The sequence below is a fragment of the Allobosea sp. P4_H5 genome, from assembly GCF_056400825.1.
In genome coordinates this window covers 165679-218234 of sequence record NZ_JBFUKM010000007.1, presented here as the reverse complement: position 1 = coordinate 218234, position 52556 = coordinate 165679, and the positions used below count along the sequence as shown (strand labels likewise).

At 67.2% G+C, this 52556-nt stretch carries 62 protein-coding genes (2 of these 62 only partly in view); 32 read left to right on the top strand and 30 right to left on the bottom strand.

Going from position 1 to position 52556, the window contains the following annotated elements; translation table 11 throughout:
* Nucleotides 1-409 carry the end of a nicotinate-nucleotide--dimethylbenzimidazole phosphoribosyltransferase gene (cobT, locus tag AC1DS0_RS16505; RefSeq protein ID WP_476815512.1) on the top strand. It extends 614 nt beyond the left edge of the window, so 409 of the gene's 1023 nt are visible here — the last part of the coding sequence; its start codon lies off the left edge, out of view; the stop codon is at nt 407-409.
* Between the two features lie 46 nt (nt 410-455).
* Here the strand turns inward: cobT and AC1DS0_RS16500 are convergent, their stop codons facing one another.
* Complete coding sequence (locus AC1DS0_RS16500; RefSeq protein WP_476815381.1) at nt 456-1160, bottom strand: glutathione S-transferase family protein; 705 nt, start codon at nt 1158-1160, stop codon at nt 456-458.
* Nucleotides 1161-1269: 109 nt separating this feature from the next.
* Here AC1DS0_RS16500 and AC1DS0_RS16495 point away from each other — a divergent pair, with 109 nt between their 5' ends.
* The gene (locus tag AC1DS0_RS16495; RefSeq protein ID WP_476815380.1) at nt 1270-1611 is read left to right on the top strand and encodes a winged helix-turn-helix transcriptional regulator; all 342 of its coding nucleotides are present in this window, start codon (nt 1270-1272) and stop codon (nt 1609-1611) included.
* A gap of 39 nt (nt 1612-1650) precedes the next feature.
* Here AC1DS0_RS16495 and AC1DS0_RS16490 read toward each other — a convergent pair whose 3' ends face one another.
* Nucleotides 1651-2625 (bottom strand): Bug family tripartite tricarboxylate transporter substrate binding protein, encoded by a 975-nt coding sequence (locus AC1DS0_RS16490; RefSeq protein ID WP_476815379.1) that lies wholly within the window; start codon nt 2623-2625, stop codon nt 1651-1653.
* A gap of 82 nt (nt 2626-2707) precedes the next feature.
* Here AC1DS0_RS16490 and AC1DS0_RS16485 point away from each other — a divergent pair, with 82 nt between their 5' ends.
* Together AC1DS0_RS16485 and AC1DS0_RS16480 are read left to right on the top strand one after the other, a co-directional pair.
* Complete coding sequence (locus AC1DS0_RS16485) at nt 2708-3370, top strand: GntR family transcriptional regulator (protein ID WP_476815378.1); 663 nt, start codon at nt 2708-2710, stop codon at nt 3368-3370.
* Nucleotides 3367-4491: an enolase C-terminal domain-like protein gene (locus AC1DS0_RS16480; protein WP_476815377.1), complete on the top strand. Its 1125-nt coding sequence runs from the start codon at nt 3367-3369 to the stop codon at nt 4489-4491. Before AC1DS0_RS16485 ends, AC1DS0_RS16480 begins: the two co-directional genes overlap by 4 nt.
* 3 nt (nt 4492-4494) lie before the next feature.
* Here AC1DS0_RS16480 and AC1DS0_RS16475 read toward each other — a convergent pair whose 3' ends face one another.
* Nucleotides 4495-6015 carry a sensor histidine kinase gene (locus tag AC1DS0_RS16475; protein WP_476815376.1) on the bottom strand — a complete coding sequence of 507 codons (1521 nt, stop codon included), beginning with the start codon at nt 6013-6015 and terminating at the stop codon, nt 4495-4497.
* 87 nt (nt 6016-6102) lie between these two features.
* On the opposite strand from AC1DS0_RS16475, the gene AC1DS0_RS16470 reads away from it, so the two are divergent.
* On the top strand, nt 6103-6654 hold the full coding sequence (locus AC1DS0_RS16470; protein ID WP_476815375.1) for a thermonuclease family protein: 552 nt from the start codon (nt 6103-6105) through the stop codon (nt 6652-6654).
* A gap of 162 nt (nt 6655-6816) precedes the next feature.
* Entirely contained in the window at nt 6817-7737 is a 921-nt protein-coding gene (locus AC1DS0_RS16465; RefSeq protein ID WP_476815374.1) for an AEC family transporter, read from the top strand.
* 16 nt (nt 7738-7753) lie between these two features.
* Here AC1DS0_RS16465 and AC1DS0_RS16460 read toward each other — a convergent pair whose 3' ends face one another.
* Nucleotides 7754-7903, bottom strand: a complete 150-nt coding sequence (locus AC1DS0_RS16460; protein ID WP_476815373.1) for a hypothetical protein — start codon at nt 7901-7903, stop codon at nt 7754-7756.
* Nucleotides 7904-8061: 158 nt separating this feature from the next.
* Here AC1DS0_RS16460 and AC1DS0_RS16455 point away from each other — a divergent pair, with 158 nt between their 5' ends.
* From AC1DS0_RS16455 to AC1DS0_RS16435, 5 genes are read left to right on the top strand one after another with little or no spacing between them, the layout of a single operon-like run.
* Nucleotides 8062-8673, top strand: a complete 612-nt coding sequence (locus AC1DS0_RS16455; protein WP_476815372.1) for a glutathione S-transferase family protein — start codon at nt 8062-8064, stop codon at nt 8671-8673.
* Between the two features lie 2 nt (nt 8674-8675).
* Nucleotides 8676-9140, top strand: coding sequence for a hypothetical protein (locus AC1DS0_RS16450; RefSeq protein ID WP_476815371.1), 465 nt, complete (start codon nt 8676-8678; stop codon nt 9138-9140).
* A complete protein-coding gene (locus AC1DS0_RS16445; protein ID WP_476815370.1) occupies nt 9137-9610 on the top strand; it encodes a hypothetical protein in 474 nt (157 codons plus the stop codon). Before AC1DS0_RS16450 ends, AC1DS0_RS16445 begins: the two co-directional genes overlap by 4 nt.
* Nucleotides 9607-10074, top strand: coding sequence for a hypothetical protein (locus tag AC1DS0_RS16440; RefSeq protein WP_476815369.1), 468 nt, complete (start codon nt 9607-9609; stop codon nt 10072-10074). The genes AC1DS0_RS16445 and AC1DS0_RS16440 overlap by 4 nt, the downstream gene beginning before the upstream one ends.
* Nucleotides 10071-10712 (top strand): uracil-DNA glycosylase family protein, encoded by a 642-nt coding sequence (locus AC1DS0_RS16435; RefSeq protein WP_476815368.1) that lies wholly within the window; start codon nt 10071-10073, stop codon nt 10710-10712. Before AC1DS0_RS16440 ends, AC1DS0_RS16435 begins: the two co-directional genes overlap by 4 nt.
* 4 nt (nt 10713-10716) lie before the next feature.
* Here the strand turns inward: AC1DS0_RS16435 and AC1DS0_RS16430 are convergent, their stop codons facing one another.
* Nucleotides 10717-11583: an NAD(P)-dependent oxidoreductase gene (locus tag AC1DS0_RS16430; protein ID WP_476815367.1), complete on the bottom strand. Its 867-nt coding sequence runs from the start codon at nt 11581-11583 to the stop codon at nt 10717-10719.
* A 172-nt stretch (nt 11584-11755) separates the two neighbouring features.
* On the opposite strand from AC1DS0_RS16430, the gene map reads away from it, so the two are divergent.
* Nucleotides 11756-12508: a type I methionyl aminopeptidase gene (map, locus tag AC1DS0_RS16425; protein ID WP_476815366.1), complete on the top strand. Its 753-nt coding sequence runs from the start codon at nt 11756-11758 to the stop codon at nt 12506-12508.
* Nucleotides 12509-12520: 12 nt separating this feature from the next.
* On the opposite strand, the gene AC1DS0_RS16420 is transcribed toward map, so the two are convergent.
* From AC1DS0_RS16420 to AC1DS0_RS16405, 4 genes are all read right to left on the bottom strand, one after another.
* Nucleotides 12521-13237, bottom strand: a complete 717-nt coding sequence (locus AC1DS0_RS16420) for an ABC transporter permease (RefSeq protein WP_476815365.1) — start codon at nt 13235-13237, stop codon at nt 12521-12523.
* On the bottom strand, nt 13234-13944 hold the full coding sequence (locus AC1DS0_RS16415; RefSeq protein WP_476815364.1) for an ABC transporter permease: 711 nt from the start codon (nt 13942-13944) through the stop codon (nt 13234-13236). Before AC1DS0_RS16415 ends, AC1DS0_RS16420 begins: the two co-directional genes overlap by 4 nt.
* Before the next feature lie 75 nt (nt 13945-14019).
* Nucleotides 14020-14793 (bottom strand): transporter substrate-binding domain-containing protein, encoded by a 774-nt coding sequence (locus tag AC1DS0_RS16410; RefSeq protein ID WP_476815363.1) that lies wholly within the window; start codon nt 14791-14793, stop codon nt 14020-14022.
* Nucleotides 14794-15254: 461 nt separating this feature from the next.
* Entirely contained in the window at nt 15255-15461 is a 207-nt protein-coding gene (locus AC1DS0_RS16405) for a hypothetical protein (RefSeq protein WP_152017374.1), read from the bottom strand.
* Nucleotides 15462-15629: 168 nt separating this feature from the next.
* On the opposite strand from AC1DS0_RS16405, the gene AC1DS0_RS16400 reads away from it, so the two are divergent.
* Nucleotides 15630-16223, top strand: a complete 594-nt coding sequence (locus AC1DS0_RS16400; RefSeq protein WP_476815362.1) for a TetR/AcrR family transcriptional regulator — start codon at nt 15630-15632, stop codon at nt 16221-16223.
* Nucleotides 16224-16225: 2 nt separating this feature from the next.
* Here AC1DS0_RS16400 and AC1DS0_RS16395 read toward each other — a convergent pair whose 3' ends face one another.
* Nucleotides 16226-17455 (bottom strand): MFS transporter, encoded by a 1230-nt coding sequence (locus tag AC1DS0_RS16395; RefSeq protein WP_476815361.1) that lies wholly within the window; start codon nt 17453-17455, stop codon nt 16226-16228.
* A gap of 150 nt (nt 17456-17605) precedes the next feature.
* A complete protein-coding gene (locus AC1DS0_RS16390; RefSeq protein WP_476815360.1) occupies nt 17606-18199 on the bottom strand; it encodes an isochorismatase family protein in 594 nt (197 codons plus the stop codon).
* Between the two features lie 75 nt (nt 18200-18274).
* Between AC1DS0_RS16390 and AC1DS0_RS16385 the strand changes: the two genes are divergently transcribed.
* Nucleotides 18275-18898 carry a TetR/AcrR family transcriptional regulator gene (locus AC1DS0_RS16385; RefSeq protein WP_476815359.1) on the top strand — a complete coding sequence of 208 codons (624 nt, stop codon included), beginning with the start codon at nt 18275-18277 and terminating at the stop codon, nt 18896-18898.
* Nucleotides 18899-18913: 15 nt separating this feature from the next.
* Here the strand turns inward: AC1DS0_RS16385 and AC1DS0_RS16380 are convergent, their stop codons facing one another.
* Genes AC1DS0_RS16380 through AC1DS0_RS16365 form a run of 4 tightly spaced genes read right to left on the bottom strand, consistent with a single transcriptional unit; the run spans nt 18914 to nt 22533 of the window.
* On the bottom strand, nt 18914-19399 hold the full coding sequence (locus AC1DS0_RS16380) for an Lrp/AsnC family transcriptional regulator (protein ID WP_476815358.1): 486 nt from the start codon (nt 19397-19399) through the stop codon (nt 18914-18916).
* Complete coding sequence (gene speB, locus AC1DS0_RS16375; protein ID WP_476815357.1) at nt 19396-20448, bottom strand: agmatinase; 1053 nt, start codon at nt 20446-20448, stop codon at nt 19396-19398. The genes AC1DS0_RS16380 and speB overlap by 4 nt, the downstream gene beginning before the upstream one ends.
* Nucleotides 20435-22117 (bottom strand): DUF4166 domain-containing protein, encoded by a 1683-nt coding sequence (locus AC1DS0_RS16370; RefSeq protein ID WP_476815356.1) that lies wholly within the window; start codon nt 22115-22117, stop codon nt 20435-20437. Before AC1DS0_RS16370 ends, speB begins: the two co-directional genes overlap by 14 nt.
* On the bottom strand, nt 22114-22533 hold the full coding sequence (locus AC1DS0_RS16365; RefSeq protein ID WP_476815355.1) for a thiol-disulfide oxidoreductase DCC family protein: 420 nt from the start codon (nt 22531-22533) through the stop codon (nt 22114-22116). The genes AC1DS0_RS16370 and AC1DS0_RS16365 overlap by 4 nt, the downstream gene beginning before the upstream one ends.
* Before the next feature lie 312 nt (nt 22534-22845).
* Here AC1DS0_RS16365 and AC1DS0_RS16360 point away from each other — a divergent pair, with 312 nt between their 5' ends.
* Together AC1DS0_RS16360 and AC1DS0_RS16355 are read left to right on the top strand one after the other, a co-directional pair.
* Nucleotides 22846-23931 (top strand): TRAP transporter substrate-binding protein, encoded by a 1086-nt coding sequence (locus tag AC1DS0_RS16360; protein WP_476815354.1) that lies wholly within the window; start codon nt 22846-22848, stop codon nt 23929-23931.
* 243 nt (nt 23932-24174) lie between these two features.
* Nucleotides 24175-25269 (top strand): TRAP transporter substrate-binding protein, encoded by a 1095-nt coding sequence (locus AC1DS0_RS16355; RefSeq protein WP_476815353.1) that lies wholly within the window; start codon nt 24175-24177, stop codon nt 25267-25269.
* An 80-nt stretch (nt 25270-25349) separates the two neighbouring features.
* On the opposite strand, the gene AC1DS0_RS16350 is transcribed toward AC1DS0_RS16355, so the two are convergent.
* Nucleotides 25350-25661: a cupin domain-containing protein gene (locus AC1DS0_RS16350; RefSeq protein WP_476815352.1), complete on the bottom strand. Its 312-nt coding sequence runs from the start codon at nt 25659-25661 to the stop codon at nt 25350-25352.
* 110 nt (nt 25662-25771) lie between these two features.
* Between AC1DS0_RS16350 and AC1DS0_RS16345 the strand changes: the two genes are divergently transcribed.
* Nucleotides 25772-26218 (top strand): Lrp/AsnC family transcriptional regulator, encoded by a 447-nt coding sequence (locus AC1DS0_RS16345; RefSeq protein WP_476815351.1) that lies wholly within the window; start codon nt 25772-25774, stop codon nt 26216-26218.
* A gap of 68 nt (nt 26219-26286) precedes the next feature.
* Nucleotides 26287-26676, top strand: coding sequence for a hypothetical protein (locus AC1DS0_RS16340; RefSeq protein ID WP_476815350.1), 390 nt, complete (start codon nt 26287-26289; stop codon nt 26674-26676).
* A gap of 176 nt (nt 26677-26852) precedes the next feature.
* On the opposite strand, the gene AC1DS0_RS16335 is transcribed toward AC1DS0_RS16340, so the two are convergent.
* The 5 genes from AC1DS0_RS16335 to solA all read right to left on the bottom strand — a co-directional run bounded on the left by AC1DS0_RS16335 (nt 26853) and on the right by solA (nt 32664).
* Nucleotides 26853-28517, bottom strand: a complete 1665-nt coding sequence (locus AC1DS0_RS16335) for a TRAP transporter large permease (protein WP_476815511.1) — start codon at nt 28515-28517, stop codon at nt 26853-26855.
* Between the two features lie 143 nt (nt 28518-28660).
* The gene (locus AC1DS0_RS16330) at nt 28661-29260 is read right to left on the bottom strand and encodes a TRAP transporter small permease subunit (protein WP_476815349.1); all 600 of its coding nucleotides are present in this window, start codon (nt 29258-29260) and stop codon (nt 28661-28663) included.
* A 109-nt stretch (nt 29261-29369) separates the two neighbouring features.
* Nucleotides 29370-30545, bottom strand: coding sequence for a multidrug effflux MFS transporter (locus tag AC1DS0_RS16325; protein ID WP_476815348.1), 1176 nt, complete (start codon nt 30543-30545; stop codon nt 29370-29372).
* Complete coding sequence (locus tag AC1DS0_RS16320) at nt 30542-31444, bottom strand: DMT family transporter (protein WP_476815347.1); 903 nt, start codon at nt 31442-31444, stop codon at nt 30542-30544. Before AC1DS0_RS16320 ends, AC1DS0_RS16325 begins: the two co-directional genes overlap by 4 nt.
* Before the next feature lie 80 nt (nt 31445-31524).
* A complete protein-coding gene (gene solA / locus AC1DS0_RS16315) occupies nt 31525-32664 on the bottom strand; it encodes an N-methyl-L-tryptophan oxidase (protein WP_476815346.1) in 1140 nt (379 codons plus the stop codon).
* 216 nt (nt 32665-32880) lie between these two features.
* Between solA and AC1DS0_RS16310 the strand changes: the two genes are divergently transcribed.
* Complete coding sequence (locus AC1DS0_RS16310; RefSeq protein WP_476815345.1) at nt 32881-34641, top strand: methyl-accepting chemotaxis protein; 1761 nt, start codon at nt 32881-32883, stop codon at nt 34639-34641.
* Here AC1DS0_RS16310 and AC1DS0_RS16305 read toward each other — a convergent pair whose 3' ends face one another.
* From AC1DS0_RS16305 to AC1DS0_RS16290, 4 genes are all read right to left on the bottom strand, one after another.
* Nucleotides 34642-35646, bottom strand: a complete 1005-nt coding sequence (locus tag AC1DS0_RS16305; RefSeq protein ID WP_476815344.1) for a Gfo/Idh/MocA family protein — start codon at nt 35644-35646, stop codon at nt 34642-34644.
* A complete protein-coding gene (locus AC1DS0_RS16300; protein WP_476815343.1) occupies nt 35643-36665 on the bottom strand; it encodes a Gfo/Idh/MocA family protein in 1023 nt (340 codons plus the stop codon). The genes AC1DS0_RS16305 and AC1DS0_RS16300 overlap by 4 nt, the downstream gene beginning before the upstream one ends.
* Nucleotide 36666: 1 nt before the next feature.
* Complete coding sequence (locus AC1DS0_RS16295; protein ID WP_476815342.1) at nt 36667-37848, bottom strand: ABC transporter substrate-binding protein; 1182 nt, start codon at nt 37846-37848, stop codon at nt 36667-36669.
* Between the two features lie 251 nt (nt 37849-38099).
* A complete protein-coding gene (locus tag AC1DS0_RS16290; RefSeq protein ID WP_476815341.1) occupies nt 38100-38498 on the bottom strand; it encodes a Crp/Fnr family transcriptional regulator in 399 nt (132 codons plus the stop codon).
* A 230-nt stretch (nt 38499-38728) separates the two neighbouring features.
* Between AC1DS0_RS16290 and AC1DS0_RS16285 the strand changes: the two genes are divergently transcribed.
* Genes AC1DS0_RS16285 through AC1DS0_RS16270 form a run of 4 tightly spaced genes read left to right on the top strand, consistent with a single transcriptional unit; the run spans nt 38729 to nt 41346 of the window.
* Nucleotides 38729-39367 (top strand): lysophospholipid acyltransferase family protein, encoded by a 639-nt coding sequence (locus AC1DS0_RS16285; protein ID WP_476815340.1) that lies wholly within the window; start codon nt 38729-38731, stop codon nt 39365-39367.
* On the top strand, nt 39364-40314 hold the full coding sequence (locus AC1DS0_RS16280; RefSeq protein WP_476815339.1) for a phosphatidate cytidylyltransferase: 951 nt from the start codon (nt 39364-39366) through the stop codon (nt 40312-40314). Before AC1DS0_RS16285 ends, AC1DS0_RS16280 begins: the two co-directional genes overlap by 4 nt.
* A 20-nt stretch (nt 40315-40334) precedes the next feature.
* Nucleotides 40335-40718 carry a hypothetical protein gene (locus AC1DS0_RS16275; RefSeq protein WP_476815510.1) on the top strand — a complete coding sequence of 128 codons (384 nt, stop codon included), beginning with the start codon at nt 40335-40337 and terminating at the stop codon, nt 40716-40718.
* Nucleotides 40705-41346 carry a CDP-alcohol phosphatidyltransferase family protein gene (locus AC1DS0_RS16270; protein ID WP_476815338.1) on the top strand — a complete coding sequence of 214 codons (642 nt, stop codon included), beginning with the start codon at nt 40705-40707 and terminating at the stop codon, nt 41344-41346. The genes AC1DS0_RS16275 and AC1DS0_RS16270 overlap by 14 nt, the downstream gene beginning before the upstream one ends.
* Before the next feature lie 27 nt (nt 41347-41373).
* Here the strand turns inward: AC1DS0_RS16270 and AC1DS0_RS16265 are convergent, their stop codons facing one another.
* Entirely contained in the window at nt 41374-42315 is a 942-nt protein-coding gene (locus AC1DS0_RS16265; protein WP_476815337.1) for a PLP-dependent cysteine synthase family protein, read from the bottom strand.
* A 104-nt stretch (nt 42316-42419) separates the two neighbouring features.
* On the opposite strand from AC1DS0_RS16265, the gene AC1DS0_RS16260 reads away from it, so the two are divergent.
* The gene (locus AC1DS0_RS16260; protein ID WP_476815336.1) at nt 42420-43385 is read left to right on the top strand and encodes a GlxA family transcriptional regulator; all 966 of its coding nucleotides are present in this window, start codon (nt 42420-42422) and stop codon (nt 43383-43385) included.
* A 105-nt stretch (nt 43386-43490) separates the two neighbouring features.
* On the opposite strand, the gene moaA is transcribed toward AC1DS0_RS16260, so the two are convergent.
* Entirely contained in the window at nt 43491-44492 is a 1002-nt protein-coding gene (gene moaA, locus AC1DS0_RS16255) for a GTP 3',8-cyclase MoaA (protein ID WP_476815509.1), read from the bottom strand.
* A gap of 168 nt (nt 44493-44660) precedes the next feature.
* On the opposite strand from moaA, the gene AC1DS0_RS16250 reads away from it, so the two are divergent.
* From AC1DS0_RS16250 to AC1DS0_RS16235, 4 genes are all read left to right on the top strand, one after another.
* Nucleotides 44661-45026 carry a gamma-butyrobetaine hydroxylase family protein gene (locus tag AC1DS0_RS16250; RefSeq protein WP_476815335.1) on the top strand — a complete coding sequence of 122 codons (366 nt, stop codon included), beginning with the start codon at nt 44661-44663 and terminating at the stop codon, nt 45024-45026.
* Nucleotides 45023-45325: a hypothetical protein gene (locus AC1DS0_RS16245; RefSeq protein ID WP_476815334.1), complete on the top strand. Its 303-nt coding sequence runs from the start codon at nt 45023-45025 to the stop codon at nt 45323-45325. Before AC1DS0_RS16250 ends, AC1DS0_RS16245 begins: the two co-directional genes overlap by 4 nt.
* A 411-nt stretch (nt 45326-45736) precedes the next feature.
* Nucleotides 45737-46657: a dihydrodipicolinate synthase family protein gene (locus tag AC1DS0_RS16240; protein WP_476815333.1), complete on the top strand. Its 921-nt coding sequence runs from the start codon at nt 45737-45739 to the stop codon at nt 46655-46657.
* 29 nt (nt 46658-46686) lie between these two features.
* Nucleotides 46687-46935: a hypothetical protein gene (locus AC1DS0_RS16235; RefSeq protein ID WP_476815332.1), complete on the top strand. Its 249-nt coding sequence runs from the start codon at nt 46687-46689 to the stop codon at nt 46933-46935.
* Between the two features lie 66 nt (nt 46936-47001).
* Here AC1DS0_RS16235 and AC1DS0_RS16230 read toward each other — a convergent pair whose 3' ends face one another.
* Complete coding sequence (locus tag AC1DS0_RS16230; protein ID WP_476815331.1) at nt 47002-47580, bottom strand: L,D-transpeptidase; 579 nt, start codon at nt 47578-47580, stop codon at nt 47002-47004.
* A gap of 425 nt (nt 47581-48005) precedes the next feature.
* On the opposite strand from AC1DS0_RS16230, the gene AC1DS0_RS16225 reads away from it, so the two are divergent.
* The 3 genes from AC1DS0_RS16225 (at nt 48006) to AC1DS0_RS16215 (ending at nt 50008) form a co-directional block, all read left to right on the top strand.
* Nucleotides 48006-48284 carry a hypothetical protein gene (locus tag AC1DS0_RS16225; RefSeq protein ID WP_476815330.1) on the top strand — a complete coding sequence of 93 codons (279 nt, stop codon included), beginning with the start codon at nt 48006-48008 and terminating at the stop codon, nt 48282-48284.
* A 255-nt stretch (nt 48285-48539) separates the two neighbouring features.
* A complete protein-coding gene (locus tag AC1DS0_RS16220) occupies nt 48540-49178 on the top strand; it encodes an outer membrane protein (protein ID WP_476815329.1) in 639 nt (212 codons plus the stop codon).
* Between the two features lie 146 nt (nt 49179-49324).
* Nucleotides 49325-50008 carry a response regulator transcription factor gene (locus AC1DS0_RS16215; protein WP_091830781.1) on the top strand — a complete coding sequence of 228 codons (684 nt, stop codon included), beginning with the start codon at nt 49325-49327 and terminating at the stop codon, nt 50006-50008.
* A gap of 9 nt (nt 50009-50017) precedes the next feature.
* Here AC1DS0_RS16215 and AC1DS0_RS16210 read toward each other — a convergent pair whose 3' ends face one another.
* Complete coding sequence (locus AC1DS0_RS16210) at nt 50018-51352, bottom strand: ATP-binding protein (protein WP_476815328.1); 1335 nt, start codon at nt 51350-51352, stop codon at nt 50018-50020.
* 210 nt (nt 51353-51562) lie between these two features.
* Between AC1DS0_RS16210 and AC1DS0_RS16205 the strand changes: the two genes are divergently transcribed.
* Nucleotides 51563-52231, top strand: coding sequence for an EipA family protein (locus tag AC1DS0_RS16205; protein ID WP_476815327.1), 669 nt, complete (start codon nt 51563-51565; stop codon nt 52229-52231).
* 25 nt (nt 52232-52256) lie between these two features.
* Here AC1DS0_RS16205 and AC1DS0_RS16200 read toward each other — a convergent pair whose 3' ends face one another.
* On the bottom strand, nt 52257-52556 hold the 3' end of the coding sequence (locus tag AC1DS0_RS16200) for a lysophospholipid acyltransferase family protein (protein ID WP_476815326.1). Its footprint extends 384 nt past the window's final position; the window shows 300 of its 684 coding nt (coding positions 385-684); its start codon lies beyond the right edge, outside the window; it ends in the stop codon at nt 52257-52259.

The following is a 52556-nucleotide window of genomic DNA, read 5'->3' as shown; positions in this document are numbered from 1 at the left end:
GGTCGAGGCCGGGCTGAAGCTGCACGCCAACCATCTCAGCGATCCGCTCGAAGTGCTGCGCCGCTTCGGCGGCCGCGAGATGGCGGCGATCTGCGGCGCGATCCTCGCTGCCCGCCTGCAGCGCATCCCGGTGATCCTCGACGGCTATGTCGTCACCGCTGCCGCTGCGATCCTGCACGCGCTCGATTCCTCGGCGCTCGACCATTGCATCGCCGGCCATCTCTCGGCTGAGGGCGCGCATGCGCAGGCATTGGTGAAGCTCGGCAAGCAGCCCCTTCTGGCGCTCGACATGCGCCTCGGCGAGGGCACGGGCGCGGCGCTCGCCGCCGGCCTCGTCAAGGCCGCGGCCGGCGTCCATTCCGGCATGGCGACCTTCGCGCAGGCGCAGGTCTCGCAGAAGGGCGAGTAACCCGAAAAGACGCGCCGGACACTTGGCCCGGCGCGTCTTTCGTTTGTCAGGCGCCGAAGCGCTCGATCACCTCGGCCAGCGGCACATGGCCCTTGAAGGCGCCCTTGCCGGCCGGCGTCTCGCCGTTTTCCAGCGCAGCCGCGAAGGTCACTGCCGGGTCGCTCTCGACCCGCTGGCGCAAGACCTGCAGCTTCGGCCAGCGCGAGATGTCGGCGACCTCATGGTATTCGAGCCAGCGCGCCACGCCGGCGAGCAGCCCGTCGGCGAGGCTCTGCTTGTCGCCGGCCAGCCAGCGGCTGCCGTCGAGCATCTCTTCCAGCCTGTCGTGGCGTTCGATCACCCGCTCGCGGCCGAAGCGGCGCAGCGCCGCCTCGAAATCGGGGTCGGGCTCGGGCAGCTCCAGCGCGACCCAGAGAGGGCTGAATGCCCCGGTGAAGCCGGTGTTGAGGAAGCCCATCAGCTGGTGCATCCGGTCGGCTTGCGGCAAGAGCGGATCGAAGCTGATCCGCCGCTCCTCGTCGCGTGCCTCCAGATAGGCGGCGATCGCCATGGTCTCGGTCAGCGGGCGGCCCTGATCGGTGATCAGAACGGGTGTTTCGACGCGCTGGTTGATCCGCTTGTAAGGCGGGTCGCGCATCTCGCCGAGCATGTCGACACGGCTGAGCTTGTAGGGCTGGCCAAGCCATTCCAGAGCCGCGACCAGGCCCATCGAGGTGCCGGACGGGTAGCCATAAACGAGGATCGGTTCCATCTTGCGTTTTCCATTCGGGTTGGGAAACGCTGCGCAGCGGGGTGGAACCTAGTCATCCGCCGCCCCATGTAAATTACGCACTTTTCTGTAACCACGGGCGGAACGGATCATGAAGGACGTCGTGTCCGACTGCTCGATCGAGAGCGTCATGCGGGTGCTGAGCGGTCGCTGGCCGACCCTGCTGCTCTATTATCTGAAAGACGGCAGCAAGCGCTTCAGCGAGCTCAAGCGCGACAATCCGACGGTCTCGCACCGCATGCTCGCGCTTGAACTGCGCAAGCTGGAGGCAGCCGGCATCGTCCGGCGCATCGACCACGATGGCTATCCGCGCCGGGTCGACTACGAATTGACCGCAGCAGGCTTGCGCCTCGTGCCGCTGATCGATGCACTCGGCGACTGGTGGGAAGAGGGCGAGGCAGGGCGTAGCGAGGCGCTGCTGCAGGTCGCTTAGGTCGCTATACGGCCCTCCGGAGGAGGGCCGGGCGTCCGCTCACTTCGGGTCGAGCGAGATCTTGGCCGCCGTCGCGACCTCCTTCCAGCGCGCGATGTCGGCGCCGAGAAAGGCACGGAACTCGGCCGGCGTGTTGCAGACGACGTCGCCGCCCAGCACGGCGAGCTTCTTCTGGACCTCCTGGTCGGCGCAGGCCTTGACCACCTCGGCGTGCAGCCGGGTCACGATCTCGGCGGGCGCGCCGGCCGGCACCAGCAAGCCGAACCAGGCCACCGTCTCATAGCCGGGAAAGCCGCTTTCCTCCACGGTCGGCACCTCCGGCAGCGCGGCGGCGCGCTTGCGCGTGGTCACGGCGAGCGGCGTCACCTGGCCGGCCTGCGCCAGCCCGATCGCTGGCGGCAGGTTCACCGCCATGAACTCGATCTGGCCGGAGACGAGGTCGTTCAGCGCCGGGCCCGAGCCGCGATAGGGCACATGCGTCGCTTCGATGCCGGTCAGCACCTTGAGATATTCCGAATTCATATGCGCCGAGGAGCCGTTGCCGCCCGAGGCGAAGCTGAGCTTGCCCGGATTGGCCTTGGCATAGGCGACGAGCTCGGCGAGCGACTTCACCGGCAGCTTCTTGCTGGCGAGGAAGATGTTCGGCGCGCGATAGACCAGCGAGACCGGAGCGAAGTCGCGCATGGCGTCGTAGGGCACGTCCTTGTAGGTCGCCGGGATGATGCCGTGCGAGCCGGCATTGCCCATGATCAGCGTGTAGCCGTCGGGTGCCGCCTTGGCGGCCGCCGCCGATCCGACCACGCCGCCGGCGCCCATCCGGTTCTCGACGACGACGGGCTGCCCGAGCGCCGCCTGCAGCTTCTCGCCGATCAGCCTTGCGGCGATGTCGGAGCCGTCGCCAGGAGCGCTCGGCACGATCAGGGTCACCTGCCGCTCCGGCCAGGGGCCGGCCTGTGCCGTGAGCAGGCCGAAGCCGAGCAAGGCGCCTGCGAACGACGCAATGAACTTCCGCATACCTGCCTCCCGAATGATCTGATCAAAGTTAGCGTCATCGCGCCTTGACATAGAGCGATATACGGCATTTTTGATCAAATCAATGGATGCAGCTCTGTCACTCTCCGACTCCGTCAAGGACCTGATCCGTGCCGATATCCTGGCCGGCAGGCTCGATTTCGGCGCGCGCCTGCGCATCGACGAGCTGGCGACGCGCTATGGTGCGAGCCACATGCCCGTGCGCGAGGCGTTGCGCAGCCTGGTCGGGGAGGGGCTGGTCGCGGCCGTCGCCAACAAGGGCGCACGCGTCGTCACGGTCGATGCCGAGCATATCCGCCATCTCTTCACCATCCGCATCGCCGTCGAGGTCGCGCTGGCGCGGCAGGCCGCTCTGGCGATCGACGCGGCCGGGCTGGCCGAGGTCGCGGCGCTGGAGCAGGAGCGGCTTGCAGCGGTCGCGGGCGGCGATTTCGCTGGCGGAGTTGCCATCAACCAGCGCTTCCATCGCCGGATCTACGAGGCCGCCGGCAATGCCGAGGGGCTCGTCCTGCTCGACCGGCACTGGTTGCTCCTGGCGGCGATCTGGTCGCGCTATGGCTATCGGCCGGAACGGCTCGGCGGCGTCGCCAGCGATCACGATCACATCCTGCGAGCGCTGGCCGAACGTGACGCCGATGCCTGCGGCGTGATGACCGCGGCCCATGTCACCAAGGCGCGCCAGGACATGCTGGCGCAGCTCGAAGGTCACCGGGGGAGGGCGCTGTGACGGCAGCCGATCGCATCGAGCGCGCGCGGCTGCGGGTCCTGCGCATCACCGACAGGACGCGCTGGATCTTCCTCGAGCTCGCCTTCGCCTCCGGCGTGACGGGACTTGGCGAGGCCAGCTTGAACGGACGCGAGCGGCTGCTTGTCGACGCGGCGCTGGAGCACCTGCCGGCCTGGCTCGCCGGCGGGCCCTTGCCGGATTTCGATCGCCCGGTGCCGTTGCCGCTCGCAGCGGTTGCGACCGCCTTCGACGTCGCCAGCCGCGATGCCGCTGCCCGGCGCGAGGGCGAGCCGCTGGCGGCTGTGCTCGGGGCGCCGGCCGAGGCCCGGATTTCGCTCTACGCCAACATCAACCGACGCACGCGCGATCGAACGCCCTCAGGCCATGCCGCCAGCGCCAAGGACGCGCTCGCTGCCGGCTTCTCGGCAGTGAAGATTGCTCCCTTCGATGAAGTCACGCCCGCTCTGTCCGACGATGCCGAAGGGCGGGCCGCGCTGCAGCGAGGGCTTGACCGGATCGGTGCGGTTCGCGCGGCCTTGGGGGGCGAGCGCCGCCTGCTGGTCGATTGCCATTGGCGCTTCGCACCGGACCTAGCCTGGCACCTGGTCGAGGCAGTGCGTGAGCACGATCTCCACTGGCTCGAATGCCCTGTCGCCGAGACGCCGGCCAACCTGGCCTTGCTGGGGCAGGTGCGGCGCAAGCTCAACGCCTCCGGCACGCTGCTGGCCGGGCTGGAGGAGTTCTCCGGCGCACCCGCCTTCCTCGCCTTCGCCGACGTCTATGACGTGATGATGCCGGACATGAAATATGTCGGCGGCGTCGGCGAGATGCTGCGCACCGGCCATGCGCTCGCCGAGCGCGGCGTCGCGGTCTCGCCGCATAATCCGACCGGTCCCGTCTGCCATGCCGCAAGCCTGCATCTCAGTGCAGCGCTGCCGGGGTTCAGCATGCTCGAGGTCCAGTTCGACGAGACGCCGCTGTTCTTCGACCTTGTGCAGCCGGGCCTGCCGGGCTTTTCCGGCGGAGCTTCGGATCTGCCGGCTGGAGCCGGGCTGGGGCTCGATCTTGACGAAGAGCGGGCGAAGCCGCTCTGCATCCTCGATCTCACATTGCGATCATAGGCGTTACGCTGCCGAGCGCTCGTTCGGCTCCGGCAGGGCCGGCAGGGTATCCATCACGCGCTCGGCCGGCAGGGTGATCGTGACTTCCGTGCCGGCGCGCGGGCTCGACTTGATGCGGAAGCCGCCGCCATGCAGGTCGACCAGCCCCTTGACGATCGGCAACCCCAGGCCCGAGCCCTGCTCAGCGGTCTTGATAGCAAGGGAGCCACGCCCGAAGGTCTGCATCACCACCGGGATCTCGTCCTCGGGAATGCCCGGCCCGGTATCGGTGATGCTGACATATTGCCCGCCGGTCGCGGTCCAGCCGACCTTGATCGAGATCTCACCGCCCTGCGGGGTGAACTTGATCGCATTCGCGATGATGTTGAGCACGGCCTGGCGGATCGCACGCTCATCAGCCCAGATCCGCGGCAGATCGGGCTCTGTCGCCTGGCGAATCGTCTGGCTCTTGGCCTTGGCGCGCAGGTTGAGCATGTGGGCTGCATCGTCGGCGATGGCGGCGAGGCTGATCGCCTCCTCGCTGAGCTCATACTTGCCGGCTTCGATGCGCGAGAGGTCGAGGATCTCGTTGATCAGCGTCAGCAGGTGCTGGCCGGAAGAATGGATGTCGCCGGAATATTCCTTGTAGGAGGCATTGGTGTGCGGGCCGAACACCTCGTTCTTCATCACCTCGGAGAAGCCGAGGATGGCGTTGAGCGGGGTGCGCAGCTCGTGGCTCATCGTCGCCAGGAAGCGCGACTTGGCGAGGTTGGCCTCCTCCGCCTTGCGCCTGGCCTCGTCGGAATTGGCCTTGGCGGTCTCGAGCTCGGCGATCAGCGCATCCTTCTCGGCCCGGAACTCGATGGTCTCGACCGAGGTCGAATAGAGCCGGTTGGTCAGGAAGATGAAGAAGAGCTGCGCGCAGACTGCCATCAGCAGCATGGTGACGCTGTCGATGTCGGTGCGGCCGCTGAAGGACAGGATGATCGCGCCGACGATCGGCGCGAGGCCGAAATAGACCGCGATCGGGATCGTCGCGGCGAGCGTCACCGTGAGCGCGCTGACGATCAGCAGCGCTGTCATCAGGAAGAAGCGGGCGCCGGGTGCCTCGATGCCGACGAAAAGGCCAGCCAGCAGGGCCCAGGACAGGCCGTGCAGCAGTTCGGCCGTGGGCAGGAGCTTGCGCCAGAAGCTGACGCGGGCGGCTGCGGAAGACTCGGCCAGGAAGCGCCGGCACAACACGGCGGCGAAGGCTGTGGTCAGCACCACCAGGCAGAGCCAGCCCGAGACCGCATAGAACGGTACCCAGACGCAGGCGGCCGCCGCGACCAGCAAGGCGAGCAGCAGCGTGCCGGCCGAGCCGTTCAGCCGATACTGCGCGAAGACGCGGATCAGTTCGTAGTCGAAGGCGCGCTGGAGGCCGGTCGACGAAGTCAGCTTCTCGCGTGCCGACCGGACCTCGCGGTTGATCAGCTTGCGGCGCGCCAGCACGGTCGGATCGGGTCCGCGACCGCGCTGCACCTGTTCGGCTGTCAGTTCCGGCATGGCTCGAAGGCAAAGGTTCCCGACCGGCGGCACAACCGTCGCACCCCGGCTCGCCATGATTGGCGAGAAATCGTTAAGCTTATCCTGATGGCGCGCTTCAGATTCACGACAGGCAGCTACGGGCCGTTCGGCTGGCGGCGGGTCGGCCGATCCGTCGACTTCGTCGTAGCCCTTGGATTCCTTCTGCTTTTGGCGATCGCGGGAGCAGTCCTGCAGTATCGTCTCGGCTCGGGGCGCGATCTTGCCGGAGCGGCCGAGGCGATCGATGGCGATTCGATCAGGCTCCTTGGCGAAGAGTTGCGCCTGGAGGGCATCGACGCGCCGGAATACCGGCAGACCTGCCGCGATCGCACCGGCGGCGAGGTCGCCTGCGGCCGGCAGGCCAGGCGTGCCCTGGCCGCCATGCTGGCGCTCGGCAATGTCAACTGCACGATCTCGCGGGCCGATCGCTATGGCCGCGGACTGGCGCGCTGCCGGCAGGGTGACGCCGAGATCAACGCGGCCCTGGTGCGCCAGGGCCACGCGGTCTCCTATGGCGCCTACCAGGCCGAGGAGGCCGAGGCGAAGGCGGCCGGCCGCGGCATCTGGGCGACGAGCTTCGAGCGGCCGCAGGACTGGCGCCGCAGCCATCCGCGCTGAACCCGGGCAGAGCCATGCGAATTCCTCAATCCTGCTGGCGGCCCAGGTATTTTCCTCTCCGGCACGGGCGACCTAAAGAAGGATGGTCTTTACGCTCCCGTGCCGGATTCGTTGCCGCATGACATTGCTGCCCGCTTGCCCACCCGTTTGTGAGTTTCCGGCATGATCGGCGCGATCCTGCTCGCTCTGGCGCCGATCGCCCTGCTGATCGCGCTCGGGCACGCCATGCGACGCCTGCGCTTCCTGCCCGATGCGTTCTGGCCGCAGGCGGAGCGGCTGAGCTACTACGTGCTGTTGCCGGCCCTCTTCACGCACGCTTTGGCGATGGCGGATCTCAGGGGGCTGCCCGTCGCCGCCCTGGCGTTGACGCTGATCGCGGCGATCATCGCCGTTGCGGCCGTGCTCGTCCTGGCGAAGCCCTGGCTCGGCTATAGCGATGCCGCCTTTACTTCGGTCTTCCAGGGCGGCATCCGCTTCAACAACTATGTCGGCCTGAGTGCGGCCGGCAGCATGCTGGGCGCATCCGCATTGCCGCTGGCGGCCGTGGCCAATGCCGCGATCGTGCCGACCGTCAACGTGCTCTGCGTCCTCGTCTTCGCCCGCTGGGGCTCGGCCCAGCCGACCCTGCGCGGCATCCTGCGGGGGCTTGCCCTCAACCCGCTGCTGATGTCCTGCGTGCTCGGCATCGCCATCCAGCTCAGCGGCCTCGGCCTGCCGCCTGGCGTCGAGGGCTGCCTCAAGGCGCTCGGCCAGGCCTCGCTGCCGATCGGCCTGCTCTGCGTCGGCGCGGCGCTCGACTGGGGCGCGCTCGGCCGCGGCCTGAAGCCGGCGCTGGTCGCCTCCGTCGTCAAGTTCGTGCTGATGCCGCTCGCGACCTATGCGGCGCTGAAGGGCTTCGGCCTCGGCGGCCCGGCGGCGACGCTCGCCATCCTGTTCCAGGCGCTGCCGACGGCTTCCTCGTCCTATGTGATGGCGCGCCAGCTCGGCGGCGATGCGCCGCTGATGGCCGGCATCTGCGCGCTGCAGACCGTGGTGGCGGCGATTGCGGTGCCGCTCGCGCTGATCCTGCTTGTGCCGGGGTGATCGCTCGGGAGCGTGGTCACATCGGCTCGCGCGGATCGTCCCTGCTCGGCCCATCCAGCCGCGCGGTACCGGGCTGACGCGAGCGCGACCGGAAGGTTGCGAGCATCAGCCCCACCGGAATGGCGAGGACGACGATCCAGACGACGAAGCTCCAGTCCTGCGGCATTGCCTCCTTCCTTGCGGCTGATCAATCGCTGCAACGTGGCTTTGTTCCCGGCCTCGACCGTGCTGTCGTCTTGCCGCCGTCTTTGCAGGCTGAACTCTTGACAGGGCGGCGCCGGCACCGTGAAACCGCGATGTCCGAGACGGCGAAAGGCTAGGGGCATGAAGCTCTATGATGGCGGGCGAGCGCCCAATCCGCGGCGGGTCCGCATCTTCTTCGCCGAGAAGGGCGTGCCCTTGCCCGAGCTCATCCCGGTCGACATCGCCAGGAAGGAGCACCGGACGCCGGAGTTCACCCGGATCAACCCGTCGCAGCGCCTGCCGGTGCTGCTGCTGGAGGACGGCACGGCGCTGGCCGAGACCATCGCGATCTGCCGCTATATCGAGAGCCTGCATCCGACGCCGCCGCTGTTCGGCGCTGCCCCCAAGGAGGCGGCCCTGATCGAGATGTGGAATCGCCGCATCGAGCTCGGCCTGTTCTCTGCGGTCTCGGCCGTGTTCCGCCACGGCCATCCCGCCATGGCCGAGCTTGAGGACCAGGTGCCGGAATGGGCCGAGGCCAGCCGCGAGCAGATCGACGATCATCTCGTGCTGCTTGACCTGCAGCTCGGCGCCAACCGCTTCCTCTGCGGCGACGAGCTGACGGTCGCCGACATCACCGCCGGCATCGCCATCGACTTCATGAAACCTTCGCGCATCCCGCTGCCGGAGGATTTCACCAACATCCGGCGCTGGCATGGCGAGCTCTCGGCCAGGCCGAGCTGGAAAGTCTGATCATGCGCCTGCCGCTGATCCTGCTTGCTCTGATGGTCCCGCTCGCCGCGACGGCGATGGAGAAGCTGACCGGCGAGCAGATCAACCGCGCCTTCACCGGCAACACGGTCAGTGGCCGCTACACCGGCGGCGGGTTCTTCACCGAGTTCCACGACCCGGATGGGCGGGCGCTCGGCAACAATGGCTGGCAGGAGAACCGCGACGCCTGCTGGATCACCAAGGGCGATTCCGTCTGCTATTATTACGGCCCGCCTGAGGAGCGGACGACGCATTGTTTCACCGTAGAGCTGACCGACCGGCTCTACATCCTGCGCAATCTCGACAATGGCCGGATCAACGCGGTGGCGACCATCGAGCTCGCCAATCCGCGCAATCACACCGACGGCGGCAAGCCCTGGTATTGCGACGGGCTGATCTCGCGCGGCCCGCAAGGTCCGTTGATGTCGCGACGCGTGGCGGCCAGATGAGGCGGTCCGGCAGGATCGCGGCGCTGCTGGCGCTCTGCGTTTCGGCGACGAGCGCGTTCGCGGTCGAGCGTCTGACCGGCCAGGAGATCCGCAAGCTCTTCGAGGGCAACACGGTCGCCGGCCGCTACAATAATGGCTTGCCGTTCAGCGAGTATCATCACCAGGACGGCCGCGCGACCGGGCATAACCGGCATGTGCAGAACACCGATGCCTGCTGGACCACGACCGATGAGGCCGTCTGCTATTATTACGGCCCGTTCGCGACCCGCCGGACCTATTGCTTCACCGTCGAGCGCAGCGGCTCGCTCTATGTGCTGCAGACCCATCGGACCGGCCGCATCAACGCTATCGCCACGATCCAGCCCGGCGATCCCGAGAAACATGCCGATAAGGCGCCGGCCTGGCATTGCGACGGCTTGATCTCGCAGGGACTGCCGCCGTCGATGTCGTCGCGGCTCGCCTTGCAATGAGGTTTGCGGCGCTGCTGCTGCTGCTGGGACTCTGGGTCGCGGGCAGCGAGGCATTCGCCGTCGAGCGGCTGACCGGCGAGCAGATGCGCCAGCTCGTCGAGGGCAATACCGCGACCGGGCGCTACAGCAGCGGCGAGACCTTCAGCGAGTTCCATCACGCCGACGGGCGGGTGAGCGGCTACAACCGCGATCGTGCAATGCCGAACCGCGATGCCTGCTGGACCACGACTGAGGATGCGATCTGCTATTATTACGGCCCGATCGAGACCCGGCAGACCTACTGCTTCACCGTCGAGCGCAGCGGCACGCTCTATGTCCCGCGCAGCGTCGCCAGTGGCGGTATCATCGGCGCGTTCGCCATCCAGCCCGGCGATCCCGAGAAGCACGCCGACAAGGTGCCGGCCTGGTATTGCGATGGGTTGATCTCGCAGCGAAAAGGCCGGGGGCGGCTGGCCGGGCGATGAGCGGGCAGGGGGTAGATGCACACGAAGCGCTCGGCGATGTCCTCGCCGAATTGCGCGCCTGCCGCATCTGCCGGGACGAGCCGGTCTATCTGCCGCGCCTGCCGCACGAGCCGCGTCCCGTCATCCAGGCTGAGGCGAGTGCGCGCCTGCTGATCGCGAGCCAGGCGCCCGGAACGCGGGTTCATGCCAGCGGCAGGCCCTTCACCGACCGTTCCGGCGACCGATTGCGCGACTGGCTCGGCCTCGACCATGCTCGCTTCTACGACGCTTCGCGCGTCGCGATCGTGCCGATGGGCCATTGCTTCCCCGGGCTCGACGGCAAGGGCGGCGACCTGCCGCCGCGCCGCGAATGCGCGCCGGCCTGGCGAAGCCGCGTGCTCGCGGGCCTGCCGGAGATCGAGCTCATCCTGGTGATCGGCCGCTATGCGCAGGCCTGGCATCTCGGGCCGAAGGCGGCGGCCGACCTGACGGCGACCGTCGCCGACTGGCGCAACATCTTCGCCGGGGAGCGCCGGCCGCGCGTCCTGCCGCTGCCGCACCCCTCCTGGCGCAACAATGGCTGGCTCAGGAAGAACCCCTGGTTCGAGGCCGAGCTGGTGCCGGTGCTGCGGGCGGAGGTGGCGCGGCTGGTGGGCTGAGCGGTTACGGCTCCAGCCGCTTCAGCAGGCTCGACGTGTCCCACCGCCCGCCGCCGAGCTTCTGCACGTCGGCATAGAACTGGTCGACCAGCGCGGTGACAGGCAGCCGGGCACGGTTGCGGCGGGCTTCGTCGAGCACGATGCCGAGATCCTTGCGCATCCAGTCGACGGCGAAGCCGAAATCGAACTTGTCGGCGTTCATCGTCTTGCCGCGATTCTCCATCTGCCAGGAGCCGGCGGCGCCCTTCGAGATCACCTCGAGCATCGCCTCGACATCGAGCCCGGCGCGCTTGGCGAAGTGGACGCCCTCGGACAGGCCCTGGACCAGGCCGGCAATGCAGATCTGGTTGACCATCTTGGTGAGCTGGCCGGAGCCGGCCGGCCCCATCAGCCTGCACATCCGGGCGAAGCTGGCGATCACCGGCTCGACGCGGGCATAGGTCGCCTGGTCGCCGCCGCACATCACGGTCAGCACACCGTTCTCGGCGCCGGCCTGGCCACCAGAAACCGGCGCGTCGACGAAGCCGAAGCTGGCCGCGGTCGCTGCCGCATCGAGTTCGCGCGCGACATTGGCGGAAGCGGTGGTGTGGTCGACGAAGACCGTGCCTTTGCCCATCGCGGCGAAGGCGCCGTTCTCAGCCGTCGTCACCGAGCGCAGGTCGTCGTCATTGCCGACGCAGCAGAATACGATCTCCTGGCCCTCGGCCGCCTGGGCCGGCGTCGGAGCGTAGACGCCGCCATGCTGCGCCACCCACTTTTGCGCCTTCTCCGGCGAGCGGTTGTAGACGGTGACCTCATGGCCCTTGGCCTTGAGATGGCCGGCCATGGGATAGCCCATCACGCCGAGACCGAGGAAAGCGACTTTGGCCATGAGGTGCTCCGCTGCAATCGTCTGAAAGGTCATTGCGGCTTTAGCGCGCCGGGGAAGGCGAGGGAAGCGATGCAGGCGCGATAGCAGCGATCGCGATTCCGCAGAGATCACGCATGGGCAGTCTGCCGCGCCCTGCCTTGCCGGCCTCGCCGAAATCGGTCAGGAACCCGCCATGACCATCACCAATGACGAAGAGCTGCAGGCCCTGCGCGAGATCGGCCGTATCGTCGCCGATACGCTGGCGGCGATGGGCAAGGCGCTCGAACCGGGCATCACCACGGCCGAGCTCGACGCGATCGGTCGCGAAATGCTCGAAAAGCACGGCGCGCGCTCCGCCCCCGAGACCGTCTACAGCTTCCCCGGCGCCACCTGCATCAGCATCAACGAGGAGGTCGCCCACGGCATTCCCGGCGGACGCCGGGTCATGGCGGGCGATCTCGTGAACATCGACGTCTCCGCCGAGAAGGCCGGCTATTTCTCGGATACCGGCGCGTCCTTCACGGTGCCGCCGGTCGATCGCCGCCTCGAGAAGCTGTGCCGTGACGGCAAGCGCGCGCTCTGGGCCGGGCTCGGCCAGGTCGGCGCCGGCAAGCCGATCGCAGGGATCGGCGACGCCGTCGGCCGCTTCGCCCAGAAGAACGGCTATACGCTGGTGCGCAACCTCGCCAGCCACGGCATCGGCCGTTCGCTGCATGAGGAGCCGAAGGAGATCGCCACCTGGCCCGAGCGCTCCGAGCGCCGCGTGATGCAGAAGGGGTTGGTCTTCACCGTCGAGCCCTTCCTGTCGCTGGGCGCCGACTGGGCGGAGCATGCCGAGGGCGACAACTGGACCCTCTATTCCGAGCCGCGTGCTCCGACGGTCCAGTACGAGCACACCGTGGTCGCGACCGCCAACGGCCCGCTGGTGCTGACCCTGCCGGGGTGAGTGGTCAGGCGCTTACCGCAGCGCCATGTGCCGCGTCAGCCTGAGCTCGATCCGGTCCCAGGCCCGGCGGATGATCTCGGTCAGCATGAGATAGATCAGCGCGGCATAGAGATAGATCGACAGGTCGAAGGAGCGGGCGAAGGCGAGACGCGTCGCGCCCATCAGGTCGAACAGCGTCACCAGCGAGGCGATCGCACTCGCCTTGATCATCACGATCAGCTCATTGCCGAGCGGGCGCAGCGCCAGGATCATCGCCTGCGGCAGGATTACGCGGCGCAATGTCGCCCAGCGGTGCAGGCCGAGCGCGAGCGCGCCTTCGAATTGGCCGCGCGGGATCGACTGGATCGCGCCGCGCAGGATCTCGGCCTGGTAGGCGGCGGTGTTGATGGTGAAGGTGAAGAGCGCGCAGTAGAACGGCTCGCGGAAGAACCACCACAGGCCGATATCCTGCCAGAACAGGCGGAACTGGCCGAAGCCATAATAGACCAGAAAGAGCTGGCAGAGCAGCGGCGTGCCACGAAAGAAGGTGGTGTAGCCGTTGATCGCGATCTGCGCCCAGCGCGGCCCGTAGAGCCTGGCGATCGCGAGGCCGATCGCGAGCGCGAAGCCGAACGCGACGGAGAGCACCACCAGCTCGAAGGTGAGCCACAGGCCACCAGCCATGCGGCAGCCATAGTTCTGCAGGACCTCGCTGCCGATCAGGTAGCCGGGATATTCGCACCAGTTCATCGCGTCGCTCCGCCGAAGGCGGCGAAGCCGCGATTGGTGCGCTGTTCGAGCTTGCCGATGCCCCAGGCAGAAACCAGCGAGAAGAAGAAATAGAGCATCATCGCCGTGCCGAAGAACAGGAACGGCTCCTTGGTTACGACGTTCGCGCGTGTCGCGATGAACATGATGTCCTGCAGCGTGATCACCGAGATCAGCGATGTCTCCTTCAGCAGCACCATCCAGTTGTTGCCGAGGCCGGGCAGGGCGACGCGGATCAGTTGCGGGAAGACGACGAGGCGAAAGGCCTGCGGCTTAGACAGGCCGAGCGCCGAGGCGGCCTCGCGCTGGCCCTTCTGGATCGAGTTCAGCGCGCCGACCCAAACCTCGCTGGAGAAGGCGGCTAGCACCATGCCGAGCGCGACCATGCCGGCGACGAAGGGCGGGATCGAGAAGCCGCTCCAGACCTTCTGCACCAGCACCTGGATGCCGAAATAGATGATGTAGAGCGTCAGCAACTCGGGCACGCCGCGGAAGACGGTGGTGTAGATCGTCGCCAGCGAGCGCAGCAGCATGCTGTCGGAGCGCTTCCACAGCGCGATGATCAGGCCGAGCGCCAGGCCGAAGGGCAGCGTCGCGAGCGCGACCGAGATGGTGTTGGCCGCGCCTTGCAGCAGGGCCCAGCCCCAGCCGCCGGGGCCGAAGCCGAGCAGTGCGAATTTGTCGAACATGGGAGAGCCGGCGCGCGAGAGGATAAAGCCCGCCGGCCTGGATCAGCCGGCGAGCGGGCGTCAGCAGGAGTCAGATCACTCGTACTTGAACCACTTGTCCTCGAGCTTCTTCAGCGAGCCGTCGGCGACGGTCTCGGCGATCGCCTTGTTGACCAGGTCCTTCAGCGCGGTATCGGCCTTGCGCACGGCGCCGGCGACGCCCGCACCATGGATCGCGTCGTCGCGGGTCACCTCGGCGATCCGCTTGCAGCAATCCTTGCCCTGGCCCTTCAGGAAGTCGGCGAGGGCGAGCGCGTCGGCGACGATGTAGTCGAGGCGGCCGTTGAGCAGGTCGAGATTGGCCTCTTCCTGGGTCGGATAGAGGCGCGCGGTCGAGTCCTTGTAGAACTTCTCGACATAGTTGGCGTGGATGGTCGAGCCCTGCGCGCCGATCGACTTGCCCTTCAGGGTGGCGGGCGAGATGTCGGCCGAGGCAGTGGTCTTGGGGCCGATCATCCAGATCGGTGTCTTGCTGTAGGGCGTGGTGAAGTCGACCTGCTTCTTGCGCTCATCGGTGGCGTTCATGCCGGCGAGGATGATGTCGTATTTATTGGCCTGGAGCGCCGGGATGATGCCGTCCCAATCCTGCACCACCCAGCTGCACTTCACCTTCAGCTTCTCGCAGAGAAGGTTGCCGTAATCGATCTCGAAGCCTTCCAGCTCCTTCTTGGCATTGAGGTTGTTGTAGGGCGGATAGGCGCCCTCCGTGCCGATCCGGATTTCCTTCCACTCCTTGGCCTGGGCGAGCGCCCCGGTGGCGCCGACAACGGTGAGCGCTGCGGCTGCGAAGAACTTTGCGAAACCTTTCATGGGACCTCCCCTTGGATCTGGCCGATCGGGCGTTTCGAGTTCCCGCATCGGCTTGTGCGCGACAGCTTGTGCGATCATCGGGGCGGGCCGCAAGTAGGCTCTTGCAGCTTTTCCGAGCGTGCCTGCACAAGGATGGTGCAAGGCAAGGCGCTGTTCTTGTTGGTGAAAACAGGTGGCGGCGATGGATTTGCGCTGCCGCGGCCAAGGCGGCTGCACACGGATTTTGTCGCTTGGGTCAGCGTGCTCCTGCTGCGAAGACGCTATCGCAGCGTTCCGGCTGCCAATCCGGCGCGTCGTTCGGCGCACAGGCTTGCCCTTCGAACACGGTCGCGTTCATGGCGCTCTCCCTCGTTTCCCCGAGGGTAGGGCTGTGCAAACAGCCGAGGCGGGTCGCTATGGTCCAGTGTTGCAGCCGAATCTGTCGCGGTGGCGACAGATTCGGACAGGTGAGGGCCGCTGTCTCAGCGCCGGGCGATCGGAATGACGAGATAGACCATGCCGAGCACCATCGGCGGCACGGCGAGCGCTGTCACCGACCATGTCGACCAGCCGGACGTCAGCGGCGCCAGCAAGGCCAGGATTGCGTTGATCAGCAGATAGGCGCCGAGCATCAGCGTTCCCAGGAAGCGCAGGCGGGCGAGAATGGGGTTGCGGGTAAGGGTGGTCATGGCCATCTCCATAACGGAACGTTCTGTTTCGTTATTATTGATAGATACGGGCCGTTTCGATATCAAGCCGTCTGCTGCAAGATCGTGCTTGCAGCGAGCGTGCTTGCTGGGGCGGGCGCAAAAGGCGCTGCTGCATGGTCGAAGCGAAAAGGGGCGACGATGAAGGCCGTGAAAGCCGCAACCCCGGTTCGCCGCGCTTCGATCGGCGCGCGGCGCAACCCGGCCTCGCAGGCGGCGATCCTCGCAGCCGCTCGCGCAGTGCTGGCGGAGGAAGGATATGCCGGCTTCTCGATCGATGCGGTCTCGCGCCGTGCCGGCGCCGGCAAGCCGACGATCTATCGCTGGTGGAGGAACCGCGCCGATCTGCTGATGGAAGTCTATGCCGCCGAAAAGGCGGGCATCAGGGCCGTGCCGAGCGGTGATCTCGCCCGCGACCTCATCGAGCACACCGGCGCGCTCTGGAGCTTCTGGTGCGGCACGCCTTCCGGCCGTACTTTCCGGGCACTCCTCGCCGAAGCTCAGAGCGACCCCGAGGCGCTCGCAGCTTTGCGCGAGAAGTTCCTGCCGGAGCGGTTGCAGGACGTCCGCGGCCTCTTCACCGCAGCGGTGGCGCGCGGCGACATCCCGGCCGAGGAGGTCGAGGCCAGGCTTTCTCTCTATATCGGCTTCAACTGGTTCTACGTGCTGACCGACCAGCTCGAAGGCGGGCAGGCCTCGATCCCGGTGGCGATGCGTTTGATCGCGGCGCCGACGTCGCGCTGAGATCAGGCGCCGGTGACCACCGCACCTCGCCGTGCCCTCGCATCCCACGCCGTCACCAGCCAGATCGCGAGGCCCGCGAGCGCAAGGCCGGCTCCGACCCATCCGGTCGAGGTCCAGCCATAGCCGGCGGCGATCGCCATGCCGCCGAGCCAGGGGCCGAGCGCATTGGCGGTGTTGAAGGCGCTGTGGTTCAGCGCCGCGGCCAGCGTCTGCGCATCCTGTGCGACATCCATCAGCCTCGTCTGCAGGGGCGTGCCGAGCCCGCCGCCGCAGCCGATCATGAAGGCGACCACGCAGATCGCCCAGATGTTGCCGGCGGCGAACGGGTAGAGCGCCAGCGAGCCGGCGGTCCAGAGCAGGATCAGGGCGATCGACGCCATCGGCATCCGGTCCGCCAGCCAGGCAGCGGCGAGCGTGCCGAAGGTCAGGCCGAGGCCGAAGATCGCCAGCACCACCGGTACCATCGTGGGCGCGACCTGCGTCACCTCGATCAGCGTCGAGGCGATGTAGGTGTAGACCGCGAACAGTCCGCCGAAGCCGACGGCGCCGATCGCCAGCGTCAGCCAGACCTGGCGATGGCGCAGTGCCCCGAGCTCGCGCATGGCGCTGGCGCCGGGCTGCGGCCGGTCCTTCGGCGCGAACAGCGCGATCAGGATCACCGTCGTCAGCGCCAGGGCGGTGACGACGCCAAAACCCCAGCGCCAGCCGAGCGCCTGGCCGAGCCAGTTCGCCAGCGGCACGCCGAGGATCGTCGCGATCGTCAGCCCGAGCATGACCCGCGCCACGGCGAGCGCACGCCGGTTGGCCGGCACCAGCGAGGCTGCGACCAGCGCCGCGACGCCGAAATAGGCGCCGTGCGGCAGCCCGCTGAGGAAGCGGAACAGCAGCATCCAGCCATAGCTCGGCGCGAGGGCGGAGAGACCATTGCCGAGCGCGAAGGCCGCCATCAGCCCGATCAGGAGCGTGCGGCGCGACAGCTTCGTTGCCAGCACCGCGATGATTGGAGCGCCGACCACCACGCCGGCGGCGTAGATGCTGATCACGTGCCCGCCCGTCGGCTCGTCGATCCCCAGCCCCACCGAGAAATAGGGCAACAGGCTCATCACCGCGAACTCGGCGGTGCCGATGGCGAAGCCGCCCATCGCCAGCGCGAACAGGATGAGGCCGACGCGCGGCGCGGCAGTGGAGCGGGCAGGGCGCGCGAACGCGTCTCCCGTGCTCGAGAGGCTCATGACGATGTCCGGATATGGAATGTTGTGTTGCGGCACGGAAATTATGCCGCGCCGCAGCATAATGTGATCGTCATGCGTTGAGCGCAAGTGAAATGCTGGTCAAACATGCGCAAGCAAAGGCGGCATGATCTCAGCTCATGACTGTGCGGCTTAAGCCGCCACAGCTGGCGCCAGCGCTGCCATGATCTGCGCGATGCTGCGGACCCGCGAGACGCGGGGCAGGGTCGAGGTGATGGCGAAGGCGTGCAGGTCGGCGTCGACCGAGCTTGAGGCGTCCTCGGCGACGATCACGTCATAGCCGTGCTGCCAGGCGTCGCGCGCCGTCGATTCGACGCCGAAATTGGTGGCGATGCCGCCGATCACCACCGTCTCGATCCGCCGCCGCCGCAATTGCAGGTCGAGCTCGGTGCCGTAGAACGCACTCCAGTGCCGCTTGGTGACGCAGACGGCTGCCGGCAGCGCAGCGATCTCAGGCGTGAGCTCCGACCAGTCGGGTGGAAATCCGCCCGGCGGTAGCATCATCGGGTGATCGATCGCTTGCGGCGGCAGATCGGAGCGGTCGGGCGCGAACGCGACCCTGACCGTGGCGATCAGCCCGCCGGCCGCGGCGAAGGCCTGGCCGAGCGCGGCCGTGTTGGCGATCAGGGTTGTCCGGTCATAGGGTGCGAGCGGGAAGGCGAGCGTTCCCTTCTGCATGTCGATGAGGACGAGGGCAGTTTTGCGAGGGTCGAGCTGGAGCGTCATCGGGGATTTCCGTCAGGAAGCGCGGCCGAGATGGCCTTTATATGAGGGTATCCTCATGTTTATAGATTTATGAGTATGTCCTCACAAAATTCAAGCCCCCCGGCGGAGAAGAACGCCAAAGAACCGAGTCGCAGTCGTGGCCTGAAGCGGGTCTCGGCGCTGCTCGACGGCGCCAGCGCGGTCTTCGCCGAGGCCGGATACGAGGCCGCGACGATGACGCAGATCGCCGCGCGCGCCGGCGCCTCTATCGGCTCGCTCTACCAGTTCTTTCCGACCAAGGAGCATGTCGCCGCGGCGCTGCATGCCCGCCATCTCGATGCACTCGCCGGCATGCTCGATCTGCTCGCCGGGGAGGTGCGTGGTCAGCCGGTCGAGGCCATCGTGGATGCGCTTTTTGCTCGCTTCGTCGCCTATCTCGAAGACAATCCCGCCTTCCTCGCTGTCGGCGAGCGGCGCACTCTCGATCCTGCTGTTAAGAAGGAGGCGCGCGCTCGTCTGCGCGGCCGCATCGCGGCGCTGTTCGTGGCGGTCGAGCCGCCGATGGCCGAGGCACGCGTCGCTTCGCTCGCCGCCGTGACGCTGCATTTGATCCGGGTCGCAGCGCTGCTGCGCGCCGACGACGATGAAAGCGTTCGCGCGCCGGCCATCGCCGAGCTGCGTACGATGCTGAAGGGCCATCTAGCCGGGCAGGAAGGCTGAAGGCAGGGGCGCCGGCTACTCCTCCAGCAGCGGGTAGCCCTCGAAATCCTTCAGCGCCTTGAGCGCGAAGGTGGTGGCGATCCGGGCGATCCCGAGCTGGTTGTCGGCGAGCCAGGCACCGGTCAGCTCCTCATAGGCGGCGAGCGAGTGCGCGACGATGCGGGCGAGGTAATCGGCCTCGCCGCTGATCACCAAAAGCTCGACCACATCGGGGCAGGCGCGCAGCACCTTCTCGACCCGCTCGCGCCGGCCCACCGAATGATCGCGCAGCGAAATCTGCGCGAAGGCGATGATGGCGTGGCCGGCGAGCTCGGGCGAGAGCCGTGCGCCATAGCCGGCGATCAGCCCGGAGGCTTCGAGCCGGCGCATCCGCTCCAGGCAGGGCCGGGCCGAGAGCCCGACCCGTTCCGACAGGGCCTGGTTGGTGATCCGGCCCTCCGCCCGCAGGATCGCGATGATCTGGCGATCGATCGCGTCGAGCTGGAGCGTCTTTCGCTTCACGGCCTGCCCTTGCCGGCCGCTCTCGCCTCGGCGATCAGGCAGAGCTCGAGGAACAGCACCTGCGCCGCGCATTGCGCCGTGTTGCTGGTCGCATCGTATTGCGGCGCGACCTCGACCACGTCCGCGGCGACGATGTTGCGCCCTTTGAGACCGCGCAGGATGGCGAGCGCCTCGCGCGGGGTGAGGCCGCCGACCTCCGGCGTGCCGGTGCCGGGCGCGAAGGCCGGATCGAGCGAATCGACGTCGAAGGAGACGTAGGTCGGCCCGTCGCCGATCACGGCGAGCGCCTTGGCGATGACGGCGTCGAGGCCCATGCGGTCGACCTCGTCGGCATGGATCACGGTCATGCCGGACTCGTAGGAGAACTCCCAGAGATATTCGGCGCCGCCGCGGATGCCGATCTGGATGACGCGCTCGGGATCGAGCACGCCGTCGAGCACAGCCTGGCGGAACGGCCCGCCATGGTGGAACTTCGAGCCCTCATAGGGACCCGACGTGTCGCAATGGGCGTCGATATGGACCATGCCGACCGGGCGCTTCTCGCCGACCGCCTTCAGGATCGGATAGGTGATCGAATGGTCGCCGCCGACGCCGAGCGTCGAGACGCCGGCCTTCACGATTTGCTTGAAGGTCGCCTCGATGTCCTCGTGGCAGCTCTCCAGCGAATAGCGCGAGCGGAACGGCACGTCGCCGATATCGGCCGCCTTGATCAGGTTGAACGGCGCCGTGCCGTTGACATGGTCCATCGGTCCCATGCGCTCGACGGCGCGCACCGCGCGCGGGCCGAGCCTGGTACCAGCCCGGTTGGTGACCCCGAGATCCATCGGCAGGCCGATGATCGCGACATCGAGCCCGCCGAGATTGGGCTGGCCCAGGGCGTCCGGCCGATAGGGCGCGCTGATGAAGGTCGCGACGTCGGAGAACGGCCATTTGCGCCGGTCACCCTGGAACTGGCCGGCCGCGACCTTGGCGAAACGCGGATCATGGATGTCGGCGCCGCTCGCCCCGGCATAGCGCGCCCTGAGTTTTGCGAGTTTATCCTGGTCCATCGCTTGGTCCCCGAGGTTTGAGCCAGCCGCGATAATGCGCCAGCAGGCCGAAGAAGGGCAAAGAGAGCTTCACGTCGAAACGGAAGCGGCCATCGGCGTCAAGCGTCTCGCGCGCCTCGGCCGATGGCATCAGGACGCGCGGCAAAGGCAGGCCGAAGACGCGCCAGGCCGCGATCGGCAGCGACAGGCCCTCCCGGTTTCCCTCGGCGGCAAGCGTGAAGGAGAACGGGCCGAAGGCCTCGCTCAGCTCGCCATTGCGATCGACGCTCAGGCGCGAGTGGAAGCGTTGGCCGGCGAAGTTGCGGGTCCAGATCTCGCAGCCCTCGTCGAACGAATCGCCACGGGCGACGCTGACCGTGACCGGCAGGTCCGTCCCGGCTGTGGGCAATCCGAACAGCCGGCAGAGCAGGCCGATCATCGCCCCATCGCCACGCGCGATGTCGGCCTGGCCTTGCCAGACCGGCTCGGCGTCATTGGCGTGGAAGGCCCGGATCGCCGCTGGGAGCATCGCAAAGACTTGTGCGCCGAGCACCGTCTCGAACAGGGCAGGGCCGACAGCGCGCTCGTCCTGGCTGGTGCTGATCGCATAGGGCGCCATTTCGGCCTCGATCGCGGCGAGGTCGAGCGCCTCGGCGGCCGAGCGCGCGCCGGGCACGATCCCATCTGCCAGCAGGGCACGCACCGCCGCCGCTGCCGCCAGCGTCGGCACCTGTGGGCCATCGTCGTTTTCAGCCAGCAGCGACCAATAGGCCCGGCGCGGCCGCCCCTTTGCGTCGATGCCGGAGATGGCGACGCGCATGCCGCCGCGATCCGAGGTCCAGAGCCGGGTGATCCGGCGCGCCTTGACGAGAAAGGGCACCAACGGCGCGAGATCGGCGACCCAGCAACGGCGGCGAAGCCAGGCGAGCAGCGCCAGCCCCCATTGCTCGATGCCGGCTTCCAGCCCGGCCGCGAAGCTGACGTGCGAGCGTACGGCGAGATCGGGACCGAGCGTCTCGGCATCGACCGTCTCCACCGGTGCGACCCGTCGCAGGCCAAGGCCCGGCATGTCGATGACCTCGCGGGTTCCCCAGCCGGGCGTCGTCTGCAATTCGCCTTCGCGCCAGACCGGCACCGGCTTGCCGGCATAGCTCAGGACCGCAGCGATGACCGCCGGTCCGACCTCGCTGCGCCCGCCCGGCTTGATCGCGATGTCGATTGTATCGAGCCGCCGCCAGCCTTCGCTCAGTTCCCGCACCGCCGCGGCCGAGAGGGCTGGCGTCGAGCTGGCGCCGGCGAGCGCGACGAGGCCGCGCTGCCTGGCGATCTCGTCCAGCTGCGGCCCGTATCCGGTCAGATAGTCGCGGGCGTCAGCGAGGTCGACGATATGGGCGCCGAGCAGCAGCGCCGCGGTCGGCACCTCGTAGCCCTGTTGCTGAAATGGTCCGGAGGCGTCGATCACCAGCCAGGGCTTCAGCGCGGCGAGCGAGGCGACCAGATCCCTGTTGCGATCGAACCCCACACCGCTGACCGGCACGCTCGCCCCGGCCGCCAGCTCCTGTGCCAGCGCCTGCGCCTTGCCGGCACTGCGCGAGGTCAGCACGAGGTCGACGCTGTCCATGCGCGAGAGATGGCGCGCCAGCCGCCGGCCGAAGACGCCGGTGGCGCCGATCAGGACGACGCGCTTCATCGGCTCTCCGGTAGGGTGAAACGATGGCGCGTCGCGGGATCCGGTATCTCGCAGGTGTCCTTCTTGCCGAAGAGCCGGTAGCGATTGCGCGCGACGCGATCGTAAAGCCAGTCTCGCCAGGCTTTCGGCAGCGCGCGGCCTAGCAGCAGCAGGCGCACCGGCCCGTTCAGATGGCGCGCGAGCGCCAGAACGCCGTCGGATTTCGCCAGCGCCCGGCCGTTCTCGATGAAGAGGAAGCTGTCCGGCTCATCAGGGTCGATGCCGTGCGCTTGTGCCAATTCACGCCCTTCGTGCGACTGGATCGCGACGAAGCGGATGTCGTGGCCGCGCTCGTGCCGCAGGGTGTAGCGCACGCCGCCGGAGCAGAGCACGCAGACGCCGTCATAGAGCCAGATCGGGGTGGCAGGGCGGGTCATGAGGCCTCGTTACAGCCGACGGTTGACCGAGGATAGAAAAAGGTCCATGCGCTTCCCATGCAGCCGTGCCATGCTCTGAGTGCAATTGTCGAGCGCCCCGCGCTGGTTGACGATCCGGTCACGATTGGGGGAGTGCTGCGCAAATCCTGTGCAAGTATAGATTCGAAGCGAGCCGACTAACCGTGGGTCAACCCGGATTGCCGTTTCCGATCATCGCTGCATCACACCAAGGTCGCCCTACAAATGTGGCTCGCACCAGTGCTATTGCTGCACGGGCGCGGCGATAAACGTCGAAACGAGGAGATGTCCCATATGAAGCGTCGTCAATTCCTGAAGGTCGCCAGTGCTGGCGCGGCCGCGTCTGCTGTCGCCATGCCGGCTGTCGCGCAGTCCAACCCCGAGGTGAAGTGGCGCCTGGCGTCGAGCTTCCCGAAATCGCTCGACACCATCTATGGCGGCGCCGAAGTCATGGCGAAGATGGTTTCCGACCTGACCGACGGCAAGTTCCAGATCCAGGTCTTCGCTGCCGGCGAGATCGTGCCCGCCTTGCAGGCAATGGACGCGGTCAGCAACAACACGGTCGAGATGGCCCATACCGTCTCGTATTACTATGTCGGCAAGGATCCGACCTTCGCGATCGCAGCCTCGGTGCCTTTCGGCCTCAATGCCCGCCAGCAGAACGCCTGGCTCTTCCAGGGTGGCGGCAACGAGCTCTTCAACGAGTTCTACAAGAAGTTCAACATTTACGGCCTGCCTTGCGGCAATACCGGCGCCCAGATGGGCGGCTGGTTCCGCAAGGAGATCAAGAGCGTTGCCGATATCAACGGCCTGAAGATGCGCATCGGCGGCATCGCCGGCTCGGTCCTGCAGAAGCTCGGCCTCGTGCCGCAGCAGATCGGCGGCGGCGACATCTATCCGGCGCTGGAGAAGGGCACAATCGACGGCGCCGAGTGGGTCGGCCCCTATGACGACGAGAAGCTCGGCTTCTCGAAGGTCGCGCCCTACTACTACTATCCGGGCTTCTGGGAGGGCGGACCTTGCGTCCACGCCTTCATCAACCTGGAGAAGTGGAATGCGCTGCCCAAGGCCTATCAGGCCGCGCTGACTGCCGCCTGCACCTATGCCAACACGCAGATGGCGGCGAAATACGACGTGCAGAACCCGGCCGCCCTGAAGCGCCTCGTCGGCGCCGGCACGCAACTTCGCCCGTTCCCGCAGGACGTGATGGAAGCCTCGCTCAAAGCTTCCAATGAGCTCTATGCTGAGATCTCGGCCAAGAACGCCGACTTCAAGAAGGCCATCGACGCCATGGTTGCTTTCCGCGGCGACCAGTATCTCTGGTGGCAGGTGGCGGAGCTGACCTTCGACATCTTCCAGGTCCGCAACCGCGGAAAGTAACAGCAGCCAGCACGCTGGCGACAACGAAGCCCGGCCGCGAGGCCGGGCTTTTGTTTTGCTCGGCCAGCGCTGGTGGGCAGTGCGCTGATGCCAAGATGAGTTAGACCAAATACCTATGCGAAAATCGCATGGGGGTCATGTCTTGTGCTTGCGCTCGGGCCGCAGATCGCCTCTTCTGACGCTCTTGCGCGCGAACCGGAAAACACCGGCGCGCCTCGCATGCTCTGGGAGGAGCTCGTCACGATGAAGCGTCGTCAGTTTCTGAAGGTCGCCGGCGCCGGCGGCGCCGCCAGCGTCATTGCCGCTCCGGCCATCGCGCAATCCATGCCCGAGGTGAAATGGCGCGTCACCTCATCCTTCCCGAAATCGCTGGATACGATCTACGGCGCCTCGGAAACACTGGCGAAGGCGGTGTCGGAAGCGACCGATGGCAAGTTCCAGATCCAGGTCTTCGCGGCTGGCGAGATCGTGCCGGCGCTGCAGGCGGCGGATGCGGTGACCAACGGCACGGTCGAGATGTGCCACACCGCCTCGTACTATTATGTCGGCAAGGATCCCACCTTCGCCTTCGGAACCGCCGTGCCCTTCGGCCTCAACGCCCGCCAGCAGAACGCCTGGTTCTACCATGGCGGCGGCATGGACCTGCTCAACGAGTTCTACAAGAAGCACAACATCTACGCGCTGCCGGGCGGCAATACCGGCTGCCAGATGGGCGGCTGGTTCCGCAAGGAGATCAAGACGGTCGCCGATCTCCAGGGCCTGAAGATGCGCATCGGCGGTTTCGCCGGCCAGGTCGTCAGCAAGCTCGGCGTCGTGCCGCAGCAGATCGGCGGTGGCGACATTTATCCGGCGCTGGAGAAGGGCACGATCGACGCGGCCGAATGGGTCGGGCCGGCCGATGACGAGAAGCTCGGCTTCAACAAGGTCGCCCCCTATTACTACTACCCCGGCTGGTGGGAAGGCGGCGCCTCGCTGCACTTCTTCCTGAACACGGCGAAGTGGGAGGCCCTGCCGAAGGTCTACAAGTCGATCCTGACCACGGCCGCGGCCCTCGCCAATGTCGACATGCAGGCCAAGTACGATGCGCGTAATCCGGCGGCGCTGAAGCGCCTGGTCGGCGGCGGCGCGCAATTGCGGCCGTTCTCGCAGGAGATCATGGAAGCCTGCCTCAAGGCGTCCAAGGAGGTCTATGCCGAGACCAATGCCAAGAACCCCGACTTCAAGAAGATCTACGAGGCGATGTCGGCCTTCCGCGGCGACGAATATCTCTGGTTCCAGATCGCCGAATACACCTACGACAACTTCCTGATCCGCGCCCGCGCGGGCAACCTGCTCTGAGAAGAGGGCGGCTGACCGGTGCACCGGTCAACTCGGCATCACGCCAACCCCGGCCGCGAGGCCGGGGTTTTTCGTGGGTCTCAAACGCTGCCGGCGCGCTCGATCACCAGCACGCGCGCTGGGCCGACGGGATGGGCGACATGGGCGTCCCCGTCCTGCGCGTGGAAGATATCGCCACGGACCAGCCGCTGCACGCTCTCGACGCCATCGGCGCGGGTGTGCATGTCGACCTCGCCGTCTAGGACGACGAAGACCTCCGGGCCATCGTTGACGTGCCATTTATAGGGCTGGTCGGTCCAGTGCAGCCGGATGGTGGCGTCGTCGATGCGCTCGATGTCGAGCGCCTCCCAGGCGCGGCTGCCGGTGAAATCCTGCGGCTTGATCGTCCTCATTCGCGTTCTCCGATGATGGAAGAGGCCCGGAATCTTCACCGCCGCCGCCGTCCGTGCCATAGGCAAGACGCCGGCGACGCCTGCGATCGGCGGTTTCTGGAGGATGTCGCTTGCGAAACGACGGTGAGCTCGACGCCATCGACCGGAAACTGCTGGCGCTGCTCCAGGCCGATGCGCGCGCCTCCTTCACGGCGCTGGCGCGCGATGCTGGACTCTCGCGCACCGCGATCCAGGAGCGCATGGCGAGGCTCGAGCGCGAGGGCGTCATCCTCGGTTACAGCGTCAGGCTCGCAGACAGGCCGAAGGCGCCGGCCATCCGCGCAATGCTCTCGCTGCGCATCCGCACGCGCCCCTGCGCTACGGTGCTCGATCGCTTCAGGAACTGGCCGGAGGTCGTCGCCTGCTATTCGCTGGCGGGGCCCGTGGACGCGATGCTGATCGTCGAGACGGACGATGCCGCGGCTTTGTCGGGATTGGTCGACAGGCTGAGCGCGGTGCCCGGCGTCGGCGAGATCGAGACGGCGCCGATCCTGGCGGAGAGCGTCAGGGCCGGCTGAGCCATGCCTGCCCTAGCCGGGCCTCGTTCGAAGCGTTATCCTATTATTCCCAGCAAATCGGGGCACTCATGAAGCTGCCACTCGCCATCATCCTCGTGACCCTCTGCCTGCCGGCGCTCGCCGCCGCCCAATCGATCGGCGAGCCGCTGCCCGGTCGCGGTCCCGTCAATGCCAAGCCGGCCGCTGCACGGCCCGCGCCGAGCCAGGCGGCGCGTCCCTGTCCGGAATACGGGCCGGGCTTCGTCCGCGTCGAAGGCTCCTCGGCCTGCGTTCGCGTCGGCGGCGGGGTCCGTGTCGAATTCGGCAAGACCTCTGGCCGCCGCGGCTACGGCTCCGGTGCCGATGCGATGGTCTACGGCGAGGCGCGCAGCCAGAGCTCCGTCGGCGAGGTGCGCGCCGTCATCAGCGGCCGCGGCCGGGTCGACAACAATCTGAACAACGGCTGGCAGCGCTGGTGAGGCCGGCGTCATTCTCGGCCGGAGCGAAGCGCAGACCCGAGAATCTCGAGACGAGAAGCCGCTGATCGGACCTCTGTCCGGCCAGAGATGCTCGGGTCTGGCCCGAGCATGACGGCTAAAATAGCCGAAGCCCCGGATCGTCGATCCGGGGCTTCGTCGTTTCTGGCCTTAATGCCTCATTTGAGGTTCAGCGTCGGCGGGGCGTTGAGATCAAGCCCCGGCAATCCGCCGGAGCCGCCGAGGCCCGGTATGCTGATGCTGTCGAGCTGCTTGTTGATCTGCTGCTGGTCGAGCTGAATGCCCGAACTCTTGTAGTGCATCACCATCTGCGGGAAGAGCACGACGAGCGCGACCATGATGCACTGGATCACCACGAAGGGCACGGCCCCCCAGTAGATCTGCCCGGTCGTCACCGGCTCCATCATCTTGCCCGTCACCTTGTCGCGATAGGGGTTCTTCGGCGCGACCGAGCGCAGGAAGAACAGGGCGAAGCCGAAGGGCGGGTGCATGAACGAGGTCTGCATGTTCACGCCGAGGATGACGCCGAACCAGATCAGGTCGATCCCGAGCTTCTCCGCCGCCGGCCCGAGCAGCGGCACGATGATGAAGGCGAGCTCGAAGAAGTCGAGGAAGAAGGCGAGCAGGAAGACCATCACGTTGACGACGATCAGGAAGCCCGTCGCGCCGCCCGGCAGGCCGACGAGCAGATGCTCGACCCAGACATGGCCATTGACGCCGTAGAAGGTCAGCGAGAACACGCGCGCGCCGACCAGGATGAACAGGACGAAGGCCGAGAGCTTGGCGGTCGATTCCGTTGCCTGCCGGAGCAGGTTGAAGGTCATGCGCTTCTTGCCCCAGGCGAGCAGGATCGCACCGGCCGCGCCCATCGCTCCGCCCTCGGTCGGCGTCGCGACGCCGATGAAGATTGTGCCGAGCACCAGGAAGATCAGCGCCAGCGGCGGCACCATCACGAAGACGACCTGCTCGGTCATGCGCGAGAGCAGGTTGAGCTTCAGGTACTTGTTGACCAGCGCGATGACGAAGGAGACCGCGACTGCGATCGACATCGTCAGGATGACGAAATCCGCGCCGCCGCCGACCTTGGTGAAGTATTTCATGTAGGCGATGGCGACGGCGAAGGCGAGGATCGTCACCACCAGCAGCGAGCGCCGCCGCGTCACGCCGTCGCTGTCGCGAAGCGTCTGTGCTTCCGGGGGCAGGCCGGGCGCGCGCTCGGGGCGCACGATGGTAATCAGGAAGACATAGCCGGCGTATAGCCCGGCCAGCACCAGGCCGGGGATGAAGGCGCCCTCATACATGTCGCCGACCGAGCGGCCGAGCTGGTCGGCGAGCACGATCAAGACGAGCGAGGGCGGGATGATCTGGGCCAGCGTGCCGGACGCTGCGATCACACCCGAGGCGAGGCGCCGGTCATAACCATAGCGCAGCATGATCGGCAGCGAGATCAGCCCCATCGAGATGACGGAGGCGGCGACGACACCAGTGGTGGCGGCGAGCAGCGCGCCGACGAAGATCACCGCATAGGCGAGGCCGCCGCGAACCGGCCCGAAGAGCTGGCCGATCGTGTCGAGCAGGTCCTCCGCCATGCCCGAGCGCTCCAGCACCAGGCCCATGAAGGTGAAGAACGGGATCGCCAGCAGCACGTCGTTGTTCATCGTGCCGTAGATGCGTTCCGGCAGCGCCTGCAGGAAGTTCTCCTGGAACATGCCGAGCTCGATGCCGACCAGCGCGAAGAACAGGCCGTTGGCGGCGAGTGCGAAGGCGACCGGGTAGCCGAGCAGCAGGAACAGCACGAGCGCGGCGAACATCACCGGCGCCATGTTGGCGCGCAGGAAATCGCTGATCCCGGCGGCGTGGGCGTCGCCGGTGTGCAGGCTGAGGAAGGCGGCGAGCGTGAGCGCAAGCAGCAGCGCGGCGGAGCGAACGAAGGTCATGGAGCGGGTCCGGAAAGCTGCGTCTTGGCTCACGGGGCGAGGCCTTCGGCCCTGGCCTGCTCGAGCAGGCGTTGGGCCTCGGCCTCGGCGGCAGCGGCGTGGCCGCGCAGCGTCTCGTCGTCGTCGAGCTTGCCGCGCATGATCGCGATCTGCTTGATCACTTCCGAGATGCCCTGCAGCAGCAGCAGGAAGAAGCCGATGATCAACAGGCCCTTGGCTGGCCATTGCGGCAGGCCGCCGGCCGAGAGCGATTGCTCGTTGACCTGGTAGGAGCGCATGAAGAACGGGCCGGAGTGGTAGACCATCAGCGCGCAGAACGGCAGCAGGAACAGGAGATGGCCGATCAGGTCGATCCATCGCTGCACGCGCTTCGGCAGCAGGTTGTTCACGATGTCGATGCGGATGTGCTCCTTCACCTGCAGCGTCCAGGAGGCGCAGAGCAGGAACACGGCGCCGAACAGCACCCATTGCAGCTCGAGCCAGGAGTTCGATGAGACGTTGAACAGCTTGCGGATGATCGCATTGACCGTCGAAACGATGACGGCGAGGAGGATCAGCCACGCGACCCACTGACCGATCTTGCGGTTGAGGGTATCGATAGCGCGGCTCAAAGCGAGGGGTGCGTCCACCTCAGTCCTCCCTGACCTCGTGGATTGCGGCTGCATCATGCAGTTTGCGAAGGGTGGTTATACGATGGCTACATGCCGTATAACATTGCGCGGTGCAAGGAGCTGTGGATCAGTCCTTTCGCCTACGCGGCTCGTTGCGCAATGCCAGCAAAGCGACGACCAGCATCAGCCACATCATCGCCATCAGCGCCGGCGGCCAGTGTGCCACCAGTGAGCTGATCACCACTGTTGCGAGCGCGCCTGAGCCGAGCTGGATCGCGCCGGCGAGCCCCGCCGCCGATCCCGCGAGCTCGGGCCGCGCCGAAAGCGCCGCGGCGGTCGCTCCCGGCAGGGTCAATCCGTTGCCGATCGCGCTGATGGCGAGCGGCAGGAACAGCGTCAGCGGCGTCCACCATGGCGTTAGCGCGATCACGAAGGCGACGGTGATCGCCAGGAAGGAGATGATCAGGCCGATCCAGGCCATCGTCGCCGTGCCGTGCCGGAGCACCAATCGGGACATCGTGAAATTGCCCACCATGTAGCCGAAGGCGTTGATGATGAAATAGGCGCCGTAAGTGTCGGAGCCGCGCCCCATCGTCTCGACGACGATGAAGGGCGCTGCGGCGATGAAGGCGAAGAAGGCGGCGGACGTCATCGCCAGCGCGACGACGTTCCTGATGAAGCTGCGGTCGCGCGCCAGCTCCGGAAAGGCCCGGAAGATGCCGGTGAGCGAGGTCCGCACCCCAACATTCGGTGCCGTCTCCGGCAGGCGCAGGCCGACCAGGACCAGCACGATGGCGGCCGCGGCCGCCATCGACCAGAAGATCATGCGCCAGCCGAGATTGGTCTCGATATGGCCGCCGAGATAGGGCGTGATCATCGGCGCGACCACCATGACCATGGTCACGGTCGCGATCTGCCGTGCCGCCTGGTCGCGGCCCGCTGTATCGCGGATGATGGCGCGTGCCAGGGCGAAGGTCGTGCCGGAACCGGCGCCTTCTAGAACGCGCGCGAACAGCAGGATGCCCGCGCTGTCCGCCAGGGCTCCGAGCACGGAGCCCGCTGCGAACACGGCCGTGCCGGCGATCACGCAGGGGCGGCGTCCGTAGCGATCGGAGAGCGGCCCGACGATCAGCTGCGTCAGTGCGACCGCGACCAGGAAGAGGGTCAGCGTCAGCTGGATCGTCGCATAGCTGGTGGCGAAGTTGCGGGCGAGCGCCGGGGTCGCCGGCGCCAGCATGTTGAGGGCGATCGGCTGCAGCGTCGAGATCGCGACCAGGACGGTGAGGGTCGGCTTCGCTGTCATAGCGGTTTGTCGCCCTCGGGCTTCAGCTGCGAATCGGGGCGGGCGCGCTGGCGGTGCAGGGTGTAGAGGCCGCTGCCGACGATCAGCGCGATTCCCGCGTAGGCGATGCCGTCCGGCGTGTCGCCCCAGACCAGCCAGCCGATCAGCACGGCGACGAGAACGACCGAGTAGCGATAGCCCGCGACGACGCCGACATCGGTGTTGCGGAAGGCGCTTATGATGCAGAAGCTGGCCGCCGTCACCAGCAGCGCGGCGAGGCCGAGATAGACGGTCTGGATCCGCCAGGGCGATTGCCAGGGTTCGACCAAGCCCATGCCGAGGCCCAGCGCCCCGACGAAGACCATCGCGGTCAGGGAGATCACCGTCGAGGGGATCTCGCTGCTGATGAAACGGGTCGCCAGGTCGCGGATGGCGACGAGGCCGGTGCCGACGAGCGCGACCAACGCGGCGGCGCTGAAGCCGTCGGCGCCGGGACGCATCACGATCAGCACGCCGACGAAGCCGACCACCAGCGCCAGCATCCGGCGCCAGCCGACGGTTTCGATCCGCAGCACTGCGGCGAACAGGACGATGAGCAGGGGCGAGGCCATCACGATCGCCGTGATGTTGGCGAGCGGCAGCAGCCCCAGCGCCCAGTTGAACGTCAGTGCGGCCAGCGCTTCGACGCTTGCGCGTGCGAGCACGAGCGGCCTCAGCCCGAGTGGCAGCTTGCGCCAGTCGCCCATGAACACCACCAGCGCGACGCCGGCCAGAATGGCGAATGCTGTACGCAGCGCGAGCGCCTGCCCGGCCGGGAAGGCTTCGCGGGCGAGCTTCACCAAAGCGTCATTGCAGCAGAAGAGCGTCATCGCCGCCAGCATGGCGATGATTCCGCGGCGGTTCTGGGCGGCGGTGGCCAAGGCAGGTCCTGTCAGGCTTCGCGCGCCGTCCGCTCGGCCGATCTCGGCCAAACGGCAAGGCGTCGCGGCGGATCGACGGTTCAGGCGTCGAAGCGGGAGAGGGAGAAGGGCGAGAGATCGAAGGCGGAGCGGCCGGTGGTGGCGAGGTCGGCGAGTATCTCGCCGATGGCGCTGGCGAATTTGAAGCCGTGGCCGGAGCAGGCCGAGGCGAACACCGCCTGCGGCACGCCGGGCACGGCGTCGATGACGAAGTCCTCGTCGGGCGAGACCGTGTAGACGCAGCCCTTCACCGTCAGCGGGTCGCCATTGGCGTCGGGAAGGTAGCGCGCCAGGCATTCGCGGATCAGCCTGACCTGGTTGGGGCTCGGCGTCCGGTCCGGCTGGCGCGGATCCATCGGTTCGCGCGCAAAATGCGGCCCGCCGAGCTTGAAGCCGGGATGTTCGTAGAGCGGGAAGCCGTAGAAGGTGCCTTCCTCGGCGCTGAGGATGAAGACGGGAAAAGCGCCTTCGCGGAACAGCTCCGGGCGGCGCGTGGTGAACCAGCCGATCGCCTGGCGCACCGTCGTCATCGAGCGCGCGAGCTGCGGCACCGCGTCCGTGATCCAGCCGCCCGAAGTGATCACCAGCCGTCCGGCCGAATAGGTCGTGCGCTCGGTGCGGACGGTGACGCCGCCATCGGCGGTCGGCTGCCAGTCGAGCATCGGCTCGCCGGTACGGATCTCCGCGCCTTTCGACTGCGCCAGCCCGACATGGGCGTAGATCGCCTTCTCCGAGGCGACGAAGCCGCCGTCCGGCTGCCAGAGGCCGAGATGGCCGTCGGGCAGGTGGAAGGCGGGGAAGCGACGCATGATCTCGTCGCGGCCGAGCATTTCGTGATCGAGATCATGGTCGAGGCAGGATTGCAGCGAGGACTCGACCGGGCCGAGCCCCTCCGGCGCAAGATCGAGCGAGCCGGTGACGTGCAGCAGCTTCAGCCCGGCCGCATCGCCGGTCTCCTGCCAGAGCTGATGGGCGCGCTTGACGATAGGCACATAATGCGAGCCCTCGAAATAGGCGAGGCGGATGATCCGCGTCAGCCCGTGCGAGGAGCCCATGGCATGGCCGAGGTCGAAACGCTCGAGACCGAGCACCTTGAGCCCACGTTTGGCCAGGTGCCAGCAGGCGGCAGAGCCCATCGCACCGACGCCGGCGACGATCACGTCGTAATGCGATGAACTCATTGAACGTCCCTGGAGAGCCCGGCTGTGTCGCCGGTTGAAACTGCCTGCAATCTAGGCGGGCGGGCGATGGCGGTCCATCCTGCCCGGTAGGTGAGCGCATCTGCGCCGCGGGCAGGGCTGTTGCGTCGAGACATCCTGCCTTGCGCTGGTTGTCTCAGGGGTTTGTTAACCCTGTCGGCGCATGCTCCTGCATCCTGTCTCGCCCCGGGAATGCCTATGCTTGCTCGTTCCGTCTGGCGCCTGTTGGGCCGTGCCGGCCCCGCTGCGGCGCCGGCTGCGTTGCAGGCCGTGGCCCAGACACCGCAGCCGCTTCCCGTTCCCGCCGAGACCTCGATCAGCGAGGCGATCAACGAGCTGGAGAGTGACGTCGTCGCTGCGATGCGTCGTCTCAATGACGGGCTCGACCAGGCCGAGCATTGCTCCGAGCGTTCGGAAATCCGCTCCCGCGAGATCCGCGGCGGCATGGCCGAGCTGCGTGACGCTGCCCTGCAGGCAAGCGATAATTCGTCGGCGTTGGCAACTGCGACGTTGCAGGTGTCGGAGGCGGCCGAGCGCGTCGGAGCTGCCATGTCCGGCGCCCGCGACATGCTCGACAACGCCGCCGAACGCGCCGCGGAGGCGACGGCGATGATCAACGGGCTCGCGGCTGCGACTGGCGAGATTCGTTCGATCGTCGACGCTATCGCTGAGATCGCCCGCCAGACCAATCTGCTCGCCCTCAACGCCACGATCGAGGCGGCTCGCGCCGGCGAGGCTGGCAAGGGCTTCGGCGTCGTCGCGCAGGAGGTGAAGTCGCTCTCGCTCGGCGTGCGCGAGGCGGTCGACCATATCCGCAATCAGGTCGATCGGCTGAACCAGACGGCGCAGGGCTCGGCCGCCGTGGTCACCGATGCCTTCCGCCTCGTCGGCGAGGTCAATCCGGTGATGGCGACCGTCGGCGAGGCCTCGCACGAGCAGGCGGCGGCGGCGGCGGAACTGTCACGCAGCGCCGAGGCGACCGCCCGCTTCATCGAGACGGTGCGCGACCGCGTCGGCGAGGTCGATCGTGTCGCGCTCGCGGCCGCGCAGGAGAACATCGATGCCCGGCGGGCGCTCGCCGAAGGCGCGCGGCAGGCGGAGGGGTTGCTCGAGCGTTTCGTGCCGACCTTGCGCCACACCGTCTTCGCCGATAGGCGCCAGCACGACCGTTTCCCGGCCGAGTGTCCGGTCAGGCTCGAATTCGGCGAGCGCATCGTCGCCGGGCAGACGATCGATCTTGGCTTCGGCGGCGCCCTGCTGTCGGTTGCCGATTCCGAACTGAGGCCGCGGATGCGCGGCACGATCGCGGTCGAGGGCCTGCCGCCGCTGCCGTGCAGGGTGATGGCGCGCAGCGATCTCGGTCTCCACGTCGCCTTCGAGCGTGGTGACGAGGCTGCTCATGCGGCGCTTCATCGACGCCTCGCCGAGATCGAGGAAAGCTACCGCCCGCTGATCGAGCAGGCGCAGGAATTCGCGCATCGCGTCGCCGCTTTGCTCGAATCGGCGCTGCGCACCGGCCGCCTCAGCGAGGAGGACCTGTTCGATACCGATTATCTGCCTGTTCCGGACTCCAATCCGCGCCAGTTCGCCAACCGGGCGCTGTCGGTCCTGCAGGCGATCCTGCCGTCGGTGATGGAGCAGGCCAAGGCGAGCGATCCGCGTCTCGTCTTCACCTTGCCGATCGACCGCAACGGCTATGTCCCGGTGCACCACCCCGAATACTCGCGGCCGCAGCGTCCAGGCGATCCGGATTGGAACCCCGCCTATAGCCGCGATCGGCGCATCTTCGATGACCGGGCCGGGATCACGGCCGCGCGTTCGGCGCGGCCTTTCATCATCCAGTCCTATCAGCGCGACATGGGCAGCGCGGGCGTCCAGCTGATGCGCGAGGTCGACGCGCCGCTGCGCGTCGCCGGCCGCCATTGGGGCGGCGTGCGCATGGCGTACAGGATGGCGTGATCAGAGGCGCCCGGCCGCCAGGACCGCGTCGATCCAGCGCTGCGAGGTCAGGGCTTCCTCGCCCGTCACAACCGGATCGCGCCCGGCCTCGATCGCGTCGAGGAAGTCGGCGATCACGGCGCGATGGGCGTCGTGCGGGAAGTCCATGATGTTGGCGCCGCTGCCGGTATTGCCCTCGGCCTCGACCACCTCCGAGCGGCCGTCGAGGAAGGAGAGCTGGAGGCGCCCGCCGACCAGCGCCGCATGGCCCTTGCTGCCGATGATCTCGATGCGCTCGGGATGGCCGGGATGGGCGGCGGTGGTGGTCACCAGCGTCACTGGGGCGCCGTTGCCAGCCTCCAGCAGGGCGCCGACATAGTCCTCGGTCTCCATCCTGTGCAGCGAGGTGGTGCGCACCTGCGCCGCGATAACTTTCGACACGCCGACCAGAGAGCGGAACAGGTCGAAGGAGTGGATCGCCTGCGTCAGCAGCACGCCGCCGCCATCGCGCGCCATCGTGCCGCGGCCGGGCTCGTCATAGTAGCTCTGCGGCCGCCACCACGGCACCTGCAGCAGAGCGGCTTCGACCGTGCCGAGCTCGCCGCTGTCCAGCGCCGCCTTGAGCCTGAGGCTCGCCGGCCGGAAGCGATGCTGCAGCACGACGCCGAAGGCCTTGCCGGCGCGCCTTGCGGCCGCGACCAATTCCTCGCCGCGTGCGACGGTGAGCTCCAGCGGTTTCTCGACCAGCACATGCTTGCCGGCGGCAAGGCAGCGCGCCCCGACATCGCGATGGCTCGCCGGCGGTGTCAGCACGATCACCGCCTCGACGGCCTCGTCAGCCAGAACCGCGTCGATGTCGGTGGTGCCGGGGAAGGGGAACTGGGCGCGATAGGCGTCGAGCCGCTCCTGCGAACGGCTGACGACGTAGCGGACATCGACCCTGCCAGCCAGATCGATCAGGCTGCGCGAATGGGGCAGGGCGGCCGGTCCCAGCCCGATGACGGCGATGCCGAGCTTGCGTGTCACTTTGCCTCGGTTCCTCTGACGGGCAGGCGCACGGCCCGGTCCTGCGCATGCAAAGCGAGCCGGCAGACCGTGAACATGTGCCGCTGTGTCGCCGCCGTCTCGCTGCGGTCCGCGATGTCGGCGATCAGGTTGCGGAAATAGGTGAGCGGTTCGCGCGAGGCGTCGATATGGCGCGTGCCGGCCTTGTCGACCAGGAAGACATGGTCGGTGCCGGGCCGCCCGGCGATGTCGACATATTTGCGCAGCTCGATCGTGCCCTCGGTGCCGAGGATGGTGAGCCGGCCGTCGCCCCAGGTCGGCAGGCCGTCGGCAGTGAACCAGTCGACGCGGATAAAGCCGTTCGCCCGGTCGCTGCGCAGCAGGATCTCGCCGAAATCCTCGAAATCGGGCAGGTCGGCCAGGCCGAAATGGCCGATGCCGGAGGCGGCGATCTCGGCATCGGGCGAGCCGGTGAAATGCAGGAACTGGTCGATCTGGTGCGAGGCGATGTCGGTGAGGATGCCACCGAAATAGCGTTTGTCGAAGAACCAGCCCGGCCGGATCGCCGGGTTGAGCCGGTGCGGGCCGAGGCCGACCGTCTGCACGACGCGCCCGATCGCGCCGTCCGCGATCAGCTTGCCGGCGACGATGGTGGCGGGGACGATGAAGCGCTCGGAGAAGCAGACCGAGAAGATCCGCCCCGTTTCCGCGACGACCTGCTCGACCTCGGCGAGCTGCTCGAAGGTCGTGACGCCGGGTTTGTCGACCATCACGTCCTTGCCGGCCTGCATCGCCCTGACGGCGAGGCCAGCCCGCTCCGAGGGGATGCCGGCGCAGACGATGAGGTCGATCGTGGGATCGTCGAGCAGCGCCTCAGTCGGCGCCTCCCGCAGTTGCGGGAAGCGTTCGCGGAAGCCGACGAGCACGCGCGGATCGCTGGTCGCAGGGTCGAAGCCGGCGCAATCCGCGCCGGCCTCCAGCAGGCCACCGACCATATGGTAGATATGGCGGTGGTCGAGCCCGATGGCTGCGAAGCGCATCTTACTTCGGAGCGTGGCCGACGCCGATCTCCTGGTCCCAGCGCCGGAAGGCGGCGACCAGGCGCGCGGGCGTCAATGGCGGGCGGGTCGGCAGGCTTGAGATCAGCCCGTCATATTCGGGCCGGCCGAACTCCTTGAGCACGTCCTGGCTCTCCTGCGGCGCCATCGCCAAGGTCACGCCCTTGATCGCCGGGCCGGGGTAGAAATAGCCCTTGTCATAGGTCGCCGCCTGCGATTCCGGCTTGAGCAGATGCGACATCAGCGCCAGGATCACCGCGATCTTCTCCGCCGCTACGCCCTTCGGGATACACATGAACTGGGTGTCGGGGATCCAGTGCGTGTTGGCGATGGTGAAGACTTTCGCCTCCTTCGGCACGATGCCGAGCGCACGCGGATTGATGTCCCAGCCCAGCGTCGAGACGATGCAGTCGCGCGTACCGTCGCCGAGCTCCTTCATCGTCGCGGCGGTGCCGGTCGGATAGTAGTCGATCGCGGTGCCGAGTTCCTTGAGATAGGCCCAGGTCTTGGCCCAGCCATTCATCGGATCGGTCGGATCGCTGTCGCCGAGGATGTAGGGCATGCCCTGCAGGAAGGTCCAGCCGGGGCCGGAGTTGAGCGGGCGGGCATAGGTGAAGCGGTTGGGGTTCGCCTTCACATAGGCGAGGAACTCCTCGGCCGTCTTGGGTACGGTCTTGAGCTTGTCGGCCATGTATTCGAACAGCGGCCCTGAGGGCGAATAGACGACGGCGACGCCTTCGTTCTGGCCGAAATTGCGCTGCATCATCAGCGCCTGCTCGTGATAAATCTCCTCGGCCTTGGGCAGGCTCGCGGTGTGCGACTTCCAGACATCGACCCACAGGCCCTGCTGGATGCCGTCCGACATCGCGCCCGGCCCGGTCAGCACCATGTCGATGTCGACGCGGTTGGCGTCCTGCTGCGCCTTGAGCTTGGCCGGCAATTCGGGCGAGGGCGCTCGCGAGAAGTTCAGGCGCGAGATCAGCTTCGGATTGTCCTTGGCGAACTTCTCGATCGAGGCTTGTGTCAGCTGCAGGTTACCGGCGACGTCGATGATGTTGAGCATCACCGGGCTCGCTGGCGCGCTCTGGGCGAAGGCTCCGCCGGCGGAAAGCGCGGCGAGGCTGGAAGCGCCGGCGATCACGCCGCGCCGTGTCGGATGGGTCATGGTACCTCCCTGTGCTGGCCTGCTTTGCTGCGGCCTTGCCGGTATACTAGTACACAAGATGCGGTCGGCAAGATGCGACGAAAGCAGGGGGAGGGTTGCGTAGGGCGGGAGCATTGCGTGGCCACGGCAGGATCGGCTTCTGCCGCTCGACAGGAATGCAGCGCAGGGCGGCCGCTATGAGTTGACAAGCCGCTTTATCCAGCTTGGCGCTGAAGCTGGACGTTTATTGCCCGCGTCACGCGAGGCTGCAGTCACAACGCCGAATTGGTTGCTCGCAGCCGGTCCACGACTTCCGACAGCACATACCAGACGAAGTTCGGCGTCGTCTCGACCATGAACCGGAATTGCTTTGACGTGACCAGGGCGACTTCGGATGATTCCGCCGCTTTTGCCGTGGCGGATCGCGTCTTGTTGTCGATGAGCGAGATAATGCCGAAGGCTCGCCCTGCGCTGACCTGCTCGATCAGCTTTCCGCGACTGCTGACTTCGATCCTGCCGGTGAGGACGATGTAGGCATGGGCGGGTTCGTCGCCTTCGCGAAAGATCACGTCCCCGGCGGCGTAAGTGATCACCGTTCCCAGACCGCGCGCGAGCTGGCGGAAGTCCATGGGCGCAGGGGCAGGCCTAGCCGCGGCGGAATGCTCGTTCATCGCTCGAACTCGCTCTCTGATCGGTGGCGGCTCACTGTAGCGCAGGAACCAGGACGCTCCAATCGATCCAGCCGGCTGCGGCCGGTGAACACGAGATCTTTGGAGGCTCCCCCAAAAGGTGGTGAATGCAAGCCCGCGACCGGCTTTCGAATGTGCCCCAGACCCCTGCAATGTCGACAGCGTTCGCGATGAACGATACGTCATCGTCTGGTTGGCAAACGGGTGGGGGAATGCGCGACATCGGAGCCGGCCTGGCTGGCGCGCTCATTCTGTTCTTCGCCCGCTTCATCACGGCGGTGCGCGGGCGCTGGGACGGCGTCGCGCCGACCGATGAGCAGCGCATCTACTTCGCCAACCATGCCAGCCATGGCGATTTCGTCCTGATCTGGACGGTGCTGCCACGCCGCATGCGCTTCGCGACCCGGCCGGTCGCCGGCAGCGACTACTGGCTGAAAAGCGGCCTGCGTCGCTTCATCGGCCGCGACGTCTTCAACGCCGTCCTGATCGACCGCGACCCCGCGACCCGAACCAGCGACCCGATCGTCCAGATGACCGAAGCGCTCGATGCCGGCGCCTCTCTCATCGTGTTCCCGGAGGGGACGCGCAACACCACGGATGCGCCACTCCTGCCGTTCAAGAGCGGGCTGTTCCATCTGGCGCAGGCCCGCCCGAACGTCGCCCTCGTGCCGGTCTGGATCGACAATCTCAACCGCGTCATGCCGAAGGGCGAGTTCGTGCCGGTCCCGCTGGTCTGCACCGTCACCTTCGGCGCGGCTCTCGTCCTCGCCGAGGCCGAGACGAAGCAGGATTTCCTGGCGAGGGCTGAAGGAGCGCTGCTCGCTCTGTCACCGAAGGCGAACGCGCCATGACGATGCCGCATCCAGATCTCCTCGCCGTGCTGGCCGGTCTGCTCGGCGTCCTGATCGTGGCCTCCACGATCGGCTACCTGCTGCAGCGCCGGCTGTCGCCGGATGGCTCGAATGCCATGGTCGAGAACCTGAACGATCGCATCCGCGCCTGGTGGGTCATGATCGTGCTGATGGGCCTGGCGCTGATCGGCGGCAAGACCGGCGTGACGCTGCTCTTCGGCTTCTGCTCCTTCGCAGCGCTGCGCGAGTTCATCACGCTGACGGACACGCGCCGCGCCGATCATTGGGCCCTCGCGGCCGGCTTCTTCATCGTGCTGCCGGTGCAGTTCTATCTGATCTGGACCGAGTGGTATGGGCTCTACTCGATCTTCATTCCCGTCTACGCCTTCCTGCTGATGCCGATCATCGCGTCACTGCGTGGCGACACCGAGCATTTCCTCGTGCGCATCGCCGAGGTGCAGTGGGCGCTGATGATCTGCGTCTTCTGCATCTCGCATGTGCCGGCGCTGCTCAGCCTCGACATCCCCGGCTATCAGGGTCGTAACGTCCTGCTGATCGCCTTCCTCGTGATCGTCGTGCAGATGAGCGACGTGCTCCAGTATGTCTGGGGCAAGCTGCTCGGCCGCACCAAGATCGCGCCCAGGCTGTCGCCGTCCAAGACGGTCGAGGGCTTCATCGGCGGTGCGCTCAGCGCGACGGCGGTCGGGGCGGCCTTGTCCTGGATGACGCCGTTCACGCCGCTGCAGGCGGCGTTCCTGGCGCTGGTCATCGTGCTGATGGGCTTCTTCGGCGGGCTCGTCATGTCAGCGATCAAGCGCGATCGCGGCATCAAGGACTGGGGTCATCTGATCGCCGGCCACGGCGGCTTCCTCGACCGGCTCGATTCGGTGGTGTTTTCCGCCCCGATCTTCTTCCATCTTGTCCGCTATGGCTGGTCGACCACGTGAGCCCGCCGCTCGCCCGCCTGATGCGAAGCAGCATCGTCCATGTCGCCTTCGCCTTCCTCGCCATGGGGAGCTGGGCGGCTTTCGCCAACCGCGCCCATCCGATGCCGGCGCCGCTCCTCGCCGGGTTGATCCAGGGTACGCTGTCCGCCCTTATTACTCTGCTGCTGAAACGGGGCATCGAGTATCTCGCCAGCCGCTTCACCGGCCTGGCCGCGCTTCTGGCTCCGCCCGTGATCGCAGGATTCGTCTCCGCGAGCGTGCTGACGCTCATCCATACCATCGGCGGCACGCCCGAGATCGCGAGGACCATCGCCGTCCCGCTCACCGTCGCGACCAGCTATGCGGCGCTCTACAATTTTTCGCTGTGGCGGAGCAGGAAGGCGATCAACCATGGCGCAGAGTGACGACCGCCGGCCGCTCTCGAGCCGCGACACCGGCTGGGCCCGGGCGATTGCGCGCCGGCTGAGCGCCAGCGGCATCACGCCGAACCAGATCTCGATGGCGAGTATGGCGATGGCGGCCGTCGCCGGCGCCGCCTTCTGGCTCGCGGGCGGGGCGGCTCCCGGGCCGCGTATCGCGCTGCTGCTTGCTGCGGCCCTGTTCTGCCAGCTCAGGCTGCTCTGCAATCTCTTCGACGGAATGGTCGCGATCGAGGGCGGCAAGCAGGCTGCCGACGGACCGTTCTGGAACGAGTTCCCCGACCGGGTCGCCGATATCCTGATCCTCACCGGCGTCGGCTATGGGATCGGCGCTCCGGCCCTGGGCTGGGCGGCAGCCGCTCTTGCCGTGCTGACGGCCTATACCCGCGAGCTCGGACGCAATTGCGGGCTGCCGGCCGATTTCTCCGGCCCGATGGCCAAGCAGCACCGCATGGCGACGATCACGGCCGCGGCGCTCCTCTCCCTGCTGGAGCCGCTTTGGCGCGGCCAGAACGAGGTGCTGACCGTCGCGCTCTGGCTGATTGCGGTCGGTGCGGCCGTGACCACTCTCAGGCGGGCGGCGAACATCGTGCGCGGCTTGCGCGCCCGCTGAGCCCGCCTGGCTCCGGTGCGGGCGCGCTCAGTCGTCCAGCGCTTGCGAGAACGTCTTCAGGTACTTCATGCCGGTATCGCACATGATGGTGACGACGGTGGCGTCCGGCCCGAGCCGCTCGGCCAGCCGCAGCGCGGCCGTGACGTTGGCGCCGGTCGAGGTGCCGCAGAACAGGCCTTCCTCGGCGGCCAGGCGAAACGCCATCGCCCGGGCTTCTTCCGTCGAGACTTGCTCGATTTCGTCGGCGATGCCCTCATGCCAGAGCGGCACGACATAGCCTGCACCGATCCCGTCGATCTTGTGCGCGCCGGACAGCCCCCCTGACAGCACGGCCGATTCCGCCGGCTCGACCGCAACGAAACGGATCTTGCCGTCATGGCGGCGCAGCGTCTCCGAGATGCCGCGCAGCGCCGCTGCCGTCCCGACGCTCTGGACGAAGCCGTCGAGCCGGCCTCCGGTATGCTCCCAGATCTCATCGGCGAGCCTGGCATAGGCCGCCAGCTGGTCGGTGTTTTCCATCTGGGCGGTGATGTAGGCGCCCAAGTCCCGGGCGATGCGATGCGCCTCGGCGATCATGTCCCTGGTCAGCTTCTCGGTCTGCTTGCCGTTTTCGCTCGGCACGATCGTCAATTTGGCGCCGAGCAGGCGCATATGGTCGAGCTTCTCCCTGGAAAAGGCATCCGAGGTGATGAGGTGGAGCGGATGCCCCTTGACCGCGCAGACCAGCGCCAGCGAGACGCCGGTGCTGCCACCAGTGTACTCGACGACCGCGCCACCCGGCTTCAGCCGGCCATCGGCTTCCGGCGCCTCGATCATCGCCAGCGCCATGCGATCCTTCATGCTGCCCGTCGGATTTCGGGCTTCCAGCTTGAGCAGGATGCGGGCGCCATTGGCCGGGACGACATTGCGCAGGGCCAGCAGCGGCGTGTTGCCGATCGTGTCGAGAATGGTGGCGGGCGTGGGGCTCATCGATGTCTCGCAGATTGTCCGTGGCAAGGACTGTGGGCGGACGCTAGACCGGTGCAGGTGCGGCCACTATCGTCGCAAATGACAATCTTGAGGTCATTTGCGCCATGCGCTTGACGATACTCGCCCTCGACGGCGTCTTCGATACCGGCTTGACGGTGCTGCTCGACACCTTCTCGACAGCGAACGAGCTGGCGGCGCTGCAGGGGATCGATCAGCCCCTGTTCGATGTGCAGCTTGTCGGCGTCAGCGGGCAGGTGCGCACCGCTCTGGGGCTGGCCGCGAGCGTCGCCTTGCCGGATCCGGCCCGCAAGCCGGACTGGGTGGTCGTGCCGGCCTTGAACGCCAAGCAGCCGGACCGGTTGGTCGAGGCTCTGGGGCGGCCTGACGTCGCCGAGGGGCTCGCTCACCTGCGCGGCTGGCAGGCCGGTGAAGCGGGCATGGCAGGGGCCTGCATCGGCACCTTCCTGCTGGCGGAAGCCGGGGTTCTCGACGGGCGCGAGGCGACGACGACCTGGTCGCTCGCGCCCTTGTTCCGCCAGCGCTATCCGCAGGTGAGGTTGGACGATTCACGCATGCTCATTCCGTCCGACCGCCTGGTGACGGCGGGGGCGATGATGGGGCATCTCGACCTGGCGCTATGGCTGGTGCGTCAGGCGAGCCCGCAAATGGCGGCGCTCGTCGCGCGCTTCATGCTGATCGACGAGCGCTCGTCGCAGGCGCGCTACATCATCCCCGACCATCTCGCCCATGCCGACCCGCTCATCGAGCGCTTCGAGCGCTGGGCACGCGCCAATCTGGCCTCCGGCTTCTCGCTCCAGGAGGCGGCGAGCGCACTGGCGGTCAGCACGCGAACCCTGCAGCGGCGCACAGAGGCTGTGCTCGGGAAGTCGCCGCTCGCCTTCTTTCAGGACATGCGGGTCGAACGTGCCCGGCATCTCGTATCGATCGGGCAGAGTCTGGACAGGGTCGCGGGAGAAGTCGGCTATGCCGACACGGCGACCTTGCGGACCTTGCTGCGGCGCCGGCTCGGCCACGGCATCCGGGAATTGCGGGCCGAGATGCGCTCGTAAGGCTAGAGCAATTCCAGCAAAAGTGCGCAGCGGTTTTGCGTCCGGAATTGCGTGAAAACAAAGAGATAGAGCACTTCAGGCGAACCCGTGTTCGCCGGAAATGCTCTAGCCCCCGGTCACGCTCATATGCCGGCCGACCGCGGCGCGCGGCTGGCGCCGGTCGATGACGAAGTCGTGGCCTTTGGGCTTGCGCGAGATCGCCTCTTCCATCGCCCGGTAGAGCAGGGCGTCGTCGGCCGAGGCGCGGATCGGGGCGCGCAGGTCCGCCGCATCCTCCTGGCCGAGGCACATATAGAGCGTGCCGGTGCAGGTCAGCCGCACGCGATTGCAGCTCTCGCAGAAATTATGCGTCATCGGCGTGATGAAGCCGACCAGCCCGCCGGTCTCGGCGACCCGGACATAGCGCGCCGGCCCGCCGGTCCGGTACGGATCGTCGGTCAGTGTGTAACGGTCCATCAGCTTGGCCCGCACCATCGAGAGCGGCAGGAACTGGTCGAGCCTCGCCGGCTCGATCTCGCCGAGCGGCATCACCTCGATCAGCGTCAGGTCCATGCCGAGGCCATGGGCCCATTGCATCAGCCCTTCGATCTCGTCCTCGTTGACGCCCTTCAGCGCCACCGCATTAATCTTGACGCGCAGGCCTGCGGCACGCGCCGCCTCGATGCCGCCCAGCACCTTGGAGAGGTCGCCCCAGCGCGTGATCTTGCGGAATTTCTCGGGATCGAGCGTGTCCATCGACACATTGACGCGGCGCACGCCGCAATCGGCCAGCTCCTGCGCATACCGGGCGAGCTGCGAGCCGTTGGTGGTCACGGTGAGCTCATCGAGCGCGCCCGAGGCGAGATGGCGCGAGAGCGAACGGAACAGGTTCATGATGTCGCGCCGGACCAGCGGCTCGCCGCCGGTGATGCGCAATTTGCGCGTGCCGCGCGAGACGAAAGCGCTGGCGACGCGGTCGACCTCCTCGAGCGTCAGCAAATCGCGCTTCGGCAGGAAGGCCATGTCCTCGGACATGCAGTAGACGCAGCGGAAATCGCAGCGATCCGTCACCGAGATGCGCAGATAGGAGATGTCGCGGCCGAACGGGTCGGTCAGCGGCGCACGCATCAAGGGCTTGATCGGGTCATGCAGCACGGCGGCTGAAATCCTCGGGCGATCGCGGTCTTGCGGCGCAGTGCGCCTGCCGTTGCTCTGATATAGGAAGCGAGCATTGTCGGCGGCAAGCCCGGGGTCAAGCCGGCTGATGGTCGCAAGTGGCTCTGAGGAAACACGAAGATGTCAGACTGGCCGAGCGAGATCCGCCTCTCGAAAGACCGCCGCACGCTCCACATCACGTTTGAGAGTGGGGAAAGCCATGCGCTTTCCGCCGAATTGCTGCGGGTCGAGAGCCCTTCGGCCGAAGTCCAGGGGCATGGCCCGACGCAGAAGCAGACCGTGCCGGGCAAGCGCGAGGTCGAAATCCTCAAGGTCGAGCCGGTCGGCCACTACGCCGTCCGCCTGACATTCGACGACATGCACGACACCGGCATCTATGGCTGGGACTATCTGCGCGGGCTCGGTCGCGAAGGCGAGGCGAAGATGCAGGCTTATCTCGATGATCTCGCCGCCAAGGGCCTGTCGCGGGAGCGCACGCGGCGGTGAAAGACAGGGGATTCTACGCCTGGATTGTCGTCTTCGTCGTGGTCGTGGGCATTCTGATCTGGAACCTCAGCCCCAGTTCTTCAGAACACCCATCGATCGGAGGAGGCGGTTATGACCTCTCCGGCCCGGTCTATACCCTGGCGCTTCTGGCATTCACGGGCCTCTGGACGCTTGCAACACTGCTGACCGGCTTGAACCACGGCAAGGCACGGATCCGTCGTCGCGCGTTCGTCCTGGCGGCCATGGGCTTCGTCACCTTCTCCGCGTCGATGATGATCTGGGGTGACAAGCTGAATTAGCGCGCATGCGCGGGCGACACCGGAAATTGGCTATTCGCACCAAAAAAAGGCCGGCGAAACGCCGGCCGTTCGCAATCCTGCAAACCTAGTGTCGCGCAGCGGGCGACGACACGGGCGCCGACCTTGGCGCGCTCGGGTAGAATGTTGGACCGGGATGCAAGGCACGCGTCCCTGATACCGGCTTCACGGCATCTGCTCCGATCCGCATCGAATCCTTATGTCGCACGCCTTAGCTTGCACCCCATGTCGTGCTCGCTCGCTTTCGGAGCCGGGATGCCATCGAACCCGGCAGCCCCGTGGGTTTGGCGGCCTTCCGCTTTCGTTTCGCGGCTGTTTCGAGCCCGGCTGAGGTACGGCGGAGCGCCCCGCTCCGCCGTACCTCCATCGTCAAACCGCTCTGCCGAGGTCGACATGGATCACTGGCTTCATGGGATGTTCACTGCCCTCGTCACGCCCTTCAGCGCCGGAGCGTTGGACCAGCCGAGCCTTCTGCGCCTGGTCGATTGGCAGGTCCGGGAGGGTGCCGACGGCATCGTGCTGGGCTCCGCGAGCGGCGAATATTCGACACTGACCCGCAATGAGCGCATCCGGCTCGTCAGGCTGGCGCGCGCCGCGGCCGGGCCCGGCTATCCGATCCTGGCTGCCGCAGGATCCAACTCGACCGCAGACAGCATCGCGGAGGTCAGGGACGCCGCGGCCGCGGGCGCGAGCGCCATTCTGCTGCGGCTGCCCTATTACAACAGGCCGACGCAGGCCGGTCTCGTCCAGCATGTCTTGTCGGTGGCGGAGGCCACCCCGCTCCCGGTGATCGTCGACAATGATCCCGATCGCTGCGCCGTCGACCTCACGCCCGAGGCGCTCGCCGAGATGGCGGCGCACCCCGCGGTCGTCGGCGTCCTCGATCGGCGCGGCGACATCGTCCGCTGCGATCGCATCATGCGCAGCTGCAGCCGGCATTTCCTGCGCCTCACCGGAGCCGGCGATGCCATCCCGTCCTATGTCGCCGCCGGCGGCTGCGGCGCCGTCACCAGCATCGGCAACCTGGCACCGCGCCTGCTGCGGCGCATCGGGGAAGCCTGCCGCGCCGGCGCATTCGAACAGGCCCAGACGCTGCAACGGCGGCTGATCCCGCTCCACGGCCTGCTGTCCCGCGAGCCCGACCCCGTCGCGGTCAAGCTGGCCCTGTCGTTCCAGCATTCCGGCGTCGAGCCCACCTGCCGGCTGCCTTTGGTCGCGGCGCAGCCTTCACTGGCTGAAGAGCTGAAATACGCGCTCGACGATCTGCCGCGGCCGGTCAACGGCCATGCGATAGCGCATCGCTCCGCCGCCTAGGGACCGCCGCGTTTCCTTATGCGGGCCTGATGGCGGCAGCCAATGGCCGGCATCGCGAGCTGATGCGGAACTGGTCGATCTTCCTGCACGAGATCACGGAGATCGGCATGACCACTTATGAAGCGGCGAGGAGGAGGCAGCGCGAAGCGGCCTCCCGAACCGGGCCGGGCAGCGATCAGTCCGGGGAGATCGCCAAGGACTTGTTGCAGTCCTTCGTCCTCCTGCTCCTGCTCGCCGCCGTGCTGGCAGTCCGAATCTATGTGACGGCCCCGACCTGATCGGAGGGATAAAGAAAAAGGCCGGCGCGATGCCGGCCTTTCGCAATCCTCGATGCGTGTCGTCGCTCAGCGGGCGACGACGACGCGGGTGCCGACCTTGGCGCGCTCGTAGAGGTCGATCACGTCCTCGTTCAGCATGCGGATGCAGCCCGAGGAGACCGCCTGGCCGATCGTCTCCGGCTCGTTCGAGCCGTGGATGCGGTAGAGGGTCGAGCCGAGATACATGGCGCGGGCGCCGAGCGGGTTCTCCGGGCCGCCGGGCATGAAGCGCGGCAGGTCGGGGCGGCGCTTCAGCATCTGCGCCGGCGGGGTCCAGCCCGGCCACTCGGCCTTGCGGGTGACGGTCTGCGAGCCGGCCCAGTCGAAGCCAGGGCGGCCGACGCCGACGCCGTAGCGGACGGCCTTGCCATCGGGCAGCACGAAATACAGGCGGCGCTCGCTCGTGTTGATCACGATCGTGCCGGGGCGATAGGTGCCGCTGAAGGAGACGACCTCGCGCGGGATCGCGGTCGCCTGCGCCTTGGCAGGGTCGACATAGGTGACCAGCGGCTGGCGGGTGAGCGGGTCGATTTCGGCGACAGCGGCGGTCGCCGTGGCCGCGACGGCCGTGCCGGCGATCAGGGCCAAACGGAAGGAGCGGAGCATTGCGACCTCGGAAGGGGATTGCAGGATGGCGGGCACGAGGAAAGGTGACGGAAAAACGTCAACAATTCCCCAAATCTCTGGCAGAGCAGCGGCTGCGGTTCAATCGATCGACGTTCACATCGACGCGACCTTTCGAGCTTTGAAGGCGCCCGTTGCGGGGCTGCAACAGGCGTAGGCGTCTGGACGCCGCTTGGCCCGATCTGGGCGCTTTTCGGGCGGGAAGGTGGCGAGGCTTCCACCGGCGCACGAACAAAAGGCGTGGCGCGATTCGCGGGAGAGCCTCTCGCGGGATCGTGTGTCGCTTGCGACGATCTCTCCGGTTGTCGTTAACCGGTCGTTCGCCTAACCTTCAGATCGAGGGGCAACTTCCGATTGCAATGCCGGGCCGGCTCTGGTCCGCTCTGCAAAATGACGGGAGGTTCGCCATGCCTGCCTGCCAATTCAATGCCGGGCCTGAAGAGCTCGCTGCCCTGGGAACAGCCTTTCACGAGGCCTGGCGGCATGTCGGTCCGATCTATGGACCCTTCGAGAATCCGCATCGCGAATGGCTGGCACGACTGATTCTCGGCCTGCGCCGCTCCGGCCATTCCGGCGACATCGCCCTGCTCGCGATCGAGCAGTTCATGGCGACCGCCCCGCTGGCTGAATGGGCGAACGGCGCGGGTGAAGCGCAGCCGCGCCCGGAGCGCGCCACGAGAAACTGAGGGCTCGCTACCCGGCTACTCCGTCTCGGCCGCAGCCTTGCCGAGCGAACGCTTCCGTGCGTCCGCGGCCAGGCAGGCAACGTTGCCGTAATCTTCGCACGCAATCTGCGCCGTGCTGACCCGGTCCGATGCCCGGATGCGTGGTCGCAAGAGCCGGATCCGATCGGGTTGAATCAACCTGATCGGTGAATCCGTCTCTCACTTTGATGGCCTGATGCGTCGGCGGCGACTTAAGGCCGCCGCAAGGAGTCTTTGATGAAGCGTTTCGTCCTGTTGGCCGGCCTCGGCCTGTCGGCTCTGCTCGCGATCCCGGCTATTGCGGCCGATCGTCCCGTGCGTGGGCAGGAATGGCCGGCCTATTCCGCGCCGCGGCCCTATAACTGGAACGGCATCTATGTCGGCGCCCATACTGGCGGCGCTTTCGATCGCTTCCAGGGGACCGGCAAGAAGAGCCGCAACGAGATCCTGCTCGGCGGCCAGGTAGGCTACAATCTCCAGATGGGCGGCCTCGTCACCGGTGTCGAGGCTGACATCTCGATGAACGGCCTCGGCAAGGGCGCCAAGCGCACCGGAGGCACCAGCGCCGACATGCGCTATGTCAGCACCCTCAAGGCCCGCGCCGGTATCGCCTTCGACCGCGTGCTGGTCTACGGCCTCGGCGGTGTCGCCTATGGCAGCCTGAAGGCCAGCGACGGGCTGGTCTCGAAGGAGAAGAGCAAGATCGGCTATGTCGTCGGCGCCGGCGCCGAATACGGCATCACCGACAATCTCTCCGCCAAGCTCGAATACAACTACGTCTCGCTCGGCAAGCAGAACTTCCAGTTCGCCAGCGGCCGCGCTCGCGTCGGCGTCAACGAGCATCTCGTCAAGGCCGGCCTGAACTACCGCTTCTGACGTCGAAATCCCGGGCCGGGAAACCGGCACGGTCTGCCCTGCGGCTTCATGGCCGCGCCCTGGCATGGATGGAGCGTGATGCGTCTGGATATTTCGCCCCTATTCCGGCATCACGTTCCATCCGTGCACCCTGACCCCCTTTTTTCATGCGCGCCCTGATCGTCGAGGACGAGCCACAACTGATGGCTTTCCTGTCCTCGCTCCTCACCAATGCCGGACTGATCGCCGATCGCACGACGACAATCGACGCGGCGCTCGCTGCCTTGCGCTCGACTCCGTTCGACATCGTGATCGTCGACCGGCGCCTGCCTGACGGCGATGGCCTCTCGATCGTCAAGGCGCTGAATTCCGCCGAGCCGCGGCCCGCCTTCCTCGTCCTGACCGCTCGCGACGCAAAAGCCGACGTGATCGAAGGCTTGAACACCGGAGCGGACGACTATCTGGTCAAGCCGTTCGAGCCGGAGGAGCTGCTGGCGCGCCTGCGCGTCATCCTGCGCCGGCGCAATCCCAAGCGCTCGCTGGTGATCACCGCCGGCAATCTCTCGCTCGACCTCGAAGGACGCAGCGCCAGCGTCGGTTCGGAGATGCTCGATCTGCGCCGGCGTGAGGCGCTGATCCTGGAGGCGCTGGTCCAGCGCGTCGGCCGCGTCGTCACCCGCGACGTCCTGATCGAGGCGGTTTATGGCTTCGACGACCTGATCGAATCCAACACCCTGGAAGCGCAGATCTCGCGGCTGCGGCGCAAGCTCAAGGAGGCCGGCGCCAGGGTCGAGATCACATCGCTGCGTGGCATCGGCTACATGCTGCGGGTGTCGGAGCTGGCGCTGTAGCGCGGTCCCTCAATCACTCGCCCGCGGCGGGAAGACGAGACGCACCATCGTGCCGCCGCCCGGCCGACCGAGGATGGTCAGCGTGCCGCCATGGGCGGCCATGATGTCGCGCACGATCGTCAGGCCGAGGCCGGCGCCGGTCGAGTTCGGCGACATCCGGTTGAATGCCTCGGTCACCTGCGGACGGTCGGACGGTGCGATGCCGACCCCGTCATCAGCGACCTCGATCACTGCGCCGTCGATCACCTTGACCAGGATCGTCGATTTCGACCGCGCATGGCGGAGGGAGTTGTCGACGAGATTGGCGATCGCCGCCCGCACCGTTGGTTCGTTGGCTTCGATCAGCGCGCGGCGCTCCCCTTCCTCTTCCAGTGCGATATCGGCGCCGTTGCTCAGGATCAGCGGCGCGAGATCGGCCAGCACCGCGCGGGCGATGCCGTTGAGCTGCATCGGCTCGAACGGCAGCTCGGTGCTGTGCAGCCGGGCGAGCTGCAGCATCGACGAGACGATCGTGGTCAGCCGGCTGACATCCGTGGTGAGCGCGAGCCGCATCTGGTCGTTCGGCAGAGCATCGATCCGGCCGCGCATCACGGTCAGCGGCGTGCGCAATTCATGCGCGACATTGTTCATGAAGCGCCGCTGTACCTCCATGTTGCCAGCGATCTTGTCGAGCGCGGCGTTGAGCGCCGTCGTCAGCGGCATCAGCTCGATCGGGGTCTCCTCGGTCGGCAGCAGGCCGCGCGGCGCCTTCGGGTCAATCCTTGCCGCGGCTTCCGCTGCGCTGCGCAGCCGCGCGCCGATATAGGACACCGACATCGCGATCGCGCCGGCGATCAGGAGGCCGAAGACCACCGAGATTGCCAGCGCCGAGCCAGCGATCGCCCGCAGATAGTAGCCGAGGATCAGGTCCCAGCCCGGTTGGCCGCCGCGAGTGGCGACGATGATCCGGCTGCCGTCCTTCTCGATCACGTCGAAGGCGAGCGCGTTCTCGCCGCCGATCCGCATCTGCGCGGCGATGGTCGGGCCATCGAGCCGGATGTCGATCGGCAGGGTCGGCCGCAATTCTGGCGCATACTCGACGAGGGAACGTCCATCGGAGACGAGATACCAGAGCGAGGGGCTGGCGCGCTCGATCCGGGACAATTTCGCGGTCTTTTCGACCTGCACGGCGTTGCCGGAAGGGCGCACGCCTTGCCGGATAATGAGGGAGGTGACGTCGTTGCGCAGGACGCCGGGATCCTCGGTGATCAGGGCAAATGCGATGACGGCGCCGATGAAGGCAGTGAACAGGACGATGCCGAGCAGCGACAGGCGGATGGTGAGGGCGCGCGACAGCGAGATCATGGCAGGGCCTCGCCGCCATGCCGCGACCGGCGCGTGGTCTCGAGCGGCCGGTTCGCGGGTCGAGCCTGGCACAGGACTGATGCAACGTTGCGAGTCGTCACGGAACCTCGATGCGGGTATGGCTTGCGGAACCGGGCATTCGTCCCTTCCCGTCTCTGCATGGACCGTATCGCCATTGCCGTTCAACTCTCTTCCGGAGCTGCCGGCCTGATGTATGCGCTGCGCGCCATATCGAGGTGGCCGGGCTTTTGCCTCGTGCTGGCCGCGCTGCTGGCCTTCGTGCCACGGCTCGCGCTCGGGCAGGGGGCCGTGACGAAGGGCGAGGTCCGGGCCGGCCAGCTGCCGACGACCTCGCGGCAGGACATCTCCAGGCTGGTCGAAAGCGTGTTCGACGCGGCCTCCAAGACGGTCAGCATCCCGATCGAACGCTCGCTCGCGCTCTTCGGCGAGCCGAACGCCTACATCATCGGCGGCGAGCTCAGCGGCTCCTTCGTGCTCGGCGGACGCCATGGCAGCGGCGAATTGCGCTTTTCCGACGGGATCCCGACGCCGGTGACCTGGTCGGCCCTGTCGGTCGGCATTGGGCTCGGCGCCGATTACGGCCGGGTGATCATGCTGGTCTACGGGCTCGACCGGCACGAGGACGTCTTCGGCACCTATGCCAGCCTCGGCGGCAGCGCCCATTTCCTCGCCGGTGCCAACGCCACCATTCTGGCCTCGTCCCGGGCGCGGATCGTGCTGATCTCCTCCGGTCTCGGCCTGCGCTTCTCCGGCGATCTCAGCCGCATCGTCATCGAGCCGGCGGGGCCGCAGGAGCAGTTGCGCCCGCCCGGCCTGATCTGCGCCACGCCGGCCGAATGCGCTGCGCCCGGTCGCTGAAGTCCCGATAAGCAGGATCGTTGCCCTAGCGGCGCCGGTCGAGGAGGCGATGCGCCGTGGCATGGAGCTCGTCGAGCTGGGTCGAGATGTCCAGCGCGATCAGGCCCATCTCGCGCTCATCGGCGGCCCGGCGGACATAGAGCGGCTCCGACCAGAGCACGCAGCCGCGCCCGAAGGGCAGGGCGATGCTGGCCCTGTCCCAGTTGTCGAGCTCGACCCGGGCGCTGGTCACCGCCGCGAAGAGGTAGATCGGCCGGCCGGTGGCGCGCGCGAGCTGGATCGCCCCCTTGCCGGCGACGCGTGCGATCTTCGGGACGTCCGCCGT

Bases quoted from the DNA above. Each gene is read 5' to 3' on its own strand.
- AC1DS0_RS16500 (WP_476815381.1), bottom strand. From the start codon at position 1,160: ATGGAACCGATCCTCGTTTATGGCTACCCGTCCGGCACCTCGATGGGC.
- AC1DS0_RS16495 (WP_476815380.1), top strand. From the start codon at position 1,270: ATGAAGGACGTCGTGTCCGACTGCTCGATCGAGAGCGTCATGCGGGTG.
- AC1DS0_RS16490 (WP_476815379.1), bottom strand. From the start codon at position 2,625: ATGCGGAAGTTCATTGCGTCGTTCGCAGGCGCCTTGCTCGGCTTCGGC.
- AC1DS0_RS16485 (WP_476815378.1), top strand. From the start codon at position 2,708: ATGGATGCAGCTCTGTCACTCTCCGACTCCGTCAAGGACCTGATCCGT.
- AC1DS0_RS16475 (WP_476815376.1), bottom strand. From the start codon at position 6,015: ATGCCGGAACTGACAGCCGAACAGGTGCAGCGCGGTCGCGGACCCGAT.
- AC1DS0_RS16470 (WP_476815375.1), top strand. From the start codon at position 6,103: ATGGCGCGCTTCAGATTCACGACAGGCAGCTACGGGCCGTTCGGCTGG.
- AC1DS0_RS16465 (WP_476815374.1), top strand. From the start codon at position 6,817: ATGATCGGCGCGATCCTGCTCGCTCTGGCGCCGATCGCCCTGCTGATC.
- AC1DS0_RS16460 (WP_476815373.1), bottom strand. From the start codon at position 7,903: ATGCCGCAGGACTGGAGCTTCGTCGTCTGGATCGTCGTCCTCGCCATT.
- AC1DS0_RS16455 (WP_476815372.1), top strand. From the start codon at position 8,062: ATGAAGCTCTATGATGGCGGGCGAGCGCCCAATCCGCGGCGGGTCCGC.
- AC1DS0_RS16450 (WP_476815371.1), top strand. From the start codon at position 8,676: ATGCGCCTGCCGCTGATCCTGCTTGCTCTGATGGTCCCGCTCGCCGCG.
- AC1DS0_RS16445 (WP_476815370.1), top strand. From the start codon at position 9,137: ATGAGGCGGTCCGGCAGGATCGCGGCGCTGCTGGCGCTCTGCGTTTCG.
- AC1DS0_RS16440 (WP_476815369.1), top strand. From the start codon at position 9,607: ATGAGGTTTGCGGCGCTGCTGCTGCTGCTGGGACTCTGGGTCGCGGGC.
- AC1DS0_RS16435 (WP_476815368.1), top strand. From the start codon at position 10,071: ATGAGCGGGCAGGGGGTAGATGCACACGAAGCGCTCGGCGATGTCCTC.
- AC1DS0_RS16430 (WP_476815367.1), bottom strand. From the start codon at position 11,583: ATGGCCAAAGTCGCTTTCCTCGGTCTCGGCGTGATGGGCTATCCCATG.
- map (WP_476815366.1), top strand. From the start codon at position 11,756: ATGACCATCACCAATGACGAAGAGCTGCAGGCCCTGCGCGAGATCGGC.
- AC1DS0_RS16420 (WP_476815365.1), bottom strand. From the start codon at position 13,237: ATGAACTGGTGCGAATATCCCGGCTACCTGATCGGCAGCGAGGTCCTG.
- AC1DS0_RS16415 (WP_476815364.1), bottom strand. From the start codon at position 13,944: ATGTTCGACAAATTCGCACTGCTCGGCTTCGGCCCCGGCGGCTGGGGC.
- AC1DS0_RS16410 (WP_476815363.1), bottom strand. From the start codon at position 14,793: ATGAAAGGTTTCGCAAAGTTCTTCGCAGCCGCAGCGCTCACCGTTGTC.
- AC1DS0_RS16405 (WP_152017374.1), bottom strand. From the start codon at position 15,461: ATGACCACCCTTACCCGCAACCCCATTCTCGCCCGCCTGCGCTTCCTG.
- AC1DS0_RS16395 (WP_476815361.1), bottom strand. From the start codon at position 17,455: ATGAGCCTCTCGAGCACGGGAGACGCGTTCGCGCGCCCTGCCCGCTCC.
- AC1DS0_RS16390 (WP_476815360.1), bottom strand. From the start codon at position 18,199: ATGACGCTCCAGCTCGACCCTCGCAAAACTGCCCTCGTCCTCATCGAC.
- AC1DS0_RS16385 (WP_476815359.1), top strand. From the start codon at position 18,275: ATGTCCTCACAAAATTCAAGCCCCCCGGCGGAGAAGAACGCCAAAGAA.
- speB (WP_476815357.1), bottom strand. From the start codon at position 20,448: ATGGACCAGGATAAACTCGCAAAACTCAGGGCGCGCTATGCCGGGGCG.
- AC1DS0_RS16370 (WP_476815356.1), bottom strand. From the start codon at position 22,117: ATGAAGCGCGTCGTCCTGATCGGCGCCACCGGCGTCTTCGGCCGGCGG.
- AC1DS0_RS16365 (WP_476815355.1), bottom strand. From the start codon at position 22,533: ATGACCCGCCCTGCCACCCCGATCTGGCTCTATGACGGCGTCTGCGTG.
- AC1DS0_RS16360 (WP_476815354.1), top strand. From the start codon at position 22,846: ATGAAGCGTCGTCAATTCCTGAAGGTCGCCAGTGCTGGCGCGGCCGCG.
- AC1DS0_RS16355 (WP_476815353.1), top strand. From the start codon at position 24,175: ATGAAGCGTCGTCAGTTTCTGAAGGTCGCCGGCGCCGGCGGCGCCGCC.
- AC1DS0_RS16350 (WP_476815352.1), bottom strand. From the start codon at position 25,661: ATGAGGACGATCAAGCCGCAGGATTTCACCGGCAGCCGCGCCTGGGAG.
- AC1DS0_RS16340 (WP_476815350.1), top strand. From the start codon at position 26,287: ATGAAGCTGCCACTCGCCATCATCCTCGTGACCCTCTGCCTGCCGGCG.
- AC1DS0_RS16335 (WP_476815511.1), bottom strand. From the start codon at position 28,517: ATGGCGCCGGTGATGTTCGCCGCGCTCGTGCTGTTCCTGCTGCTCGGC.
- AC1DS0_RS16325 (WP_476815348.1), bottom strand. From the start codon at position 30,545: ATGACAGCGAAGCCGACCCTCACCGTCCTGGTCGCGATCTCGACGCTG.
- solA (WP_476815346.1), bottom strand. From the start codon at position 32,664: ATGAGTTCATCGCATTACGACGTGATCGTCGCCGGCGTCGGTGCGATG.
- AC1DS0_RS16310 (WP_476815345.1), top strand. From the start codon at position 32,881: ATGCTTGCTCGTTCCGTCTGGCGCCTGTTGGGCCGTGCCGGCCCCGCT.
- AC1DS0_RS16300 (WP_476815343.1), bottom strand. From the start codon at position 36,665: ATGCGCTTCGCAGCCATCGGGCTCGACCACCGCCATATCTACCATATG.
- AC1DS0_RS16295 (WP_476815342.1), bottom strand. From the start codon at position 37,848: ATGACCCATCCGACACGGCGCGGCGTGATCGCCGGCGCTTCCAGCCTC.
- AC1DS0_RS16290 (WP_476815341.1), bottom strand. From the start codon at position 38,498: ATGAACGAGCATTCCGCCGCGGCTAGGCCTGCCCCTGCGCCCATGGAC.
- AC1DS0_RS16285 (WP_476815340.1), top strand. From the start codon at position 38,729: ATGCGCGACATCGGAGCCGGCCTGGCTGGCGCGCTCATTCTGTTCTTC.
- AC1DS0_RS16280 (WP_476815339.1), top strand. From the start codon at position 39,364: ATGACGATGCCGCATCCAGATCTCCTCGCCGTGCTGGCCGGTCTGCTC.
- AC1DS0_RS16275 (WP_476815510.1), top strand. From the start codon at position 40,335: ATGCGAAGCAGCATCGTCCATGTCGCCTTCGCCTTCCTCGCCATGGGG.
- AC1DS0_RS16270 (WP_476815338.1), top strand. From the start codon at position 40,705: ATGGCGCAGAGTGACGACCGCCGGCCGCTCTCGAGCCGCGACACCGGC.
- AC1DS0_RS16265 (WP_476815337.1), bottom strand. From the start codon at position 42,315: ATGAGCCCCACGCCCGCCACCATTCTCGACACGATCGGCAACACGCCG.
- AC1DS0_RS16260 (WP_476815336.1), top strand. From the start codon at position 42,420: ATGCGCTTGACGATACTCGCCCTCGACGGCGTCTTCGATACCGGCTTG.
- moaA (WP_476815509.1), bottom strand. From the start codon at position 44,492: ATGCGTGCGCCGCTGACCGACCCGTTCGGCCGCGACATCTCCTATCTG.
- AC1DS0_RS16250 (WP_476815335.1), top strand. From the start codon at position 44,661: ATGTCAGACTGGCCGAGCGAGATCCGCCTCTCGAAAGACCGCCGCACG.
- AC1DS0_RS16240 (WP_476815333.1), top strand. From the start codon at position 45,737: ATGGATCACTGGCTTCATGGGATGTTCACTGCCCTCGTCACGCCCTTC.
- AC1DS0_RS16235 (WP_476815332.1), top strand. From the start codon at position 46,687: ATGGCGGCAGCCAATGGCCGGCATCGCGAGCTGATGCGGAACTGGTCG.
- AC1DS0_RS16230 (WP_476815331.1), bottom strand. From the start codon at position 47,580: ATGCTCCGCTCCTTCCGTTTGGCCCTGATCGCCGGCACGGCCGTCGCG.
- AC1DS0_RS16225 (WP_476815330.1), top strand. From the start codon at position 48,006: ATGCCTGCCTGCCAATTCAATGCCGGGCCTGAAGAGCTCGCTGCCCTG.
- AC1DS0_RS16220 (WP_476815329.1), top strand. From the start codon at position 48,540: ATGAAGCGTTTCGTCCTGTTGGCCGGCCTCGGCCTGTCGGCTCTGCTC.
- AC1DS0_RS16215 (WP_091830781.1), top strand. From the start codon at position 49,325: ATGCGCGCCCTGATCGTCGAGGACGAGCCACAACTGATGGCTTTCCTG.
- AC1DS0_RS16210 (WP_476815328.1), bottom strand. From the start codon at position 51,352: ATGATCTCGCTGTCGCGCGCCCTCACCATCCGCCTGTCGCTGCTCGGC.
- AC1DS0_RS16205 (WP_476815327.1), top strand. From the start codon at position 51,563: ATGTATGCGCTGCGCGCCATATCGAGGTGGCCGGGCTTTTGCCTCGTG.